The sequence below is a fragment of the Flintibacter sp. P01028 genome, assembly GCF_041925235.1.
GTDB classification, from domain to species: Bacteria; Bacillota; Clostridia; order Oscillospirales; family Oscillospiraceae; genus Lawsonibacter; species Lawsonibacter aceti.
In genome coordinates this window covers 339,330-387,600 of record NZ_JBHEVC010000003.1, presented here as the reverse complement: position 1 = coordinate 387,600, position 48,271 = coordinate 339,330, and the positions used below count along the sequence as shown (strand labels likewise).

The window sequence follows — 48,271 nt, the reverse complement described above, 5'->3', positions numbered from 1 at the left end:
TAATCAGTGGGTCCCGGGTTCGAATCCCTGAAGGCGCACCACACGGCCCGTTGGTCAAGCGGTTAAGACGGCGGCCTCTCACGCCGCAAACATGGGTTCGATTCCCGTACGGGTCACCAAGTTTTCTCTACAATTTGATATGGTTTTAGTCACTTCGGTGATTAAAATAGTAGGTGCTGATTAGGGCGAGGGTCCACCCGTTCCCATTCCGAACACGGAAGTTAAGCTCGCTTCTGCCGAAAATACTTGTCTGGAGACGGACCGGGAAGATAGGTAGTGCCTACACAAAGCAGGACAGTTAAATAACTGTCCTGCTTTTTTATTATAGTATTTTGCGGTATCTCAAGTCGGTAAGGACAGTGTCAGGCGAGAGGCTGACCTTAATACCATATCCATCCCAAGTGAAATCGTGTTTTTCATAAAACCGCCGGGCTCTGCTGTTTTCCTGGAGCACATAGAGAAAGCATCCGGGATATCCTTCCCGTTTTAGGCGTGCGAGGATCTCCCTCAGGAGCAGAGAGCCATATCCAGAGTGCCAGTGCGCTGGGTGGACATAGAGAGAAATCAGTTCTCCCCACTGGGCCAGACTGGGTAAGCCTTTGGGCTGAAGCTCCGTCCGCACAGGGCCATATACTCCACAGCACAGGGGATGCTCACCATTGTACAAGATGAGCCCTTGAAGTTTTCCAGTACCGCAGTTATCATGAAAGAAGGGCACCCAGCGGTCATCCAGGATCTCACGGTCCAAGTAGTCTTTGGGAATAAGGCCGTGATAGGCTGCCCTCCAGCCCAATGCGTGAAGGAGAGACATATCTTTGTAATGTGTTTCCGTATGGGCTTCTAAAAAACGCAGTTGCGTCATAGCGGCTCCTCCCTTGTATGGTCTTAATTTGTTAACGAATTGATACGTATCCGCTGTCTTCCACAATCTGCTGGCCCTGTTCAGAGAGAATCCAATCCAGGAAGGCATTCAGATTTGGATTACTCTCCCTAGGATCTGGAGCTCCAATTGGAGCGGCAGTGATGGCAAAAAAGGAGTCGGCGATAGGGTAGCTGCCGTCCCGGATAGACTCCTTAGTTGGGGATACGCCATCCAGGGCCAGCAGACGTATTTGATCGTTGGCCGCCATTTCCGAGGCGTAGAAGCGGAAGGAAAAGCCAATAGAGTTTTTATAGTTCCGATAGCTGGCCACCTGCTGGATAATACCGCCCATGCCGCCCACCCGGTCCTCTTTCTCCGGCTCTATCAGGGGAAGACCATCCATCAGGCGGAGGAGGGCTGACTGGCTGCCGCTGTTTTCCAGCCGCTGGAAGGGGCGGATGGGCTGATTCTTCCCGCCTACCTGATTCCAGTTGGTGATCTGGCCGGTGTAAATACCCTGTATCTGCTCAACCGTCAGTCCCTCCACGGGATTCCTGCTGTTGACAAAAAAGACGAAGGCTTCCCGGCCAATGGGGGTCAGGTGGAGCTCTTTTGCGGCCCGCCTGGCCATCTCCAGCTGCTCCTGGGAGGGGGCGGCGGCGAAGATCAGGTCAGTGCGGCCAGTGATGAGCCGCTCGTAGGCGTTCACAGTGCCGCTGCAGGTGACAGAGCCATAGCCTTCCGAGGTATTGTCGTACAGGGGATATTCCCCCTGGGGATAGACCGCTTGCACAAAGCCGGCATAAACCGGATACAGGGCGGTGGCGCCATCCAGGCGCAGAAGGTCCTCCCGGTGAAAGCGCAGGGTGGACTGCTCCTCCAGGCTGACAGCTTTGGTGCCCTCTGAAAAGGGCTCGTACTGCCAGAGAAGCAGGTCACGGTCGTCCACCGTGGGGACGCTGCTCCGCCAAAGGCCGAAGGCGCAGTAAGCGCCGCAGCCGATGGTAACAGCCGCCAGACACAGTGCAACCCCCTTTCTCCACCGCCGGGGAAAGAGAATGGCAAGTACCGCGCCTGCCAGAAGGCTGGGCAGGAGGACCCAGGACGCCCGCTGGACATAGGTGGGAGCCATGAGGGAAATATAGATCAGAAGAATCGCTAAGAGGAATCCGAGAAAAAGGCCGATGAATATAGCTGCGAATACCCGGCAGATCAGTTCCTTCCAGTTGACCTTCATAAGCCGCATCTCCTTTCTGTTCCAAATCAGATATGGGTTAGATAGGAATCGACATCAAACTCCTCTAGGACACTGTCTTTCCGCAGGTACAGGGGATGGTGGGGATGTCCCTTTTTTGAGCGTTTTCCGGCAGACCACCAAGAGGCGTGATAGTCGCGGCCCAGCTGGACCATATCCCGGACGCAGAGAGGCAGATAGTCCCGTTTTTCAATGATCGTCCCCCAGGCCGCCCATACAGAGGGTGAGCCGGACCGGTCCAGGGACAGGGCGTATGCGAAGGCCCTCATATTTTCATGATGGAGGGTGTGATTGCAGGTTTGCTCCATGTGATCCGGGTCTGTGGCCCGCTGGGCATATACGTTAAACATGAGGAAACTGTCATATCCGTTGTGGAGGGCCACACGCTCTACCGATTTCAGGGTGTTGTCCAGGGCATCCGGAGCTGCCGTGGAGGGATTGACACCTACACAGATCAGGGGGCGATCCCCTCTGGTTCCAAGGATGTATCGGTACTCAGAATAAAAATTGGGCACATAGAGCCAGCGGGAGGAGTCATAGTCGGGATTGGGCTCTTGAGCCTCCTCTAAGCCCTGGTCGAAGGAGATGAGCTCCAGCTGGGTGGTCTGGCAGGCAGGTATATGCATGGGGTATCCTCCTTTTTCTCTCTATTTTTATTATAACAGAGAGGCAAATAGAGGACAAGGGAAGAAAAAGTCTCCCAGTCCCTGCAAATATTTTCCTTGACAACGGGATAAAATGTTGCTATGATAGAAATATAAATAGGAATAATTCTTATTAAAAGTAAGGAGGAACTCATATGAACCGCAAAGCATTCAGCCGCATCAACTATGGCCTGTTTATCGTAGGCGCCGAGTTGGACGGCAAGCCTCAGGGCTGTATCGTCAACTCTCTGCACCAGGTCACATCCTCTATGCCCTTCAAGTTTTCCCTGACAGTAAACAAGAGTAACGAGACCTTCAAAGCCATCGAGGCGAAGGGGAGCTTTGCCGCCACGGTACTGGCCAAGGATACCCCAAAGGATCTGATCAATCTGTTTGGCTATAAGTCCGGCCGGGTAGTGAACAAGTTCGATGGCTTCGACGTAGAGCGGGATGGGGCAGGAAATCCCTATGTGAAGGATCACGCTCTAGCCCGGTTTAGCTGTAAGGTAGTGGAGAAGCTGGATCTGGGCACCTATATGCTCTATATCGCTGAAACGACGGAGGCCGAGGTGCTGGGCGAGGGGCCTGCCCTGACCGTGGACGACTTCAAGAACGACGGGGGCTCTACTCCGCCCACCGCCACTGTGGTCCGAACCCTGGAGGGCAACGAGGGCTGGAGATGCACCATCTGCGGCTATGTGGCGGAGAAGGAAACTCTGCCCGACGGCTATCAGTGCCCTATCTGCCGGGCCAACAAAGACAAATTTGTAAAACTGTAAAAGGATAAAAAGGAGCTGTCCCAGGCGGACAGCTCCTTTTATTATTCATTTGTGGTTCGATTCAGTAGAAGAATGGCCAGGAAGATGGCCCCCATGCCCAGCAGTTTATAGAAGGTGACTGACTCATGGAACAGGCAGATCCCCAACAGGGCGGCCACAAAGGGCTCTACAGTGGCAAGGATGGCGGCTTTCCCCGCCTCGGTGTACCGGAGCCCCTCAGTGTACAGCAGGTAGGGCAGGATACAGCACAGCACCCCGATGCCCAACCCGCCCAGAATAGCCCGCCAGTCCGCCAGCGCCTCCAGATGGCGGGGAAGACCAGACAGGGGCAGAGAGGCCAGGGCGGCAAAGAGAAAGGTGTAGAAAGTGACCGTAGAGGAGGCGTATTGCCTAAGGGCCAGCTTGCCAAAAATTGAATACAGAGCGTAACCAAATCCGGCGCCTAATCCATATAGTATCGTCAGATAGGACACAGACTGTTGGCCCAGCGGGAGCAGCCCGGTGACCAGGACACAGCCTGCAAAGGTCAACGCCAGGGCGGCCACCTTGTGGGACGTGATTCTCTCTCGAAAAAAGAGGGCGGACAGAAGGGTGACGAAGACGGGGGAGGTATACAGCAGCACCGCCGCCACGGACATGGAGCTGGTGGAGATGGTGGAGAAGTAGCACCAGTTGAAAAAGACCAGGGAGCAGACACCGGAGCCAAAGAAGTAGTACCAGTGCCGGGGCTGGATTTTCAGCGCTTTACGGTCCGTAGCGGCTAGAAAGAGGCCGTAGAGCAGAGCGGCTACCGCACTGCGGAGAGCCACTCCATCCATAGAGGAGAGACCGGCGGCGGTGAGCAGCTTCAAAAAGACGCCGATACAGCCCCAGAGGGCAGCGGCGGCGATAATGTTCCAGACAGCTTTTTTCTCCATGGGACTTGCCTCGATTCCTATCATTGGCTATACTAGGGACATATTACCAGAACTCCGGGGGAAAAGACAAGATGAAATATCCCAATATCCGCGCCGGTACTTTTCTAGCCCGGCCCAACCGCTTTGTTGCGCAGGTAGAGGTGGAGGGGAACCTCCAGGTCTGCCATGTGAAAAATACCGGCCGGTGCCGGGAGCTGCTAGTCCCTGGATGCCGGGTCTATCTGGTGGACAGTCACAATCCGGTCCGTAAGACCCGCTTTGACCTGGTAGCGGTAGAGAAGGAGGGGCCGGCAGGCCCTCTCCTGATCAATATGGACTCCCAGGCGCCCAACAGAGTATTTGGGGAGTGGGCGGCCGCCGGAGGGCTGGGGTTTGTCCCCACACTGCTTCGACCAGAGATGACATATGGGAATTCTAGAATCGATTATTACTGGGAGTTTTTGAATGGGGGAGAAAAGACCTTCGATTCTACCCGTGGGTTTGTGGAGGTGAAGGGGGTCACCTTAGAGGAGGACCGGATCGCCCGGTTCCCGGACGCCCCCACCCTGCGGGGCGTGAAGCATTTGGAGGCGCTGGTGGCGGCCCGGGAGGCGGGATATGGGGCCGCCGTCTGCTTTGTGGTCCAGATGGAGGGGATGCGCTGGATGGAGCCCAACGATGCCACTCACCCCGACTTTGGGGAGGCTCTGCGCCGGGCGGCCCGGGCGGGGGTGGATGTGATAGCGCTGGAATGTGGAGTGACTCCGGATACCCTTCGGATCCTGCGGCCTATTCCGGTAAAGCTGTAAAAAACAGGCTGTGGAGTGTCCTCTCCACAGCTTTTTGTATGCTCATTTGAAACAATGGGGGACGTGAGGTGAGGGAGGATTCAGATTTCCCGCCGACCCTCCAAGGCCCGCATTAAAGTCGCGTCGTCCGCATACTCCAGATGGCTGCCCACAGGGATGCCATAGGCCAGCCGGGTCACCTTTACCTGGAACGGTTTGAGCAGACGGGATAGATACATAGCGGTGGCCTCTCCTTCTGTGTCGGGGTTGGTGGCCATGATGACCTCAGCTACACCGCCGGCGGCTACCCGCTCCACCAGGGAGCGGATATGCAGGTCGTCAGGGCCCACCCGGTTCATGGGAGATATGACCCCGTGGAGCACATGATAGACGCCACCGTACTCCCGGCTGCGCTCCATGGCCACCACGTCCTTGGGATCGGCTACCACGCAAACGGTGGACCGGTCCCGCTTCTGGCTGGCACAGATGGCGCAGGGGCCCTCCCCCTCGGTGAGATTCTGGCATACGGGGCAGCAGTGGATCACCTTTTTGGCCTCCAGGATGGCCTGGGCGAAGGCGGACGCCTCCTCTTCAGGCAGGGACAGGACATGGAAGGCCAGCCGCTGGGCCGACTTTAGACCAATGCCGGGCAGCTTGGCGAAGTGTTCTACCAGATTTTCAAGGGCGGGGGGAAAATACTGCATGACGGAGACCTCCAGGAGAGATAGGGAGCGGGATTAAATTTCTTTTTCAAAGGTGATGACCAGCCGGTAAGCCATAGCGGTTTCCCAGAAGGTGACGGCCTTGACAGTCCAGCTCTCCCGAGCCATTTCATTCATCTGGGCTTCAGCGTCCTCTGGGGTCTTAGCGGTACGGACAGCGTAGGATTTCATAAAAGGGCTCCTCTCATACCCGCAGGGCGGCGATGGCGGCGGGGATATCCTCCTTGCCGTAGACGGCGGAGCCGGCTACCAGTACGTTGGCGCCCGCCTCCACTACCAGAGGAGCGGTCTTGGGGGCAATGCCGCCGTCCACCTCTAACTCACAGGTGGGATGATACTTCTCGATGATGGCCCGGACCTGGCGGATGGTCTCCAACTGGGACTCCATAAAGGACTGGCCGCCGAAGCCGGGCTCCACAGTCATGACCAGCACCATATCCAACTCTTCAATATAGGGCAGGATGGCGTTGGCAGAGGTGATGGGCCGCAGGGCCACCGCCTTTTTTACCCCACATTCGCCCATGACCTTCAGGGCCTGGGCGATTTGGGTGGGGTGGTCGGCCTCCAAATGGACGGACAACAGGTCGGCTCCGGCCTTGGCGAAGTCCTCGATGTACCGCACCGGCTTGTCGATCATCAGATGGACGTCCAAAAACATGTCTGTACACTGGCGGATGGACTTTACTACCGGGATGCCAATGGTAAGGTTGGGGACAAAGCAGCCGTCCATCACATCCACATGGAGATAGTCCGCGGACGACACTTTTTTGATGTCCCGCTCCAGATTGACAAAATCGGCGGACAGAATAGAGGGAGCGATCTTTACCATGGTTGATGACCTCACTTTCAAACTTCGACGGAGAGACGGGATAGGAGCGGCTGGCGCGATGGGGCAGTTTGTGGCCCGGGCGCATAGGATACAGGGCGGAGAAGGGAGGCCTATGGCTCTCCCGGGTGCCCCGGGGGAGGCGGATCGCTCCAGGCCGATCCCACGGCCAAAACCGTCCGGTTCAGCCCGCTGGCCCGCCGCTTTTCAGATAGCCGCCCGCCGGAGGCCCGCCTCCGGCGGGCGGCAGAGAAGACTCAGGTATAGAAGTCGCCGGTATCCACCTCAGACACCTGATAGCCGGCCTGCCGCAGAGCATCCAGGATCTGGGCCTTGTGGTCGTGCCCGAAGGCCTCCAGGGTGACACGCAGCTCCACACCGGACTGGCGGTTGATGTTGACGAACTGGTTGTGCTCCAGCTTAATGATATTGCCGTTGTTTTGGGACAGTACACCGGCCACCCGCATCAGCTCGCCGGGGCGGTCGGGAAGCTGGACGGCAAAGGTGAAGATACGGCCCCGGCAGATGAGCCCGTGCTGGACTAGAGAGGCCATGGTGATGACATCCATGTTGCCCCCGGACAGGACGGACACTACATTTTTCTCCTTGCAGTCCAGGTGGCGCAGAGCGGCGACGGTGAGCAGCCCCGCGTTCTCCACCACCATCTTGTGCCGCTCCATCACATCCAAAAAGGCCTCCACCAGCTCGCCGTCGTCGATGGTGAGGATGCGGTCCACATTTTGCTGGATATAGGGGAACACCTTGTCCCCCGGAGTTTTGACGGCCACGCCGTCCGCAATGGTGGTAGCGGAGGGGAGGGTGACGATGTGACCAGCCTCCAGACTGGCCTTCATGGAGGCGGCCCCAGTGGGCTCAACCCCCACGACCTCAACCTGGGGGTTGAGCAGCTTGGCTAGCGTGGCCACGCCGGCGGCCAGCCCTCCGCCGCCGATGGGGACCAGGATCACGTCCACGTCGGGCAGGTCCTGGAAGATCTCATAGGCGATGGTGCCCTGACCAGTGGCCAGTGTCAGATCGTTGAAGGGATGGACATAGGTTAATCCCTGCTCCTCTGCCATCCGGGCGGCCAGCTCGGCTGCGTCGTCAAATACCTCGCCATGGAGGATGACCTGGGCGCCGTAGTCCTTGGTGTTGTTTACCTTTACCAGAGGAGTAGTGGTGGGCATGACGATAGTGGCGGCCACGCCGGCCGCCTGGGCGGCGTAGGCCACGCCCTGAGCATGGTTGCCGGCGGAGGCGGTGACAAGACCACGGGCCTTCTCCTCATCCGTCAGAGTGCTGATCTTAAAATAGGCCCCCCGAAGCTTGTAGGCCCCGGTGACCTGCATATTTTCCGGCTTGAGATAGACGTAGTTGCCGCAGGTTTTGGACAAGTAGGGGGAGTAAATCAGAGGGGTGGGCCGAAGAACACCCTGGAGTGTGCTCCGGGCGTTTTTAAACTGTTCCAGGGTAAGCATAGGAGGTTCTCCTTTTTATCAAATCAATTCTTTAAAATCATACTCAATCTTGGGGGAGAAGTCAATGAGATAGGGCAAAAAAGGAGGGCGATTTTGGGAGAAAGTGCCCTTCGCCTTGACACTGCTCCACTCCCGGTTGTACAATAAGACTATCTATATCCGAGTTTTGCTGCCCCGCCGGGGCGATGGAGGAAATTATGGCCAAGCATATCAAACCCTCGGTACTGCCCATTTATCTGGTGGGCGTGGTCTGGCTGGGCTATGCCCTGCTGTTTCCGCTGAAGTCGGCGGCTTCCTATGGGATCTGCGCGGTCCTCTCTCTGGTCGCCTTTATCGCTGGGAAGGCCGTCTTTCCCGACAAGGCTTTTGAGCTGGCCGGTGAGAAAGAGGACAGGCCCAAGGAGGAGCCTAAAAAGGAGAAGACCACCGGCGACCCGGCTATTGACGCGCTCATCCGGGAGAGGGACAGGGCGCTGTCAGAGATGCGCCGCCTTAACGACGCCATTGTGGACGAAAAGATATCCGCTCAGATCGACCATTTGGAGGATGTCACCGGAAAGATCATCGACCAGGTGGTGTCGCAGCCCAAAAAACTGTCCCAGATCCGCCGATTTATGGACTACTACCTGCCCACGACACTGAAGATCCTGAACGCTTATGATCGGATGGACTCCACCGGCATCGCTGGGGACAATATCAGCACCACCAAAGCCAAGGTGGAGCGCATGATGGACACCATTACCCAGGCCTTTGACAAGCAGCTGGACGCCCTGTTCGGTGAGGAGGCCCTGGACATCTCCACCGATATCACTGTGATGGAGAACCTGCTGGCCCAGGAGGGGCTGGGGGGAATGACTATGGGGGGCTCATCCAAGGAGGACGGTCCCAAGCTGGAGCTGTGAGGAGGAGAATATGAGTGCGGATACCAAGCAGTCCAGGATGAACCGGGCCCTGATTTGGACCTTTCTGTGGGTTTTGTGGCTGGGGGGCGGGCTGCAGAACCGGATGCTGGTCCCCGGCGCCCCCTACTTCTGGCTCAATCTGATCATCACACTGGCTGGGGTGGTTTTCGTCGGGTTTCACTGGTACCGTTATTTCACCTTCAAGGAGGACAAAACGGGCGGCAAATGAAAGGAGAGCAGCATGGCCAATTACCGCGAATTTATAAGCAAGCGCGAATGTCTGGTTAACGCTGTACTCTGGTCTGTGATCCCGGCCTTGCAGATCGGGCTTCTGCTGTTTTTTCCTGATAGACTCAGCGGAAACATGTTCTGGTGGTATGTAGTCCTGCTTCTGCTCCAGAGCTTGAGTTGCGCTGTCCATTGGCGGCGCTGGCTGGCCTATGATAAGAGCCCCAAGAACGATTGAGGTATGACTACTTTCATTTTAGGAGGAACCCAATATGAGTGACGAACTGAACCTGACCCCCAAGCTGACCCTTGACCCAAGCGGGGCGGCCGCTGCCCAGACGCCCGCCGCCCCGGAACTGACCCTGGACCCTGTCCCCGCCCCCGGTACTGCCGCTCAACAGGAGGAGCAGGCGGCCCTCCAGGCTCAACGGGACGCCAACGCCGTCAAGCTGGATGAGTCCATGCTCACCGAGGCGGAGCGGAAGATGGTGGATGAGTTCTCCCAGAAGATCGACGTCACCGATTCCAACCTGGTCCTCCAGTACGGGGCCGCGGCCCAGAAGAACATCGCCGCCTTTTCCGAGAGCGCCCTGAACAATGTAAAGACCAAGGACCTGGGCGAGGTGGGCGAGGCGCTGTCCTCCCTGGTGGTTGAGCTTAAGACCTTTGGCGAGCCGGAGAAAAAGGGCATTGCCGGATTCTTCCAGAAGCGGAAGAATGAGCTGGAGGCCATGAAGGCCAGCTACTCCAAGGCGGAGACCAACGTGAACAAGATCGTCAAGGTGCTGGAGAATCACCAGGTGGTCCTGATGAAGGACATCGCCATGTTTGACCAGATGTATGAGCTGAACACCAAATATTACAAAGAGCTGACCATGTATATCATTGCCGGCAAGAAGCGGCTGGAGTATCTTCGGACCCACGACCTGGCCGATTTGAAGAAAAAGGCGGAGGAGAGCGGCGCCCAGGAGGATGCCCAGGCCTACAACGACCTGGCTAACCTGTGTTCCCGCTTTGAAAAGAAGCTCCATGACCTGGAGCTGACACGGATGATCTCCATACAGATGGGACCCCAGACTAGACTGCTCCAGAACAACGACACGTTGATGCTAGAGAAGATCCAGTCCTCTCTGGTCAATACCATCCCCCTGTGGAAGAGCCAGATGGTGCTGGCTCTGGGCTTGGAACACGGGCGACAGGCCACGGCTGCCCAGACAGCTGTCACCGACATGACCAATCAACTGCTCCAGAAAAACGCCGATCTGCTGAAGATGGGCACCATCGAAACCGCCAAGGAGGCGGAGCGGTCTGTGGTTTCCATCGAAACACTGCAGCATACCAACCAGCAGCTTATCTCTACCTTGGATGAGGTGATGAGGATTCAGACCGAGGGCAGCCAGAAGCGGAAAGAGGCGGAGGCGGAGCTGGGCAGGATCGAAGGGGAGCTAAAGCAGAAGCTTCTTGAGCTAAGGGGCTAAGAGGTCCTGACGGCACAAAGAGCGGAGGCGCCGAAGGATTGCGCAGTTTCTGTGGGGCGGATCTCGAATGCGCCCCTACATAAATGACAAGGGGTTCCTATATGAAATTTTTTCAAAAGACCTGGGTAGCCTGGTTGTGCACAGCCGCAATGATTGGGGCGGCGGTGGTCATCGGCCTGAACAAGGAGAGCGCTGCAGTCCCGGAGCCGGGAGAGGTGGGGCTGGATACCAGCCTGTCCACCGCCCAGTTTGCGGATTATATCTGGGACCAGGCCGGCGTGCTCTCCGATAGCCAGGAGCGGGACATCTGCCTGTATAATGCCAACTGGGTCCAGCGATATGACAGCCTCATCGCGCTGGCGGTGGTGGACGGGGTGTCCGGCGATATTGGCGATTACGCCTATTCCTTGGGGGAGGAAATCGAGCTGGCCAGCAGCGACGGCATCCTGGTCATCGATGTGAAAAATACCAATGGCTATTTGGCCGTGGGGCCGGACTATCCCATGACAGACCAGCAGGTCACCAACTATATGGACCAGTCCCTCTATGAGTATGTGGCGGCGGGAGAGTACGGAGAAGGGGTGCTCAACCTCTTTGCCGATGTCAACCAATTTTATGTGGACAACTACGGCCTGGGCTATCTGGACAACGCCAATCACTATGGCGGCACCCAGAGGACCGGGGGGCTGGTAATGATGCTGGTCATTCTTCTGGCCATCGCGCTGGTGGCGGCCACCTTGATTGACAGCGCGCGCTATACCGCTTATCGTCAGCGATATTACGGAGTGATCAATCCGCCCTATGTGTTCCGGCCTATTCTGTTCTGGCACGGCCCCTCTTACGGCTGGTACCGCCGGCGGTGGCGTCAGCCGCCCCCTCCTCCTCCGCCAAGGGGGCCTAGAGGGCCCGGCGGTGGAGGCTTCAGCGGCTTTTCGGGTCCGGGCGGCGGCTCCAGAGGGAGCGGTTTTTCCAGTGGACCGAGAGGCGGCGGCTTCTCCGGTGGTTCCCGCGGCGGCGGCTTCTCCTCCGGCTCTTTCCGTGGAGGTGGCTTCGGTGGCTCCCGGGGCGGAGGATTTTCTGGTGGCCGCGGTGGAGGCTTTGGCGGAGGCCGAGGCGGCGGGTTCGGCCGTCGATAGAAAAATAGGGGCGTGTCCGTGGGGGTGGACACGCCCTTTTTGTCGCCCCCTGGGGAACGGCTTGGGACATACCTGGCGTTTGGACTTCATATACATCAGAGGAACAAACGATTCAGGAGAGTGATGGTCCATGAGAAAGTGCTCCGCCGACGTCAACCATATCCGCCTCCATGGCGCGGTAGGGGAGGCCCCAGTCTATTCCCATCTCAACCACGGCGTGGAGTTCTATACCTTCCCACTGGTGGTCCGGCGCCTGTCAGGCGCGGAGGATCAGGTGAACGTGGTGGCTCCGTTGGAGCTGCTGGAGTGCTGCGGACCGCTGGAGCGGGAGAGCGAGCTGACGGTGTTGGGGGAAGTACGGACCTTCAACAACCGAACTGGGGTAGGCAGTAGGCTGGTCATCAGTGCCTTTGCCAGAGAGCTGCGGCAGGAGCCGGGAGAGGATGAAAACCGGCTGGAGCTCTCCGGCACCCTATGTAAAACACCGAGCCTGCGGGCCACCCCCCTGGGGCGGACCATCTGTGATATGATCCTGGCGGTCAATCGCCGGTACGGACGGGCGGACTATCTGCCCTGCATCGCCTGGGGCAGTTTAGCCCACCGGTGCGGAGGCATGGAGGTGGGGGACCAGCTGCGGCTGACTGGACGACTTCAGAGCCGAACCTATACCAAGGTCAGCGGAGACCGCTCCGAGGAGCGGGTGGCCTTCGAGGTGTCCATTATGTCGCTGGCGGCGGAGGTGCCCACAGAAAAAGAGGAACATACGGGATAAGGGAAGAGGGCCGCTGCCTGTTTGACAGCGGCCCTCTGATTCATGTAATTATCCCAGATAGGCTTTCTTCACAGCCTCATTGCTCAACAACTCCCTGCCGGAGCCGGAGATAGTCAAGCGGCCAGTCTCCAAAACATAGGCGGTATCCGCAATGTGCAGCGCCATGTTGGCGTTCTGCTCGATGAGAAGGATAGTGACGCCCTGCTTGTTGATCTCCTTGATGATCTCAAAAATCCCCTTGACCACCAGAGGAGCCAGACCCAGGGAGGGCTCATCCATCATCATGATCTTAGGCCGGGACATGAGGGCACGGCCTACGGCCAGCATCTGCTGCTCGCCGCCGGACAGAGTGCCCGCCGCCTGCCAGGAACGCTCCTTCAACCGGGGGAACAGGTCATAGACCCACTTGATGTCGTCCTCCAGGTCGTCATGGCGCAGATAGGCGCCGATTTTCAGATTTTCCAGTACCGTCAAATCGGGAAATACATGGCGCCCCTCTGGGACTAAGGTGATGCCTTTGGACACGATCCGGTCGGGAGAGAGGGCGGTGATATCGTCCCCCTGGAGATGGATGCGGCCCGCCGCTGGCTTTACCAGTCCGGCGATAGCCCGAAGGGTGGTGGATTTCCCGGCCCCGTTCGCACCGATCAGTGTGACGATCTCTCGCTCTGGCACTTGAAAGGTGATTCCCTTCACGGCCTCGATGCCGCCGTAGTTTACCTGCAATTCGTCAATTTTCAGCATCGTCCGCCACCCCCAAATATGCCTCAATTACCCGAGGATTGTTTTGGATCTCCTCCGGTGTGCCCTGGGCGATCAGCTTGCCGAAGTCCAAGACATAGATGCGGTCGGAGATCCGCATGACCAGATCCATGTGATGCTCGATCAGCAATACGGTCAAATCATACCTTGTGTGGATTTGCCGGATAAAGTCTGTCAGTTCGTGGGTCTCCTGAGGATTCATGCCCGCGGCCGGCTCGTCCAGAAGCAGGAGCTTGGGTTCGGTGGCCAAGGCCCGGGCGATCTCTAGCCGCCGTTGTAGTCCATAGGGCAGGGAGCCAGCCACCTCGTCCTGAAGGTGATCCAGATTCTGCTCCTCCAGCAGAGCTATGGCCTGCCGCCGCATCCGTGCCTCCTCCCGCCTGCTCAGACGGAAGGTGGAGGAAAACACGTTGTGCTTGGCCCGCATATGCTTGGCGATCAGCACGTTGTCCAGCACAGAAAGAGAGGAAAACAGCCGGATATTTTGAAATGTCCGGGCCATCCCCATATGGGTGATCTGATCTGGGGTGGGGGCCAGTTTGTGGGTGAACATCCCCTGGTTCTCCCCCTGGTAGGTCTTTTTCATCTTGCCCTGGGGAAAATTCTCCACCATAGGCTGCCCCAGAAAAGAGATCCTTCCGTTGGTGGGCTCGTAGACCCCGGTGATGCAGTTGAAGGCCGTGGTCTTGCCCGCACCATTGGGGCCGATCAGCGCCACGATTTCCCCCTTGTTTACCTCCAGGGACAGGTCATTGACCGCTACCACGCCTCCAAACTGCATGGTGACGTGCTCTAAATTGAGGATACTCTCACTCATTTCGCCACCCCCTTGGCTTTCTTCCGGCGCTTAAACAGATCTGGCAGTTCCTTGTCCCCCATGATGCCTTTCCGGAAGAAGAGGACCACCACCATAATGATGACGGAGAACACCACCAGCCGGAAGCCGTTGCGGAAGATGCCTGGGGCCTCGATGCCCAGGAAAGCGCCGTTGTCTAAGCCGCGCAGCCACCACTCGGAGGCAGCGATGAATAGGGTGGCCCCAATGACCGAGCCGGAGATGGAGCCGATGCCGCCCAGCACCACCATGAGCAGGATTTCATAGGTCATGGCGGACTTGAAGTTATTGGCTTGGGCGATGCCCAGCACCATGGCCATCCCCGCTCCGGCCACGCCGGCGAAGAAGGAGGAAATACAGAAGGAGAGCATCTTGTGGCGGGCCAGGTTGATGCCCATGGCCTCCGCCGCGATCTCATTTTCCCGGATGGCTTTAAAGGCCCGCCCGTAGGAGGAGTTGATAAGCAGGACGATGATCCCGATACACACTGTGGACATCAGGACAGGGATGAAGGTGGACAGGCTGATGGTCACGTCGCCCGCCTGGATCTTAAAGTCCGCAATCCGTATAAAGCTCTTTAGAGGGTTGGAGCCATTGGTCACCGGCCCCAGCTTTCCCCACTGAAAGACCGCGCGGATGACCTCCGCAAAGCCCAATGTGGCGATGGCCAGGTAATCGCTTTTCAGACGCAGCACCGGCAGACCGATCAGCCAGGCCACCAGGGCGGCCCCCAGGCCGGCCAGCAGGACGGCCACGATTACCCCCAGAACGGTGCCGAAGGGGCCCAGAGCGCCGCTCAACGCCTCCGGGATGGAGAAGCGAACCGCCGCGTCATAGTACTGGTACACCGCGTCCCGGCTGTCAGAGGAGATGGTAAAGATGGCGTAAATATAGGTCCCGATGAGCATAAAGCCCGCGTGTCCCAGGGAAAACAGGCCCGTAAAGCCGGTCAACAGGTTTAGGGACACAGCCGCCAGGGCATAGACCGAAGCCTTTTGCAGCACCTTGAGGAGCATTGACATGTAGTCAGTGGGCTGGATCACCTGGTCCAGAACCAGCACTACCGCCAGCATCAATGCCACCAGCGCCAGGGAGATCAGGGTTTGCCTGTTATTTTTTTGCTGTATCATTTAACCCACTCCCTCCCGTTAAACCTTGTCCGTGGCCTTCTCGCCAAACAGGCCTGTCGGCTTGAAGACCAGGATCACGATTAGCAGCACAAAGGTAAAGGCGTCGGAGAAGGTGGACAGCTCCAGAGGGGACTGGATGATGTGAAAGGTGGTCAGAATGGTATCCAGCCCCTTGATCAGAGACTCAAACACGCCGATGATGAATGCGCCGATCACCGCCCCTGGGATAGAGCCGATTCCGCCGAACACTGCGGCTACAAAGGCTTTCAGGCCGGGCATGGCTCCAGAGGTAGGTACCACACCGGGATAGTTGGAGAAATAGAGCATGGACCCGACTGCCGCTAAAAAGGAGCCGATGATAAAGGTGACGGAGATGACATTGTTAATTTTAATCCCCATCAACTGGCTGGTTTCAAAGTCCTTGGCTACCGCCCGCATAGCCATTCCAACCTTGGTGTGGTTGATCAGCTGTACCAGCAGGATGACCAGTATGATGGTCAGCACCGGGGTGATCAGAGTGACCCGCTTGGTGGTAGCCCCGAACAGATCCACCTGGTCGGAGATCCAGGGGATGGTGGGATAGGTTTTATTCAGACCACCGGTGACATATAGGGCCAGGTTCTGCAGCAGATAGCTGACCCCGATGGCGGAGATCATCACGCTCATGCGGGGAGCGGAGCGCAGAGGCTTGTAGGCGATTTTCTCGATGACAAAGCCTAGAGCCACCGTCAGCAGCGCTACCACCGGCACCGCCAGATATAAGGGCAGGGCCGCCGAGAGATAGACCATCATCAGACCCGCCACCATAAACACGTCGCCGTGGGCGAAGTTAATCAGGCGCAGGATACCATACACCATGGTATAGCCGATGGCGATTAATGCGTACTGGCCGCCTACGGAGATGCCAGACAGAATATAGGGCAGTATAACCGTTGTGAATTGTTCCATGGGATTCCTCCCTCTCCGTATCAAAATGATCCCTCAGGCCGCCGAGAAAGAGGCAAGAGATCTCAAGTCCTTTCCGCAGCGACCCAAAGCCTTGTGAAACCGCGCCCGGCGGGGTTTTACTGTCCCGCCGGGCGCGGTGTACCATCTGAAAGGATAAGTCGAGCGTTGACTTACACGCCCTGCTCGCCCACCAGATCCCAGGCGCCGGTTTCTGTATTGCAGTGCTTCACATAGGCCAGATCCCGCACCGCGTCGCCGTTTTCATCGTCGAAAGCGATGTGTCCGGTGATGCCGTCATAGGTCACATCCCACAGCGCCGTCATCACATCGGCGGGATTGGTGGAGCCAGCGGCCTTCAGGGCCTCCAGAGCTACATAGTAGGCGTCGTAGCCCATGACGGAAACGGCGGCGATCATGTCGTTGCCGTTGTTATTGGTCAGGTTGGTGGAGTCGGAGTTGATCCACTCCTTAAAAGCTGCGTCAAACTCCGCGTTGCCGCCCTCCTGATAGAAGGTGGTGACGTAGAGATCGATATTGCTTTTGCCCTTGGCGGCCTCGGTGATTACGTTGGAATCCCAGGTGTCGCCGGCCAGCATGGGCATCCCCAGGTCCTGGGTAGCGGCCTGATCCAGAATCAGCGCCGCCGCCTCAATGGAAACAGGGGCGAAGAATACATCGGCGCCAGAGTTCTTGGCACTGGTCACATAGGAGCTGTAGTCAGAGGTACCCTCGGGGAAAACCTCATACACACAATTTTCCTCACCAAAGGCCTTCATGAAGTAGTTGCACAGACCCACGGAGTAGTCGTCCCCCTGCTTGGCCAGGCAGTAAGCCTTGGTGGCGGAAAACTGGTCCTTGGCGAAGTTAGCCAGGACTGTGCCCTGGAAGGGATCGATGAAGCAGATGCGGAAGTAGTGGTCGTTGCCAATGGTGATCTGGGGGTTGGTGCAGGTCACGCCGATGGCGGGCACACCCGCGTCCCCAAAGGTGTCGGAAGCGGCGATGGACACACCGGAGCCATAGGAGCCCAGCACCACCGAGCAGCCGGCGGAAACCAGAGTCTGGGCGGCGGAGGGCGCCTTGTCGTTAGCGGACTGGTTATCGGCATAGACCAACTCCACAGTATAGGTCTCGCCGCCAATCTCCACAGTGGGAGTCAGGGAGTGGGCGTACTGCATTCCCAGGATTTCCTGCTTTCCGCCGGCGCCGTTGTCGCCGGACTGGGGCTCAAACACACCGATCTTAACCACCTTGTCACCGGAGCTGGTGTTGGAGGCGGAAGAAGTCCCAGTGTTGGAAGAACCGTTGTTGGAGGAATTGTTGTTTCCGCCACAGCCGGCCAGCATGGTCAGCAGAAGGGCGGCGGACAGGGCGCTGGCAAGGATTCTTTTCATGTTCACTACTCCTTTTCATTCCGGGATCAAGCGTTTTACAGATTGTCTGCCCTGTAAAAACACTTGTACGCAGGATATGATGGCATTATACCTTGTCACACAGAAAAAAGCAATATGGAATGCAAATTATTTTTGAAAAAATTGCAAAAATAGGACGAGCCATTTTCGTTGATAAGGAAAATAGGAGAAGTATGTTCCGACAGCGGGGCGCATATAGATGAAGGGATCAGACTGATGTGGGAGATGATGATATGAAGGAGAAAAAGTGTAGACCAAAGATATTTTTTGTTCCAAAGAGGTGGGGGATCGGAATGGTCTGCCTCTGTCTAGCGGCGGTAATGTTCTATGTGGTCAATTATCCGGCGGCCGTTGGGACCGCGGCGACTACGCGGCAGTTGCCTATATACTGTGTTCAGAGGGACCAGAAGCTGGTGTCCATCAGCTTTGACGCGGCCTGGGGCAACGAGGATACCCAACAGCTGATTGATATTTTGGAGAAATATAAGGTGAAGGCCACTTTTTTTGTAGTGGGGGAGTGGGTGGATAAATACCCTGAGTCGGTAAAAGCTTTGGCTGATGCTGGACATGAAGTGATGAACCACTCCAATACCCATGCTCACTATCCGCAGTTGTCCGCCGATCAAGTGGTGGCAGATTTGAATGCCTGCAACGATAAAATTGAGGCGGTCACCGGAGTCCGGCCCACCTTGGTACGATTGCCCTATGGGGACTATGATGACAACTCCATCAACGCCGTCCGGTCAATCGGTATGGAGCCTATCCAGTGGGATGTGGACAGCCTGGACTGGAAGGACTTGTCAGCCGCCGATATCACGCAGCGGGTGGTTAGCAAGGTACAGCCGGGCTCCATCGTGCTGTTCCACAACGCGGCCCTTCATACCCCGGAGGCCCTGCCTGGTATCCTGGAAACCCTGATACAGGACGGCTACACCTTTGTCCCGATCTCCCAAATCATTCTGGAGGGGGACTACACCATCGATCACACTGGGCGGCAGTGCCCAGCGTAAAAGAGGCCCGCCCGGTCAAAAGCCGGGCGGGCCTTGTGTTTGCCTTTATGGGCAGAGTTTAGTCTTTCAGCTCGATGAGCAGCTCAATCTCTACGGGGATATTGCCAGGCAGTACGTTGGTTGCGATAGCAGAGCGTGCGGGCCGACCAGCAGGGTCGCCAAATACATCCATCAGGAGCTGGGTAGATCCGTTCATAACGGCGGGCTGCATATGGAAATCCGGGGGGCAGGCCACAAAGCCCAGCTGCTTGACAATCTGTTTAATACGGTTCAGGTCGCCCAGATGATTGTGCAAGACGGACAACAGGTTGATTGTGGCCAGTCTGGCAGCTGCCTGCCCCTCCTCTAAGGTGAGATCAGTGCCCACCTTCCCGCTGTATACGGCGCCGCCAGTGGGATCAGTGGGGCCGACACCGGAGGTATAGACCAGGTTAGAGCCAAACAGCTTGATGGGGGAGTAGAGGCCGCCCGGAGGGGGGGCAGGAGGCAGTTCAATGCCCAGTTCCTTTAAACGCTCATAAACATCCATGACAAGATTACTCCTTTCAAAATATGATGAGATCAAGGTCTAAAATCCACACAGATCTGTGTGAACACCTCGGCCGCCTTGGCCAGGTCAGAGATCTCAATGTATTCGTCATTGGTATGGGCCTGCAGGATACTGCCAGGGCCCATAACGATGGCGGGAATACCGATGCGGGTAAATTTGCTGGCGTCGCAGCTGAAATAGCCTCCTTCGATGGTGTGCTCTCCCATGATCGCATCACAGGCGGCTATGGCGGTCCGGACAATGGGGGAGTCCTCCTCTACCTCCATGGCAAAGTCAGTGACAAAAGGTTCTTGGATTTCCACCTCGTACTCGGGGTGGGAGGATAGCAGCGACTCCAGGCAGCCCAATACCTCCTGACGGACGGATTGGTAGGTCTCGCCCGGCAAGACCCGACGGTCAATTTGTATCTCACAGTAATCCGGGACAATATTGATTAGCTTGCCGCCATGAATTAGGGAGATATTAAAGGTGGGAGGCCCCAGCAGGGGATGCTTCTTCTGTTCATAAAGGGGAAACAGCTTTTTCTCCAGCTCACAGATTACATTGGCCATGGCCACGATAGCGTTCCGTCCCTCCCAGGGGCGAGAGCTATGTCCAGCAAGACCCCTGGATACGATCTTGAAGCGGACGTTCCCCTTACAAGCGCGACAGACGTGGACGCTTGTGCCTTCCCCAACCACGGCGGCATCAAAGGGGATACCATCTTCCAAAAGGCGAAGCACTCCCTTGTAGCTAAACTCTTCCTCTGCGGCGGCAGCAAAGTAGATGTCGGAGTAGGTCTCGATCTTATGCTCTTTGAGCAGACGCATGGCGTACATCATAGCGGCCACGCTGCCCTTGTCGTCCACACTGCCCCGGCCATACAAACGGCCGTTCTGAATCACAGGCTTGAAGGGTTCGATCTCCATCTCGTCCACTGTGACCGTGTCGGTATGCGCTTCAAAGCAGAGGGCACCCTTGCCGGTACCCTTCAGATGGGCCAGCACATTGAATCGGCCAGGCAGCGCCTCCTGAAGGATATAGGGGATTTGGTACTGGTCAAAATAGCGGCAGATATATTCTACCATATTTTTCTCACCAGTGCCCCCCTTTTCAAACAGGGGATTGACACTTTCGATGCTGACCAGGTCGCAGAGCAGGCTGACCAGCTCATCTTCCTTGGCCAGTCCCTTGATGGTCTGTTCCATGACTGGCTCCTCCCATCAGTCCTTGGAGTCGTTCAGGTAGTCATTGACAGCCGCTTTCACTGCCTCTACATCGCGGTACTTGACAAAGGGGACTTCCTTCTGACCCTGCTCCATCAGCTTCAGATCCCGCATACCGTTGCCGGAGAGAACACACAGAACAGAGTCGGTGGGCTGGATAACGCCCTTAGCTACCAGCTTTTTGGCGCAGGCCACAGAGCAGGCGCTGGCAGGCTCGGCTACCACGGCCTCCTTACTGGCAATCAGGTGCATGGCCTCCAGGATCTCCTCGTCAGTGGCCTCCTCGGCGCATCCGCCGCTCTTGGTCAGAACATCCATGGAAGTGATACCATCGTATACACATACATCGGCGATAGCGAAGGCGACAGTCTGGGGGACACCGGGCCAGATTTCGGGGTTTTTCAGCCCCTTTTGGTATGCGTCAACCAGCGGGGCGCAGCCAGAAGCCTGGGCCCCTACGAAGCGGGGTATTTTGTCGATAAGGCCCAGCTCCAGCATATCCTTACAGCCCTTATAGATTTTGTTCATCAGGGCACCGCCCCCCACAGGGACGACAATCCAGTCGGGCATCTGAAAGTTCAGCTGCTTGCCGATCTCATAGCCCACAGTTTTGTAGCCGTCAGAGGGCAGAGGATTGGTCAGCATGTTGGTGGTCAGGGATTTCCAGCCAAAAAGCGCCTCGCCCTGCTTGGCCATGCTGATACAGTCATCTATTGTATGCTCCATGCGGATCAGATTGGCCCCGTAACCCCGTACCTGCCAGCCACGTTCAGCTACCGCTCCGGGGGGCAGGATGACGAAGCAGGGCATACCGGCCTTGGCAGAGTACGCGGCCATGGCATTTGCGGCGTTGCCAGCCGACCCCAGCGCCACGGCAGGGGTGTTCCTGGCCTTCTCGATGCTCAACGCAACGGTGGCAAACCGGTCCTTATAGGTCCCGGAGGGATTCAATGTCTCATTCTTTAGAAAGAGCTGCTCCACCCCGACGATTGGGCCCAGGTTACTGGCGGTGAGCAGGGGAGTATTGCCCTCGCTCAGGGTGACAGGCGCCTCCACGCCCTCTACAGGTAACAGATCGCGGTAATCCCACACGCCGGAAACACAGCCGCCCCGGATGACCTCTCGATAGTGGCTGGCATTGGCGGCCAGATCGAACTCCGGCTCCAGGAGCCCCCCGCAGCTTTCGCAGACATAGGGCTCAGTGTCCCGCTCAAAGGGTTTGCCGCATACAGAACATACCAAACGATACTTTTTCATAGACAAGATCCTTTCTGTGCCTGGCGGATGACCGCGGAATACAGGTCAACAGCCTTATGCAACTGGTCAATCTCGATATACTCATCCACAATGTGAGCCTGGTCCATAGAGCCAGGGCCGCACAGGAGCGTTTCCGTATAGCCCGCCTTGCAGAAATAGGACATATCACAGCAGCCCTTGAAATAGGTGACCGCCGCCTCCCGGCCAAACGCCTCCTGAAAAGCGTTTTTCAGTACAGTACATACCTGACCGTCAGGCTGGGTGCTGCTGGGAGTGACATTGATGAAGTCGCAGACCTCGTAGGTCACTTGAGTGCCATCGAACAGCCGGTGGAGGATATCCAGAATACTGGCGCGCAGAGTGTCCGCAGTCTCACCGGGGACAGTTCGACAGTCCAGGATGACCTCACTGGTGCCGGGGACAGCGTTCTCTTTCACTCCGGAGTGGAGCATGGTAGCGGTTATGTTTGGAGGTGGGAGAATGCCGCAGTCCAAGGACTGGCGATCCAGGTCAAAGCGCTCGACCTCCAATAGGAAACGGGCCATCTGATTGATGGCGTTGATACCCTCATAGGGCAAGCCGGAGTGGCACTGACGGCCGTTAATAGCCACCTTGAAGCGGGTCACGCCCCGGTGGGCAATACAGGCCTCCAACATGGTAGGCTCGCCGATGATGGCGATTGTCCGGCCGCCAGGAGGCTCATGGGACACATAATACTGGGTGCCCAAACCGTCCACCTCTTCATCCACAACAAAGACAAGCCGAAGTTCGCAGTCACGGGCTTCGCCCATTTCCACAGCCCGGATGGCACTGGCCATCATAGCGGCAATGCCTCCCTTCATGTCGCAGGAACCCCGGCCATACAAACGACCGTTCTGCTCTGTCAAATGAAAGGGATCGCACACCTGCCAGTCTCCACCAGGGGGAACGACGTCCAAATGGCCGGTAAAGATAATCCGGTTATCAGAGCTTCCATAGACAGCCACGACGTTAGAGCGGTTTTCCGCAATATCCTGGAGCTGGGTACGGAAGCCATAGCCCTCCAGCACCCCCGCAATATACTGGGCCAGTGGCTTCTCATTCCCGTTGACAGTTGGGAAGGCCACCATATCCCGCAGAAATTGCTGCGCTAATTCATGATAATGGTCCATGGTTGATCAAATACTCCTTTTCGGCACACCGGCCCTCCTGAACAAAAAGGAGGGCCGGCAGTAAGCTCATAATTAGCCCATAAGGCTTGGAATCCACATGGTCAGCGGAGGGATAAAGGCCACCGCAACCACAATCAAAACACCTGCGATAAAGAAAGGAATCAAATCTTTGACGACCGATTCAATAGAGCATTTGGCAATGTTGCAGGAGATGAACAGGGTGGTGCCCACAGGAGGAGTAAACAGACCCAGGGCCAACGCACACAGGCAGATAATGGCCATCTGAATGGGATCCATCCCCATACTTTGAGCAATAGGAATATAAATGGGCAGGAAGATATACAGATTTGGGACATTGTCCATGACCATGCCGGCCACGCCCAGCAGCAGCACCATCATAATGAGCAGCAGCCAGTTGGGCAGTCCCAGCCCCAGAAGGGCGTTGGACAGCTTGGTGGGCACCTGCTGGCTGATGAGGATGAACTGCATGATCGAGGCACAGGACACCACCATCATGACCACGGTGGTGCCAATAGCGGCATCCGCCAGCGCCTTGTAGATCTTTTTCAGATTCAGAGTCTTGTAGACGAAGATACCCACAAACAAGGAGTAGATGGCGCAGATGGAGGCGGACTCGGTGACGGTAGCAATACCGGTAACTACGCTGCCTACCATGAAAACAGGAAAAACCATAGCGATCAGGGCATCTTTGGTGGCAGCCCAGATCTCCGATTTACTGGCCCGTGCTTCACGGGGATAATTGTTTTTGATACCCATATAGGCAGTAATGGCGAGAAACGCAAGACCGATGATGATGCCTGGAATAGCGCCGGCCATAAAAAGTTTAGCCACGGACAGGTTGGTAATAGCGGAGATGACGATCATGGTACTGCTGGGAGGGATGATGATGCCAACCACAGAGCTGGTGGCGTTGATGGCTGCGGAAAAGGGAGGTGGATAGCCGCGGTCATTCATTTCAGGGATCAGGATGGCGCCTACAGAGGAGGCGTCCGCCACAGAGGAGCCAGAGATGCCAGCCAGGATCATGCTGGTGACCACGGACACACAACCCAGACCGGCGGGCAGGTGGCGGACCAGAACACTGGCAAAGTTGATCAGCTTTTTGGCGATACCAGCCTCGACCATCAGAGTGCCGGCCAACACGAAAAAGGGGACGGCCAAGAAGGAGAAGGATTGTGTCTGGGTAAAGAATTTTTGGGCCGCGACAGATAAGCTAGTGCCGTTGGTCAGAAGGTACCAGATCGATGCGGTTCCCATAGAAAAGGCGATGGGTACGCCAATGCAAATCAGCGCAAAAAACATAAGCGCCATAATAAGGATCAAGGTCATTTCGCAGCACCCTCCTTGTCGATCCTTACAATCTCTATCATCACATACTTAAGCAGATTGAAGGCGAGCATGATGCATACACCTACAAAGCCGATGAACATGGAACCATATGTAAAGGCCTTGCTCAGGTGAGTAAGAGCAAGGTACTCATCCACAAGAGAAAGGGAGAGGTCAAAGGCAGACTTAGCCATGACCGCGGAAAAGAAAAACATGGTGCCGTTAATAAAGATCACGGCGATGTGACGGACGATACCCTTGAATTTATCGAAAAATAAAACCAGGGCGGTGTTCTCCTGGCGCCGGGCGATGACAATCATAGCCATACAGACGATCCAGGGGAAGAAAATCGTGGTCAACTCCACAGAAACTACAATGGGCTTCCCAATTGTGCGGAAAATCACGTTTAGGAACACGTCCAAAGTCAGGGCCGCCATCATTAACGCGGCGATCCCTGTCATAATATTACAGAGAAAGTCAACGGCCTTCTCTATCGCTGATAATACTTTCATAGAACCTCCTCTGTTCACCATGTGTACAGGGGCGCTGGAGCAGCGCCCCTGTACACAAGCACACAAATGCAGGGTTAGTTGCGGTTAGCTTTAGCGGATTGCATTTACAGCCTCAACGATACGAGGATCGCAGGTGGCGAGATAGTCGTCGTAAACACCAGCGGTAGCGGTCTTGAAGCCTTCGACATCGGGGGTGGTGATCTCCAGGAAGCAGCCTTCGTCCTTGACCTTCTGCAGATACTCTTCCTCAGCATTGGCGCAGTAAGCGCGGGCGGCTTCCTGGGCCTTAGCGGCACCGTCCATCAGGATCTGCTGAGTCTCGGCATCATAGGATTCGAACTTATCATTGCTCATTACCAGAGCGATGCCATAAGTGTACATATTCACGATAGCCAGGTAGTCCTGAACCTCTGTGAAGCTGTTCTGATAGATGGCGTCAATAGGGTTGAACTGGCCATCGACGACGCCCTGGCTTAGACCCAGGTACAGCTCAGAAAAGGCCAGCGTGGTGGTGGCACAGCCCAAAGCATCCATGGTCTTCAGGGAAACCTCTTCGTTGGTACAGCGCATATTGATGCCCTTCATGTCCTCCACGGAATTGATGGGACGGACATTATTGGTGATCTGAACGGTGCCCAAATCGCCCCAGGCGACGATTTTGTAGCCATTGTTTTGGGCGATGTCCTTTAAGGCGTTGCCGAAGTCGCCGTCCAGCAGGGCATGAGCCTCGTCATAGGTGTCCACTAGGAAGGGCAGCCCATAAGCACCGAAGTTGCCGTCTACGTTAGACATGGCAGTGACGCCGGGAATGGTGAAGTCCATGGATCCGGTCTTTACCATTTCCACCATCTCCTGCTCGCTGCCCAGGGAGGAGTTGGGGAAGATCTCAACGGTGATACGACCGCCAGAAGCCTCGTTCACATAGTCGGCGAATACGTGGGCCATTTCGCCACGGACAGAGTCTTCCACAGTGTTGAAGCCCAACTGGAAGGAGTAAGAGGGAAGTTCTTCCTGCTGGGAACCAGAGGAAGTATTGGTGTTTGTGTTCGCGTTGGTGCTGCCGCTGTCTTTACTGCCACAGCCGGCGAACAGGGAGACCATCATGGTCAGGGAGAGCGCGAGAGCAAGTGCCTTTTTCATAAATCTACCTCCATAAAAAATGTGTGATTTACCACACGGGTCAGAGGTCGGCCAAAGCCCCACACATAAAAGGATCTTGACAATTTCCCATGGGAAATTGTCAAGGCAGATCCCTGCCTTGACCTTATCTGATCACCATTGGTATGTATTTAACAATCCCACGCCGCCGCGGGACTATTAACACAGATACTGGATGGCCAGGGTGACCACTAGCATACCGTCGAAAATCAGGATACCATATGAGATTATCTAGAACGGAGACTACGACCCGCACGGTCTACCTCATGGGCGAGAAACTTCAGAAGCGCTCCACAAAAATATATTTTCATAATGCGAAAATAAATTCTTTATTATGAAACATTTATGTAATATTAATAGCTTGTTTAAAGAAAAAAGTCAAGTAGTGAATTAATTTTTGAAAAGCTTGCATAAAAAAGTTTTAGATATTTGTCTATTCCAGACAAATTAAGGGCTGGAATATTAACAAATTCTTTATTTGCTAAAGAATAAAAAAACCTGGGAGGAAAAGTTCCTCCCAGGAAAACGCTTTATAGAGCTGTACAGCCCATCATACGGCTGATATCGCGGGTCAACCGGAGCAGTTTGGGCAGCAACTGCTCCATAAACTTATCGGTCATTCGGAAAACAGGAGCAGAGATACTGACTGCGGCTACAGGGTGGTCAGACCAGTTGAAAATTGGGGCGGCTACACAGCGTACACCTGGCTCGTGCTCCTCGTCATCCACGGCATAGCCCAACCTACGGACCCGCTCTAGACTGGAGCGGAGTGTGTCCAGATCTGTGATGGTCTTTTCTGTGTAGGTGTGGATCTCGGAGCTGTCCCATACCTTGATGACTTCCTCATCGGGGAGATAGGCCAGTATGCTCTTGCCCACTCCGGTGCAGTACATGGGATTGCGGCAGCCGACATAGGAGGCCATTCGAACCAGAGGGCGGGCGGGCTCCGCCTTATAGATGTAGATCACGTCGCTGTTATCCCGCTCTACCAAATGGACCACTTCCTGGCAGTCGGCGGCCAGCTCGTCCAGCATGGGCTTGGCGGCGGTGAGCAGATTCAACGCAGTGGAAACGCGGCTGCCTACCTCAAACAAGCGGAGTGTCAGCCGGTATTTTCCGCTCTCCTGGTCTTTGCACGCATAGCCGCGTTCAACCAACACGCCCAGCAGCCGGTGGGTCGTGCTGATGTGCAGACCAGTGGTGGCAGCCAGGTCGGACAGGGACATCCCCTGTGGTGCAGTGGAGAGCGCCTCCGCGATATCTAACACACGGGCCACAGACTGGACCGAGCCAGAGGATCCATTCATGTGATCCGCCCCCTTTACAATTATTTTTTCCAGCATAACACAATTTGTCATAGGTCAGCAATAGTTTTTACACAAAATAGAGACAAAAATTTTATGAAAAGAGAGGATTGACATGAGAGGAAAAAAGAGATATAAATGTGTTTGGATATCATAATACGATAAAAATTTTCATAATATGAAAAATGGAGGCCGCTATGAGAGAACAAGTTATCCAGATGGTAGAAGAGGAGAAGATCATCGCCATCGTCCGCGGCATCGATGCGGAAAAGTGTATGAAGGTGGCGGACGCCCTGTATGAAGGTGGAATCCGGCTGATGGAGATCACTTTCGATCAAAAGAATCCAGACTCCTTCCCAGTGACGGCCAACGCCATAGCCGAAATCGGAGCCAAATACCAGGGACGGATGCTGGTAGGCGCCGGTACGGTCACCACACCGGAATTGGTGGAGCTGGCTGCCAAGGCTGGCGCCAAGTACATCATCTCTCCTGACGTCAACGTGGAGGTCATCCGCCGCACACGGGAGTTGGGGCTGGTGTCTATGCCCGGTGCTATGACGCCCAGCGAAGTCATGACGGCGCATAACGCTGGAGCTGACTATGTTAAGCTGTTCCCGGCAGGCGAACTAGGCACCTCCTATGTAAAGGCTATCCGGGCTCCCATCAGCCATGTAAAGCTGCTGGCAGTGGGCGGCATCAATGAAAAGAACGTGGCCGACTATATGGCAGCGGGAATGTGCGGCGCCGGTGTGGGCGGCAATCTGGCCAACAAGAAATGGATCGAGGCCGGAGAGTTTCACAAAATTACCGAAACAGCCCGTGAGCTATTAGCTGCCGCAAAAAGCGTCAAGTGAGCAAGCGAAGAACGTGAATATCGCGGAGCCAATGAAATATCATCACAACGAGGAGGAAACTACAATGAAAAGAATTATCACCTTTGGCGAGATTATGATGCGCCTGAATCCGGAGGGGTACCTCCGTTTTGTCCAGGCGGACAAGTTCGAGGCCACCTATGCTGGCGGTGAGGCCAACGTTGCCGTGTCCTTGTGCAACTATGGCATGGACGCCGCCTTTGTCTCCAAGGTTCCGGCCCATGAGATTGGTCAGGCTGCGGTCAACGAGCTGCGCCGTTACGGTGTGGACACCAGCCTGATGATCCGGGGCGGCGACCGCTTGGGCATCTACTTTGCCGAAAAGGGTGCCTCTCAGCGGGCCTCCAAGGTGATCTATGACCGGGCCAACTCCGCCATTTCTCTGGCTAAGGCCTCTGAGTTTGACTGGGAAAAGATTTTTGCCGGTGCTGACTGGTTCCATTGGACCGGCATCACCCCGGCTCTGGGCGGCGAGCTGCCCGCCATCTGCCTGGAGGCTTGTAAGGCCGCCAAAAAGTTGGGCCTGACCATCAGCTGTGACCTGAACTACCGTAAGAAGCTGTGGACCCGCGAGGAGGCCGGCAAGGTCATGGCTGAACTGGTCCCCTATGTGGACGTGTGCATCGCCAACGAGGAGGACGCTAAGGATGTGTTTGGTATCGCTGCCACTGATACCGACCTGAATACCGGTAAGCTAAGTCACGAAGGCTACATCAGTGTGGCCAAGCAGCTGACCGAGCGTTTTGGCTGTAAGAAGGTGGCTATCACCCTCCGGGGCAGCATCTCCGCCTCTGACAATGATTGGGCCGGTATGCTGTACAGCGACGGAAAGGCCTCCTTCTCTCCCACCTACCGGGTTCATATCGTGGACCGTGTGGGCGGCGGCGACAGCTTCGGCGGCGGCCTGATCTATGCCCTTCTGTCCGGTTATGACGACCAGAAAGCAATCAACTTCGCCGTGGCCGCCTCCTGCCTGAAGCACAGCATCGACCACGACTTCAATATGATGTCTGTCAGTGAAGTGGAGTCTCTGGCCGCTGGCAACACCTCTGGCCGTGTCCAGAGATAAGGGGGACATTTCTATGGATATTGTTGAAAAACTGGGTAACGCGGGCATCGTGCCCGTAGTGGTGTTGGATAAGGCAGAGGACGCGGTTCCCACTGCCAAGGCCCTGCTGGCTGGCGGCGTGGATGTGATGGAGATTACCTTCCGCACCGCCGCTGCCGCGGATTCCATCGCCGCCGTAGCCAAGGAGTGCCCCGAGATGGTAGTGGGCGCCGGCACCGTTATTACTCTGGAGCAGTGCGAAAAGGCCGTGGAGTGCGGTGCCAAGTTCATCGTCTCCCCCGGCTATAGCGACGAAGTGGTAGCCTGGTGTGTGGAAAACGGCGTGGCCATCACTCCCGGCTGTGTCACCCCTACGGAGATCATGGCCGCCATGTCCCATGGCCTGAAAGTGGTCAAATTTTTCCCGGCCAACGTCTACGGCGGCCTGAGCGCCATGAAGGCGCTGTCCGGCCCCTTTGGCTCTATGAAGTTTATCCCCACCGGTGGGGTCAATGGGCAGAATCTGGGCGAGTATATTGCCGCTCCCTTTATCCATGCTGTGGGTGGGAGCTGGCTGTGTTCCAAGGGCGACATCGCTGCCCATGCGTTTGACAAGATCACCCGCCTGTGCCAGGAGGCCCGCCAAGCCGTTCTGGGATTTGAGGTGGCCCATATCGGCATCAATACCGCCAGTGACGAGGCATCCATGGATGTGTGCCAGGGGCTGAAGGACGCTTTTGGCTTTGAGATTAAGACGGGCAACAGCTCCAACTTTGCCAGCAGTGCTGTTGAGGTTATGAAGAGTATGTACCTGGGCCAAAACGGTCATATTGCCGTAAAGACCAACAGCATTGCCAGGGCCGCTGTGGAGCTGGAGAAGCATGGCTTCCAACTGGATGAATCCACCGCCAAATATAAGGGTGAAAAGATGATTGCTGTCTATCTGAAGCAGGAGTTTGGTGGCTTTGCTGTCCATCTGCTCCAGAAGTGACCTTCTGAACAAGATGTTTCCCATTCCTTTCTTCATGTGGAAGGCCCCCGCTCGATTGCCATTTCGAGCGGGGGCCTTCCGTATACTATATTAAGAGCTTACGGGTGCCTAGCAGGACCGCCTTACTTGACCAAGTAGCCGCCGTCCACAGGAATGACGGCCCCGTTGAGGTAGTCAGAGGCCCGGGAGGCCAGGAATACCACTGTCCCCTTCATATCCTCTGGGGTGCCCCAGCGGTGGGCGGGGATCCGGTCGGTGATCTCACGGTATCGGGGGTTGCTGACATCGGTGAGTGCCACATTCATATCTGTATCCATATAGCCGGGGGCGATGGCGTTGACCTGGATTCCCTTGGAGGCCAGCTCATTGCACAGGGCTTTGGTCATCTGGGCCACTCCCCCTTTTGAGGCGGCATAGGCGGGGACGGTCATACCGCCAAAGAAGCTGAGCATAGAGGCAATGTTGACAATCTTCCCGCAGGGCTGTTCCTTTTTTAGAAATTCTTTGGCAGCCATTTGACACAGGTCAAAGGGAGCGGTCAGGTTGACATTGAGTACGTCCTTCCAGTCCTGAAGAGGAAATTCGGGGCTGGGGTGGCGGCGCTGTATGCCGGCGGCATTGACCAGAATATCCAGGCCGCCCAGCAGAGCGACGGCTTGGTCAAAGGCCTCCTGCCTGGCCCGGTCGTCGGCCAGGTCCACGGCGATGCCTTTGCACCAATAGCCCTTTGCTTCGAATTGGGCGGCCACCTCGATCACCTTTTTGCTGGTACCAAAGATGACTACAGCGGCGCCGGCCTCCATCAGGCCCTCCGCCATGCCGTGGCCCAGTCCTCTAGTGCCGCCGGTGACAATAGCCTTTTTCCCGGTGAGATCAAATAAGCTGTTCATGGGAAAACCTTCCTTTCTCCGCAGGCCTCTAGGCCCGCGCTATCATCGTGTATCAAAGGGAATAGCCGATCAGTTCAGTCAGTCGGACCTTCACTTCCCGCAACAGATCGGCATACCGATCCTGATTCTGTCTCATACGAGCGTCCGAGCTGGAAATACTGACCGCGTAGGCCGGCCTGCCGGTCACGTCCAGGATGTCAACAGCGACACAGGAGATGCCAGGCTCCCGCTCCTCCCAGTCATAGGATACCCCCGCCAGCCTGCATTCCTCCAGCTGGCGCTCCAGCTCGGGAAGGGAAGACACCGTGTTGGGGGTATAGGTGATGATCTGGGAGCGGGACCAGATGTCCTCCACCTCCTGGCGGGACATATCGGCCATCATGGACTTGCCCACAGCAGTGCTGTACATGGGTAGCTCCATGCCCAGGCAGGAGCCCATGACGACTACACCAGAGGAGGGAATGACCTTGTCGATATACCGGATATTGGTGTCCGACCGCTCGGCGAAGTGGATGGTTTCGCAAGCCTGCTCGGATAACTGCTGGAGCAACGGGTGGGCCAGCTGGATAACTGTGCTGTGCTGGGGCACCCGCTGTCCCAGTGCGAGCATCTTATAAGTCAACCCGTACCGGCTGGTGTTCTCATTCTGCCTGACATAGCCCAGCTCTGTCAGTGTGCCTAGAATGCGATGGACCGTAGTGACGCTGAGTCCGGTAGCGCCGTGGAGCTCCCGGACGCCCATCTCTCCCTGTGCGGCCAACTGCTCCAGAATGGAGAAGGCGCGAGCAACGGACTGAATGGTATCCTCGGCCATGGAGATTCCTCCTCTTGATTGGTGAATTTCAAATTTGGTTGACCGGATACAGTACCTTTTCCCCAGTGGCAAAGCGTACGGCCTCCTCGGCCACCTTGCGCTTCATCTCCTGGGCGGCCTCCTCGGAGTACCAGGCGATGTGGGGGGTGCACAGAAAATTCTCCAGCTCCAGCAGCTTGCTGGGGCGGGGAAGAGGCTCCTTCGCTGTGACGTCCAAGGCCGCGCCGGCGATCAGGGCGGTGGTCAGGGCGGTGTACAGGTCTTCCTCATTGACGATACCACCACGGGAGGTGTTGACCAGATAGGCGCCCCGCTTCATTTTTTGGAAGGCGGCCAGGTCGAACAAATCGCGGGTGCAGGGCTGGAGAGGGCAGTGAATGCTGATCATGTCGGCCTGCTCGAGCAGGGTGTCAAAGGATACGAGTTCCACTCCGTCAACTTGAGTGCCTGGCTGATACAAGGGATCATAGGCGATGCGCCGGCAGTCGAAGCCACCCATACGCTTGGCGAAAGTACGGCCGATGCGACCCATGCCCACGATACCTACTGTCTGGCCTGGGATGCGATGGATGGGCACCCCGTAGGAGTAGTCCCAGTCGGTGCCCTTGGTGTAGTTAACCATAGTGACAGTCTTACGCACCAGGGACAGCATGAGGGCCATGGCGTGATCTGCTACCTCGTTCATGCCGTAGTCAGGGACGTTGCATACCTGTACCCCCATCTCGGCGGCCGCGACGCAGTCGATGTTATCTACCCCCACACCATAACGGACAATCATTTTCAGTTCGGGGCGCAGAGCCTGGATGACCCGGCGGGTCAGGGGGGTATACTGGTTCAGAATAATCTCGGCCCCCTTCAGCTGCTGAATAGCCTCCTCCTCCGTGTGGCACTGATAGAGGGTGAAATCCATACCAGCCTTCTGAAAGACGGCCTCCTCCTGGGCTAGATTCACATGGTCGTTATCGGAAATGACAATCTTCATGTTCCTCTCCTTACCTGCGGCAGTCCACCATGACCTTGACGGTGGGGACCTGGGGATCGTGGATCATATCGAAGACGTTGGCGCAGTCGGACAGGGGCAGGACATGGCTGATGAGCAGCTCCAACTCGTCAGAGATGCGCTGAGTCAGCTCCACGGCCTGGCCAAAGTCCCGTTTGGTGTAAACACGGGTAGCGGTCATGTTCAGTTCACGGAAATGCATATCGGCTAGAGCCACGGGATGGGGGGCCTTATGTACGCCTACCAGACAGATCATGCCGTCCGTGCGGCAGGGAGTAGTCATCTCCAAAGCGGCAGATTCGGCCCCGGTACATTCAAAAACAATGTCGGCCCCGTCTCCATTGGTGGCCTGACGGACATACTGGGTCAAGTCTGCTTCCTTGGAGTTGACCGCGTCAAAGCCCAACTTGGCGGCCATCTCCAGTCTGGCCTGATCAAAGTCGGAGATGATGATGCGGGAGGCTCCGCTGTGCTTGGCTACCACACCCACTAAGGCTCCGATAGGACCGGCTCCCATGATGACAATGCTGTCCATCGGCTTAAAGCCGGCTCGGTGCAGAGTGTGGACAGCCACAGCTAGAGGCTCGATGATTCCCGCTACTTTGCTGGAGACAGAAGCCGGGACCTTGAACAGTACATCAGTGTCACAGCACACATATTCGGCTACACCACCGTCTAGGTCGATGCCGATGATTTTCAGGGTATCGCACACATGGGGCCGGCCATTCCGGCAGGCAAAGCAGTGTCCACAGGAGATCAGAGGGTAGGGAGCAACTCGGTCGCCAACCTGAAAACCATTAGAGTCACCGGAGATATCTTCAATGACGCCAACAAATTCATGGCCTAGGACGAGAGGGGCCTTGGCCCGGGGATGGGTGCCGCTATAGATGCCAATGTCAGAGCCGCAGATACCGCAGTAGTCGATGCGGATCAGGGCCTGGCCCTCCTTGGGAACGGGCTTTTCCACTTCACGGACAGCCACCTTTTTAGGGCCTTCATAGATGAGAGCTTTCACAGTGAGTTTCCTCCTTTTGGTGTTCCAATATACGGAACAATGTTTCGTAAATATATTTTAACACGCAGAAATAGAGAAAGTCAATACAGAACCAAAGAAAAGGACATATACGGGCCATATTTCCCTCCTGTACGCCCTTGACAATCGGCTGAGGGGGTGATATAGTACCTGTGTTAAAACGGCTGAGAAGGAGAAGAAGCCTGAATCGACCACCCAGAGAGGGGCGCCCTGTGCTGAAAGTGCTCTGTGGAAGCGATGGCTGGTACCACTCCAGAGCTGCCCGGGACGACCGGGCCGGGGCTTTCCCGTTACAGGAGGTCACAAGCGGCAAGTTGTCCCGCTTTGCCTGTTCACGACGCGCAGGACTGGCGGCCTACGGCTGCCTCCCTCCGGCCCGCCTGCGTTGATCGAGACGGCGCGGTGATTCTTGCAAGCAGGGTGGAACCGTGGTGCGTATCAATACGCTTCACCCCTGACACATATCAGGGGCGGAGCGTATTTTTTTGTTCCTTCCCCTAAACGCGAGAAAGGAGCGACTGAAAATGTCCGAAGAAAACATCTATACCTTTGAAAATCCCGAATACCGCCAAACCTACTGGCACACCTGTTCCCATGTGATGGCCCAGGCGGTTAAGCGTCTGTGGCCCGAGGTGAAGCTGGCCATTGGTCCCTCTATCGACGAGGGCTGGTACTACGACATGGACGCCCCCTTCGCCTTTACCCCGGAGCATCTAGGGCAGATCGAGGGGGAGATGCGGAAGATCTGCAAGGAGAAGCTGAAGCTGGAGCGGTTTGAGCTGCCCCGGTCGGAGGCGATTCAATTCATGGAGGAGAAGGGCGAGCCATACAAGGTAGAGCTCATCCATGACCTGCCCGAGGATGCGGTCATCTCCTTCTATAAGCAGGGGGAGTTTACCGACCTGTGCGCCGGCCCCCACCTAGACTCCACCGGCCGCATTAAGGGCAACGCCTTGAAGCTTACCGCCTGCAACGCCGCTTACTGGCGGGGGGACTCCAACCGGGAGACTCTCCAGCGCATCTACGGCATCGCCTTCCCCAAAAAGGACGAGTTGGACGAATATCTGGCCCGGATTGAGGAGGCCAAAAAGCGGGACCACCGGAAGCTGGGCAAGGAGCTGGGCTTGTTCATGCTCCGGGACGAGGGCCCCGGCTTCCCCTTCTTCCTGCCCAAGGGCATGACCTTGAAGAATACCCTGCTGGACTACTGGCGGCAGGTCCACAAGAAGTACGGCTATGTGGAGATCTCCACCCCTATCATGCTCAACCGTCAGCTGTGGGAGAGATCCGGTCACTGGGACCACTACAAGAATAATATGTACACCACGGTCATCGATGACGTGGACTTTGCCGTCAAGCCCATGAACTGCCCCGGCGGTATGCTGGTCTATGCCAGCGAGCCCCATTCCTATCGGGAGCTGCCCCTGCGGGTGGGGGAGATCGGCCTGGTCCACCGCCACGAACTATCCGGCGCCCTTCACGGCCTGTTCCGCGTCCGCTGCTTCAACCAGGACGACGCCCATGTGTTTATGACCAGGGACCAGATGCAGGACGTGATTCAGGAGACGGTCCGCCTGTTTGACGAGGTCTACTCTGTCTTTGGATTGAGCTATACCATTGAGCTGTCCACTATGCCGGAGGACCACATCGGCACCGTGGAGGAGTGGGAGCGCAACCAGGAGATTTTGAAAAACGCTATCACCGACATGGGCAAGGACTTTGTTATCAACGAGGGGGATGGAGCCTTCTACGGCCCCAAGCTGGACTTCCACCTGGCTGACTCCCTGGGCCGAACCTGGCAGTGCGGCACCATTCAACTGGACAGCCAGCTCCCTGAACGCTTCGAGCTGGAGTACACCGGCGAGGACGGCCAGAAGCACCGCCCTGTCATGATCCACCGAGTGGTGCTGGGCTCTATTGAGCGATTCATCGGCGTTATCACCGAGCACTTTGCCGGGGCTTTCCCCGCCTGGCTCAATCCCGTCCAGGTGAAGGTGCTCCCTGTCACCGACCGGGCCGCACAGTATGCCGATCAGGTGTCCAAGGCCCTAGACCAGGCCGGCTTCCGGGTGGAGGTGGACCACCGCAACGAGAAGATCGGGAAGAAGATTCGGGAGGCCACCATGGAGAAGGTGCCCTATATGCTGGTGGTAGGAGACCGGGACGTGGAGAACAATACCGTGTCTGTCCGGCACCGCACCGGCGAGGACCTGGGGGCCATGTCCCTGACAGATTTCTCTGCTCTGCTGGCCAACGAAGTGGACAACAAGATTATCAAATAAATCGCGCAAAAAACCGCCGGAAACCCGTTTCCGGCGGTTTTTTTGTGCTTTGCGGGACATACTGGAAGGAGAAAAAGCCGGCCTGGCCGCCAAGGAGGAACGCCATGAAAAACGAAAGAGCTATGTATGCTATAAGCTACGGCCTGTTTGTTCTCACCGCCCGTCAGGGGGAGCGGGACAACGGCTGTATCATTAACACCGCCGTCCAGGTGACGGCCCAGCCCAACCGCGTTACCATAGCCGTCAACAAGGGAAACCTAACCCACGACATGATTCAGGAGACCGGAAAATTTAACCTGTCAGTCCTGTCTGAAGAGGCGGACTTCCAGTTGTTCAAGCGATTTGGCTTTCAGTCCGGCCGGGATAGCGACAAATTTGCCGGGACCGAGGACCAGGTCCGGCGGGGGGAGAACGGCCTGCTCTATCTGACACGGGGAACCAACGCCTGGCTGTCCTGCCGGGTCGTGTCCCATCTTGACCTGGGCAGCCACACCCTGTTTTTGGCGGATGTGGAGGATGGAGACCTGCTCAACGACCAGGCCAGCGCCACCTATGCCTATTACCAGGGCCACATCAAGCCTGGTGATTTTACCCACGCCACCGGGGACAAGAAGCGGTGGGTGTGTAGGATATGCGGTTATGTATACGAGGGGGACGAGCTGCCGGCGGACTATATTTGTCCCTGGTGCAAGCACCCAGCCTCGGATTTTGAGCAAGTAAAATAAAAAACCAGGGCCGGAGGGAAACCTCCGGCCCTGGTTTTCGTCTTGAGAAATAAGATGGTTGCGGCAAGACGGATTTCAGGCTAAAATACCTTTAGAGGATTGATTCTTTTGCCGCGTCCAAAAAGGAGGAGCGCCATGGAGGACCATAAGATCATCGACCTGTACTGGGCCCGGTCCCAGCAGGCTATTGTGGAGAGTGACCAGAAATACGGGCCCTACTGCCGCGCCATCGCCCTTGGGATACTGGCTATGCGGGAGGACGCTGAGGAGTGCGTCAACGACACCTGGCTCCGGGCGTGGAACGCTATGCCGCCCCAGCGCCCCTCGGTGCTGTCTGCCTTCTTCGGCAAGCTGACCCGCAACCTGTCCCTGGACCGGTGGCGGCGGGAGCGGGCGGCCAAGCGGGGCGGCGGTCAGGTGGAGGTGGCTCTCCAGGAGCTGGAGGACTGCCTGCCGGACTGTAGGGTGCCAGACCAGGAGCTGGATGCCAGGGAGACAGCCGACCTGATCTCCACCTTTTTGCGGACCCAGCCGGAGCTGGACCGCCGGCTTTTTGTCCGTCGATACTTCCATCTGGAGGCATTGTCTTCGCTGGGAAAGCGGTTTGGACTGACGGAGAGCCAGGTGAAGTCCCGGCTCTACCGGACCCGCCAAAAGCTGAAGCTGTTGTTGGAGCATGAGGGGGTGGCCATATGACATCGGAGTATTTGCTGGACGCCATGGGGCTGCTGGACGACGACATGATCCAGGACGCGGAGGAGGGGGCCAAGCCGGCCTTTCACTGGCAGAGATGGGGGGCGTGGGCCGCCTGTCTGGCTCTGGTAGTGGCTCTTGGTTATGGCGCCTCTCAGTTAGGAGCAGGCCAAGATGGAAGCAGCGCTGATACTGCTGGAGGTATTCCCTCCTCCTCTTCTGGAGAGGCCGGCGCTGCAAACAGTGACAGCACTGCTACCGCACCGGGGGAGAACTGTCAGCAGGGAGAGGGCGCTATCCTGGTATACCGGGATGGCCAGACTTACCATATCGTCCGCTCTGTGGAGAAGCTGCCGGAGGACAGCGAGCTTTTGGGCCGGCTGGAGCGGAACGACGGAGCGTCCCTGTACACGGACAGTGAGGAATATGCGGGCTGTGAAGTCTGGGAGGACGGCCGTGGGTTCCTCTATATCAGGCTGTTGGATGGCGGCTTCGCCCAGGCGGAGTTAGTACAGCCGTAGATACAGGCAGAACAGTGGGGAGGATTTCGTTTCGAAGTCCTCCCCATAGTCGTTTCATGACAGATGAGGCAGGGGATGGGAAAGAAGGGGCTCTTTTGGGCCGCCACCATATCATCTCCGCCCCAAAGAGCAGAGACCAATGATTTTAAGGAGAGTGAAAGAGAACGGTCTGTTTAGCTGATATAGGAAAAGTATACCGAATGCTGCGTCACGTTCTTTTTATCCTCCTCATTTTTATTGTATCAAGATAGATTTACTGGCCGCTGATCTTCCCTAGAAGATTGGCATAGCTCACAGCGGCCTCTTCCCGCGTCAGGAAGGACTTGGGGCGGGCAATAGAGCCGTCCACCTCGCTCATGACGCCCGCCGCGACGATCCGACGGATTTGACCAGCATACCCTGGCTCTGCCTTCTGCTGGGACAGGTCGTCCAGATAGCGGTCCATATATTTTTTCCAGTCCTCGTAAGACATCTGCTCCCCCTCCTGATAGTTGGGGCGGTAAGCGCCCACGATGTATGTTTTGTCCCGCTTCCGCCGCATGACGGAGCCGCCGTTGGCCTCGCTGCCGGAGCCAGTGTTGCCGTCGATGGTGGTGATATACTGTCCGTCCCAGTCCTCGCAGAGGCCTACGTGCTGGGCATTTTTCTTCCCATCAAAGTTGAAGAAAATGACGTCACCAGGGCGATAGTCGGACACGGCCTGCGCCATGTGGTAGGACAGGAGAGTGGGACAGTAGGCCGTTTTTCCCCCGCCGTAGTATAGTTCGGACGCCCCGGCTTCCCGGAAGCACCACCACAGAAAGACGGCGCACCAGGCGTAGCTGCCGCCGGACACCTCTCGGCCGTAGTAGGCTGTGTTGTATTTGACCCGGTTGCTGTCGGCTGGCTGCTCCTTGGTGCCCAGCTCCTTCCGGGCAGTGGATAGGAGCCGTTCCACAGTCATTCTTCTGTACCTCCATCCACCGCGTCCTGGAGCTTCTGACTCTGGGTGCCAAAGTAAAAGGCGATGATAACCGCGTAGATGGTCATGAAATCCTGGTCGATACGGGAGGAAATTGCCAGATAGGCAAATACGCCAGTTAGAACCAGGGTGACGATACTTTTGACGGAAAAGAGCACGGACAGACGTTTATAAATGTTGTTCAAGGTTATCTTCCTTCCTGTTTGTCAATATCGTTTTAAGGGACAGGAGCAGCAGCTCGCCGCCGAAAAAACCGAGGATGACGCCTAGGAGCGCCGCGGGATCACTGCCGGTCCTAGACAGGATGCGAAGGGCCCACAGGCTGCTCAGACTGCCGAAGGCGACGCAGTATACCACAGTGACCTTGGCAAACAGATGCGGTACATCCCGGAGCCACTGAAACAGTCCTCTCATGGCCGTCCTCCCTTCAAATCCCGGATATCGTGTTCCGCCTCTGTCATCCGACCCTCCAACTGGTAGGTGCGCTCGACAAGCTTGTTGTGCTCGGCTACCTTGAGTTCCAGCTGTTCGATGCGGTAGTTGGTCAGCTTGTTGGCCACCAGGATGCCGCCAAAGGTACCCACCAGAGTGCCAATCAGGGACATGGACGCGGCAGCTAGGGCTGTATAGTCTATCATGGCGCCACCTCCTGGGACAGCTTTGGGTCCGTAGGTAAAAAGAGGGTGGGATGCCGGATGTGCTGCCAGCGGGGCGATTTTTCCGCTGTCCTGCCTTCCCTGGCCTCTGACCAGCCGGGCCTGTTGTCAATATGTTTGATAGAGATCACCTCCAATCTAACAGGGCACAGGTCCGTTGGAGGACGTTTTGGGACAACTAGACAGGAAAAGTTTTGTGGGAGTGCCAGGAGAGACTAAGAGATTCGGATGGTAAAAATAGGGACACACACAAGGGGCGGAAAATGGAGCTGAAGATGTACGGCAAGCCGGGAGAAAATGAAGCGGGATAGGGGTAACCTCTGTGGGATAATTCATCATTTTTTTGTGAAGAAACCGTAAAAATTGGGGATGATATTGACAAACAACGAGAAGATGTATTTGCATTGTAAGGGAAATCATGGTATACTAACAAACTAATATGGGACCCGTGGCCCATAATTTTATCAGGAAAGCAGAGTTGATACATTTCCAATGTTAGACAGTGCCAGTATCGGGATGATTATTGCGCTAATCATTCTGATCGCCATGTCAGCCTATTTCTCCGCGACGGAGACCGCATTTACCTCACTGAACCGCATCCGCCTAAAAAATAAGGCGGACAACGGCAGCCGCCGGGCCGTCAAGGCCCTTGAGCTGTCAGAGGAGTACGACAAGCTGTTGTCTACTATCCTCATCGGCAACAATATTGTCAACAACGTAGCGACCACCATCGGCGCGGTATTGTTTATCAAGCTGCTTAATGAAGAGAGCGGCCCCGCGGTATCCGCTGCGGTACTGACCATCGTGATCCTCATCTTTGGCGAGGTCACCCCCAAGAGCCTGGCAAAGGAAAATCCGGAGGGCTTTGCCATGTTTTCCGTCTCCCTGCTCCAAATCTTCGTGGTAGTCCTGACTCCTTTGAATTTCCTGTTTACCCAATGGAAACGCCTGATGTCCAAGATTTTTCGCAGCAGACGGGACGACGGCATCACAGAGGAGGAACTGGTGGGCATGGTAGAGCAGGCCAGGACCGAGGGCGGCCTGGACGAGCATGAGGGAGACCTAATTCGTAACGCCATCGAGTTCAATGACCTGGAGGTGTCCGAGATCCTTACCCCCCGGGTAGATTTAGTGGCTGCTGAGGAGGGAAGCACCATGGAGGAGGTGGCCTCCCTCTTCGTGGAGAGCGGCTACTCCCGCATCCCTATCTATCATGAGACTATCGACAACATCGTGGGCGTCGTCCATGAGAAGGACTTTTACGCGGCCCGATACCGGGGAGAAACTATGCTGTCTCACCTCAAATCCCCTGTGTTTTATACCACTGGAAACACCAAAATATCAGAGCTGCTCCGTATCCTGCAGAAGAACAAAGCCCATATGGCCATAGTGGTGGACGAGTACGGCGGGACAGAGGGTATCGCCACATTGGAGGACATCCTGGAGGAACTAGTGGGTGAGATCTGGGATGAGCATGACGAGGTTATTGAGATATTCCAGAAGCAGCCGGACGGCAGCTATCTTATCGCCTGCTCCGCCGATCTGGATGATATGTACGATTTGTTCCAGGTCAAAGGAGCCTGTGAAGCGGCTACCGTGTCCGGCTGGGTCATGGAGCAGGTGGGCCGGGTTCCCGAGGAGGGAGACCACTTTGAGGCTGAGGGCCTGGATGTAACCGTCACCCGGGTTGAGCACCGGCGGGTGCTGGAGATCCAGGTCCGGATGATTGACTCCGGGGAAGAATGAGCAAAAAGGGTGCCGATACCTCTGGTATCGGCACCCTTTTTACATTACCGCTGTCTAGATACAGGGAAAGAGGGAACAAGGCGTTTTATCCGTTTCCGGCGCAGCCGTGCTTGTCCTCCCCGCAGGAATGGCTATGGCAGTTATGTTCCCCATCATGATGGTGGCTGCACATGGTGTCCGGATCATACTCCAACCGGCCGGCCAGCAGGTCGGCCGCCGCTTGGTCAGAGTCACCGGTGACGCCGGGATAGAGCTGAATGCCAGCCTGGGCCAGAGCGGTCCTGGCCCCACCACCAATGCCTCCACAGATCAGGGTGTCCACCCCAAGATTTTGAAGGAATCCAGCCAGGGCTCCGTGGCCGCTGCCAGCGGCGCTGACCACCTGGGATGAGCGGACGGATCCCTCCTCCACAGAGTACACCTTGAACTGTTCACAGTGGCCGAAGTGCTGGAATACTTGGCCGTTTTCGTAAGTGACTGCGAGTTTCATCTTATTGACCTCCCAAGATTTCGCGGAGAGGGGAGTGGGAAAGGCGTTGGCCTCTCGGCAGCCGGGGCGGCCGTCCGGACCGCAGTCCCCGCAAAGGAGCGGCGATGCCTGGGCCAGAGCTGCCAGGGCAGAGGAGACGGCCATCAGGTCCGTTCCTGCTGTCCGATAGTGGGTAAAATAGCCTCGCTTCTCACTGGAGACCAGACCGGCCTGCCTCAATACCTTTAGGTGCTGAGAAACCGCGGCCTGTGAGATGCCCAGCTGACGGGCCAGGGCGCGGACGCAGTAGTCCCGGCGGCCAAGCAGCCGAAGGATCAGCAGCCGGTTGTCGTCAGCCAGAGCCTTCAGCGCGGTGGTCAGTTCCACATCCCGCCCTCCTCTCTGTTCTGTGATGCCCCTATCATAGCACGTTTTTTAAATAAGTCAATACTTAATTAAAAAAGAAAAAAGAGAAACCGCCAAGAGGCGGTTTCTCCCGTAAAATAATCAGTTTTTCAAGCTCTGCATGGGAGCGGGGATACGGCCGCCACGGGCCACGAAGGCGTCAGCGGAGAAGGGGTGGACGGGCTGCACTGGGGCGGACCCCAGCAGCCCGCCAAACTCCACAGTATCCCCAACCCCGCAGCCAGGAGCGGGGATGATGCGGACGGCGGTAGTCTTGGAGTTGACCATACCGATGGCCGCTTCGTCAGCGATAATGGCGGAGATGGTCTGGGCCGGGGTATCCCCAGGGACGGCGATCATGTCCAGCCCCACGGAGCACACACAGGTCATGGCTTCCAGCTTGTCCAGTGTCAGGGCGCCGGACCGGGCGGCGGCAATCATCCCCTCATCCTCGCTGACCGGGATGAAAGCGCCGGACAGACCGCCCACAGAGGAGGAGGCCATGACGCCCCCCTTTTTGACTGCGTCGTTGAGCAGGGCCAGGGCGGCGGTAGTGCCGTGGGTTCCACATACCTCCAGGCCCATCTCCTCCAGGATACGGGCCACAGAGTCGCCCACTGCCGGTGTGGGGGCCAGAGACAGGTCCACAATGCCGAAGGGAGTGTCCAGCCGGCGGCTGGCCTCCTGGGCCACCAACTGACCCATGCGGGTGATGCGGAAGGCGGTCTTTTTGATGGTTTCCGCCACCACGTCGAAGGGCTGACCCCTGACCGACTGAAGGGCGTGATGGACCACGCCTGGGCCGGAAACGCCCACATTGATGACCCTTTCCGGCTCGCCCACCCCATGGAAGGCGCCGGCCATGAAGGGATTGTCCTCTACTGCGTTGCAGAACACCACCAGCTTGGCGCAGCCAAAGCCGCCCCGGTCAGCGGTGCGCTCGGCCAGCTCCTTGATGGTCCGGCCCATCATGGCCACTGCGTCCATGTCGATGCCAGCCTTGGTGGAGCCCACATTGACAGAGGAGCAGACGATGTCGGTGGTAGACAGGGCCTCTGGGATGGAGCGGATTAGGATACGGTCCGCTTCTGTCATCCCCTTTTGGACCAGGGCGGAAAAACCGCCGATAAAGTTGACTCCCGTAGCCTTAGCGGCCCGGTCCAGAGCAGCGGCGAAGGGGGCGTAATTGTCTGTCCGGGCGGCGGCAGCTACCAGGGCAATGGGAGTGACGGAGATGCGCTTGTTGACGATGGGGATACCGAACTCCTTTTCGATGGCCTCCCCTGTGGTTACCAGCTTTTCGGCATAACGGGTGATCTTGTCATAGATGTTGTCACAGGCCGCCTTCACCTCGCTGTGGGCGCAGGAGAGCAGGGAGATGCCCATGGTAATGGTACGCACATCCAGATGCTGCTGGTCGATCATCTGGATGGTCTGCATAATTTCATGTTGATTGAGCATAGTTGAACTCCTTTTATGGTCCAGCTTGGACCTTTCAATAAAATCACGCCCCGCCTTCGCGCGGATTTCCTCTAGGGCAGACCTGGAGCGAAAAGGGGTCCTACATTCGTTCCGGTCCGTCCGCGCCGCGCCGCCGAACTCTGTTCGGCGCGGAAAGGACAGCGCAGGCCATTAGATCCGATGCATCGCGTTAAAAATATCCTCTCGCTGGATGCGGATGGACAGGCCCTGCCCCTGGCCGGCCCGGTCCAGAAGGTCGGACATCTCACCGATAGAGGCGCTACAGGCGGAGGTGTCCACCAGCATGACCATGGTGAAATATTCCTGGAGTACGGTCTGGGAGATGTCCAGAATGTTGATGCTGTGTTGGGCCAGCAGGGAGCAGACGGAGGCGGTGATGCCCACCCGGTCCTTGCCGATGACAGTGACGATAGCCTTCATGACGAATACTTCCTTTCATAGATACTATGTACGCGGAGAGAGGAGCGATTAGAGTGGAGATGTTTGATCTTCATGTACAACGCCTTACTCTTCACTCAGTTCATCGAGGGTCAACTCAAACCCATCTAAAAAGCGATCCATGAAGTACCGGAGAGCGGGGATCTGGTTTTGGCACAGGGCGGCGTAGGTCTGTTCCTTGGCCTTTTTGAACTCGTTGTTGCCCGCCTTGACCTCCTCCACACATTTGAGGTAGGCGGACAGCTTGTCCGCCGCCTTGACCAGGGCACGAACCTGGGGATCGGGGATGGTGAGGGCCTCGTCATAGGCGGGGCGCAGGTCCTCCGGAAGCATGTTCAGCAGCTTCTGCTCCGCCACCGCCTCCACCTGCTTATAGGCGGACTGGATGTCGGGGTTGTCGTACTTGATGGGGGTGGGCATATCGCCGGTGAGGATCTCGCTGGCGTCGTGGTACAGAGCGGCCACCGCCACCTGCCCCGGATCGATCTGGCCCCCAAAGTAGCGGTTTTGGATCACCGCCAGGGCATGTGCCAGGACGGCTACCTGGTGGGAGTGCTCCTGGATGTTTTCCAGCCGGGTATTGCGCATGAGCCCCCAGCGGTTAATGTACCGCATCCGGGAGATCATGGGAAAGAAGTGATGGGACACATCTGGGCCTCCTTAATCAGCGATTTGAAACAAAATTGATTGTAACATAGGCGCCTGGAGATGTAAACTGCTCTTTGAGGGAGAAAGGAAAAAAGAGGCGGCTGCCGCCGCCTCTGCTTAGAGATTTATGGTTTTGCACCCGAGCCCCTTCGCCGGGCACGGATCCCCAGGAAAATCAGGAGAAGGATCAGCGAGCCCCGGAGTATCCCGATAGCGGCGGCAAAATAACTGGCGTAGTAACGAAGCTCCGGATTTGTGAGGATCCAATACAGATAGCGCATTCCTCCAAACAGCCCCCAGGGGGATACAGAGGTGTGAGGGTTGAATACCAGCAGACTGATGGCCACCGCGGTCCACCCCATCCACAGCCAGGGATGCTTTTTACAAAGCAGCAGAGGCAGGCCCAGCAGCATGAGCCCCGCCCCAATCAGGGATACGAGCCCCATACCGCCCAGCACCAGGCCCAGCAGGCCCACGACCTCCAGGGCAGCTCCCGCCTTCTGGACAGGGGAGAACCCTCTCTGTTCCGCCACATAAACCACCTGTGGCTCCGGGGGAGCGGGGCGTTCCCCCTCCCGTACCAGCTCGTCCACGCTGATCCCGAACAGATCGGCCAGCCGGATCAGCTTGTCCAGATCAGGTACCGCCTGTCCCGTTTCCCACTTGCTGACGCTCTGCCGGGATACGCCCAACTTCTCCGCCAGGTCCAGCTGGGACAGCCCACTGCCTGTGCGCAGCTCATAAATCTTTTGAGATAGCTCCATCCTGGTTTGCTCCTTCTGATTTTAGGTTTGATACAGGCCTGTTTTATGGTATGATTATAGAGGAACGAGGGACAAACGGCAACCAATCTCCCTTGGAAATTCGCGCAACCGGCGGTTGCGCGACTGGATTTTTTCGAAAGGAGCCCCATTATGGCCAAGAAAAACACCCGAAATACCAAGGGACGAATCATCGAAGCGGCCTGGCGTCTGTTTTACCGCCAGGGCTATGACGACACCACCGTGGAGGAGATCATTGCCGAGTCAGGCACCTCCCGGGGGTCCTTCTACCATTATTTTGAAGGGAAGGACGCCTTACTGTCCACGGTGTCCTACCTCTTTGACCAGAAGTATGAGGAACTGATGGCTACCCTGGACCCGGATGGAAACCGCTTTGACCAGCTTATGTACCTGAACCGGGAGCTGTTTGCCATGATTGAAAATTCTGTCTCCCTAGACCTGCTGGCACGGTTATACTCCTCCCAGCTGATCACCCGGGGGGATAAGCATCTGCTGGACCACAACCGTACATATTACAGGCTGCTGCGGCAGATCGTCCTCCAGGGCCAGGAACGCGGGGAGCTGCGGGGAGATGTGACAGTGAACGAGATGGTACGGGTGTACGCCCTGTGCGAGCGGGCCCTGATTTATGACTGGTGCCTGTCAGGTGGGGACTACTCCCTGCTTCAGTATGGAAAGACCATGATGCCCCGTTTTTTCCGGGACTTTCGTGCGGAGGAAGAAAATTTGTAGAATTGTATAAAATTTTAATTCATAAAATGTATAGTAGATAAATAAAGCAATACCAGAGCTTTTATGAAATTCTATGGAAGCATATTCCGGAGTTTATTCTATACTCTGTTCTGTATTTTATTCTGTTCTGACTTGTGGTAGAATACCCATACTGCCCCCATGGGGGACATCGCCTTTCCGGGGGGAGCCGGAAGGGCGGCTGTGTGTAGTAAGGGCGTAACTGCCAAAAGGAGAGAGCGTATGACCACTGAACAGATCTGTATTATGGCCACCATCATCGCGTACCTGTGTTTTGTCATCTTTACCGGGGTGATGATCGGCCGACGTTCCAAAAAGAGTGCCGAGGGCTTCTACTTAGGAGGCCGGGGCATTGGCCCTCTGGTCACCGCAATGAGCGCCGAGGCCAGCGACATGAGCAGCTATCTGCTGATGGGCATCCCAGGCCTGGCCTACTTATCTGGTGTAGCCGATGCCAGCTGGACCGCGATTGGATTGGCTTTCGGTACTTATTTGAACTTCCTTCTGGTGGCGAAGCGGCTGCGCCGGTACAGCGTCCGCTTGGATGCCATCACCATTCCCAGCTTCATCTCCAAGCGGTATGGGGAGAAGAAGCCCGTCATCATGTGCATCTCTGCTCTTGTTATCCTCATTTTCTTTGTCCCCTATGTGGCCTCCGGCCTGGCGGCCATCGGAAAGCTGTTTAACAGCTTGTTTGGCTGGGACTATATGGTGGCCGTGGTCATCGGTGCCATCGTCATTATCAGCTATACCTCTGTAGGTGGCTTCAGCGCCGTGGCCACCATGGACTTGATTCAGTCCATCATCATGACCATAGCCCTGTGCATTATCGTCATCTTTGGCGTGGTCCAGGCGGGCGGTTTTGACGCCGTTATAGACCATGCCAAGACACTGCCCGGCTTCCTGAGCTTTGGCCAGACGTATAACGAGGCCACCGGTCAGGCCGAGCCTTACGGCCTGCTCCGTATCGTATCCATGATGGCCTGGGGCCTGGGCTATTTCGGGATGCCCCATATTCTGGTGCGTTTTATGGCGATCCGGGATGAAAACGAGCTGAAGCTGTCCCGCCGAATCGCCTCCACCTGGGTGGTCATCTCCATGGCTGTGGCTGTGTTCATTGGTATTGTGGGCCACGCCGTCTCCTCCGCCGGGCGTATCCCCTTCCTGGAGGGCAGCGCCACGGAGACCGTCATCGTCCAGCTGTCTAACCTGCTGTCCAAGTATGGCATCTTCCCCGCTGTCGTGGCCGGGTGTATCCTGGCCGGCATCCTGGCGGCCACCATGTCCACAGCCGACAGCCAGCTTCTGGCCGCCTCCTCCGCCTTTTCGGAGAACATCGTCCAGAATGTCTTTGGCGTCAAGCTGACCAATAAGCAGAACATGCTGATTGCCCGGCTCACTGTGGTGGTCATCGCCGTCATCGCCATCTTCCTGGCCGCTGACCCGGACAGCAACGTGTTTAAGATCGTATCCTTTGCCTGGGCCGGCTTCGGCGCCACCTTCGGCCCCGCTATGCTGTGCGCCCTGTTCTGGAGGCGGAGCAACCGGCAGGGCATCATGGCCGGTCTGGTGGTGGGCGCTGTGATGATTTTTGTATGGAAATTCCTCATCGCCCCCATCGGCGGCATCTTCAATATTTATGAGCTGCTGCCCGCCTTTGTCTGTGCTACCATTGCCATCGTGGTGGTATCCCTGTTGACGCCCGCCCCGGAGAAAGC

General features: G+C 56.7%; 54 protein-coding genes, 1 tRNA gene and 1 rRNA gene (1 of these 56 running past the window's edge). 22 read left to right on the top strand and 34 right to left on the bottom strand.

Annotated elements, in window-relative coordinates:
• Positions 1-44 precede the first annotated feature (44 nt).
• Positions 45-119, top strand: a tRNA-Glu gene (locus ACEVJK_RS08710).
• Positions 120-169: 50 nt separating this feature from the next.
• Positions 170-285, top strand: a 5S ribosomal RNA gene (rrf, locus tag ACEVJK_RS08705).
• Positions 286-322: 37 nt separating this feature from the next.
• On the opposite strand, the gene ACEVJK_RS08700 is transcribed toward rrf, so the two are convergent.
• The 3 genes from ACEVJK_RS08700 to ACEVJK_RS08690 are packed head-to-tail and all read right to left on the bottom strand — an operon-like array spanning position 323 to position 2,743.
• A complete protein-coding gene (locus tag ACEVJK_RS08700; protein ID WP_186851766.1) occupies positions 323-862 on the bottom strand; it encodes an N-acetyltransferase in 540 nt (179 codons plus the stop codon).
• Between the two features lie 31 nt (positions 863-893).
• The gene (locus ACEVJK_RS08695; RefSeq protein WP_374740385.1) at positions 894-2,099 is read right to left on the bottom strand and encodes a substrate-binding domain-containing protein; all 1,206 of its coding nucleotides are present in this window, start codon (positions 2,097-2,099) and stop codon (positions 894-896) included.
• Positions 2,100-2,125: 26 nt separating this feature from the next.
• Complete coding sequence (locus ACEVJK_RS08690; RefSeq protein WP_374740384.1) at positions 2,126-2,743, bottom strand: DUF1643 domain-containing protein; 618 nt, start codon at positions 2,741-2,743, stop codon at positions 2,126-2,128.
• A 173-nt stretch (positions 2,744-2,916) separates the two neighbouring features.
• On the opposite strand from ACEVJK_RS08690, the gene ACEVJK_RS08685 reads away from it, so the two are divergent.
• Positions 2,917-3,540, top strand: coding sequence for a flavin reductase (locus ACEVJK_RS08685; RefSeq protein WP_374740383.1), 624 nt, complete (start codon positions 2,917-2,919; stop codon positions 3,538-3,540).
• A gap of 41 nt (positions 3,541-3,581) precedes the next feature.
• Here ACEVJK_RS08685 and ACEVJK_RS08680 read toward each other — a convergent pair whose 3' ends face one another.
• Entirely contained in the window at positions 3,582-4,457 is an 876-nt protein-coding gene (locus tag ACEVJK_RS08680) for a DMT family transporter (protein ID WP_374740382.1), read from the bottom strand.
• Between the two features lie 71 nt (positions 4,458-4,528).
• On the opposite strand from ACEVJK_RS08680, the gene sfsA reads away from it, so the two are divergent.
• A complete protein-coding gene (gene sfsA / locus ACEVJK_RS08675) occupies positions 4,529-5,245 on the top strand; it encodes a DNA/RNA nuclease SfsA (RefSeq protein ID WP_374740381.1) in 717 nt (238 codons plus the stop codon).
• An 80-nt stretch (positions 5,246-5,325) separates the two neighbouring features.
• Here sfsA and recR read toward each other — a convergent pair whose 3' ends face one another.
• From recR to ilvA, 4 genes are all read right to left on the bottom strand, one after another.
• Complete coding sequence (gene recR, locus ACEVJK_RS08670; protein ID WP_147573054.1) at positions 5,326-5,928, bottom strand: recombination mediator RecR; 603 nt, start codon at positions 5,926-5,928, stop codon at positions 5,326-5,328.
• 33 nt (positions 5,929-5,961) lie between these two features.
• Positions 5,962-6,117: a hypothetical protein gene (locus tag ACEVJK_RS08665; protein WP_186851771.1), complete on the bottom strand. Its 156-nt coding sequence runs from the start codon at positions 6,115-6,117 to the stop codon at positions 5,962-5,964.
• 13 nt (positions 6,118-6,130) lie between these two features.
• A complete protein-coding gene (gene rpe / locus ACEVJK_RS08660; RefSeq protein ID WP_186851772.1) occupies positions 6,131-6,775 on the bottom strand; it encodes a ribulose-phosphate 3-epimerase in 645 nt (214 codons plus the stop codon).
• Between the two features lie 254 nt (positions 6,776-7,029).
• The gene (gene ilvA / locus ACEVJK_RS08655; protein WP_147573057.1) at positions 7,030-8,250 is read right to left on the bottom strand and encodes a threonine ammonia-lyase; all 1,221 of its coding nucleotides are present in this window, start codon (positions 8,248-8,250) and stop codon (positions 7,030-7,032) included.
• A gap of 197 nt (positions 8,251-8,447) precedes the next feature.
• On the opposite strand from ilvA, the gene ACEVJK_RS08650 reads away from it, so the two are divergent.
• The 6 genes from ACEVJK_RS08650 (at position 8,448) to ACEVJK_RS08625 (ending at position 12,766) form a co-directional block, all read left to right on the top strand.
• Positions 8,448-9,152 (top strand): 5-bromo-4-chloroindolyl phosphate hydrolysis family protein, encoded by a 705-nt coding sequence (locus tag ACEVJK_RS08650; RefSeq protein ID WP_262669115.1) that lies wholly within the window; start codon positions 8,448-8,450, stop codon positions 9,150-9,152.
• 10 nt (positions 9,153-9,162) lie between these two features.
• A complete protein-coding gene (locus ACEVJK_RS08645) occupies positions 9,163-9,381 on the top strand; it encodes a hypothetical protein (RefSeq protein WP_147573060.1) in 219 nt (72 codons plus the stop codon).
• Positions 9,382-9,393: 12 nt separating this feature from the next.
• On the top strand, positions 9,394-9,618 hold the full coding sequence (locus tag ACEVJK_RS08640; protein WP_374740380.1) for a hypothetical protein: 225 nt from the start codon (positions 9,394-9,396) through the stop codon (positions 9,616-9,618).
• 34 nt (positions 9,619-9,652) lie between these two features.
• On the top strand, positions 9,653-10,858 hold the full coding sequence (locus ACEVJK_RS08635; protein WP_374740379.1) for a toxic anion resistance protein: 1,206 nt from the start codon (positions 9,653-9,655) through the stop codon (positions 10,856-10,858).
• 101 nt (positions 10,859-10,959) lie between these two features.
• The gene (locus tag ACEVJK_RS08630; protein WP_240288536.1) at positions 10,960-11,994 is read left to right on the top strand and encodes a TPM domain-containing protein; all 1,035 of its coding nucleotides are present in this window, start codon (positions 10,960-10,962) and stop codon (positions 11,992-11,994) included.
• A 130-nt stretch (positions 11,995-12,124) separates the two neighbouring features.
• Positions 12,125-12,766 carry a single-stranded DNA-binding protein gene (locus ACEVJK_RS08625; protein WP_147573067.1) on the top strand — a complete coding sequence of 214 codons (642 nt, stop codon included), beginning with the start codon at positions 12,125-12,127 and terminating at the stop codon, positions 12,764-12,766.
• 48 nt (positions 12,767-12,814) lie between these two features.
• On the opposite strand, the gene ACEVJK_RS08620 is transcribed toward ACEVJK_RS08625, so the two are convergent.
• From ACEVJK_RS08620 to ACEVJK_RS08600, 5 genes are all read right to left on the bottom strand, one after another.
• On the bottom strand, positions 12,815-13,510 hold the full coding sequence (locus ACEVJK_RS08620; RefSeq protein ID WP_147573069.1) for an ABC transporter ATP-binding protein: 696 nt from the start codon (positions 13,508-13,510) through the stop codon (positions 12,815-12,817).
• On the bottom strand, positions 13,497-14,345 hold the full coding sequence (locus ACEVJK_RS08615; RefSeq protein WP_374740378.1) for an ABC transporter ATP-binding protein: 849 nt from the start codon (positions 14,343-14,345) through the stop codon (positions 13,497-13,499). The genes ACEVJK_RS08620 and ACEVJK_RS08615 overlap by 14 nt, the downstream gene beginning before the upstream one ends.
• Positions 14,342-15,493, bottom strand: coding sequence for a branched-chain amino acid ABC transporter permease (locus tag ACEVJK_RS08610; protein ID WP_147573073.1), 1,152 nt, complete (start codon positions 15,491-15,493; stop codon positions 14,342-14,344). The genes ACEVJK_RS08615 and ACEVJK_RS08610 overlap by 4 nt, the downstream gene beginning before the upstream one ends.
• Before the next feature lie 18 nt (positions 15,494-15,511).
• On the bottom strand, positions 15,512-16,441 hold the full coding sequence (locus ACEVJK_RS08605; protein ID WP_147573075.1) for a branched-chain amino acid ABC transporter permease: 930 nt from the start codon (positions 16,439-16,441) through the stop codon (positions 15,512-15,514).
• A 170-nt stretch (positions 16,442-16,611) separates the two neighbouring features.
• Entirely contained in the window at positions 16,612-17,835 is a 1,224-nt protein-coding gene (locus ACEVJK_RS08600; protein WP_147573077.1) for an ABC transporter substrate-binding protein, read from the bottom strand.
• Positions 17,836-18,146: 311 nt separating this feature from the next.
• Between ACEVJK_RS08600 and ACEVJK_RS08595 the strand changes: the two genes are divergently transcribed.
• Positions 18,147-18,863, top strand: a complete 717-nt coding sequence (locus ACEVJK_RS08595; RefSeq protein ID WP_186851778.1) for a polysaccharide deacetylase family protein — start codon at positions 18,147-18,149, stop codon at positions 18,861-18,863.
• A gap of 58 nt (positions 18,864-18,921) precedes the next feature.
• Here the strand turns inward: ACEVJK_RS08595 and ACEVJK_RS08590 are convergent, their stop codons facing one another.
• The 8 genes from ACEVJK_RS08590 to ACEVJK_RS08555 form a co-directional block, all read right to left on the bottom strand.
• A complete protein-coding gene (locus ACEVJK_RS08590) occupies positions 18,922-19,392 on the bottom strand; it encodes a RidA family protein (RefSeq protein WP_186851779.1) in 471 nt (156 codons plus the stop codon).
• A gap of 32 nt (positions 19,393-19,424) precedes the next feature.
• On the bottom strand, positions 19,425-20,600 hold the full coding sequence (locus tag ACEVJK_RS08585) for a M20 family metallopeptidase (RefSeq protein WP_186851780.1): 1,176 nt from the start codon (positions 20,598-20,600) through the stop codon (positions 19,425-19,427).
• Positions 20,601-20,615: 15 nt separating this feature from the next.
• Positions 20,616-21,875, bottom strand: a complete 1,260-nt coding sequence (gene thrC / locus ACEVJK_RS08580; protein ID WP_240288528.1) for a threonine synthase — start codon at positions 21,873-21,875, stop codon at positions 20,616-20,618.
• Entirely contained in the window at positions 21,872-23,026 is a 1,155-nt protein-coding gene (locus tag ACEVJK_RS08575) for a M20 family metallopeptidase (protein ID WP_340406300.1), read from the bottom strand. The genes thrC and ACEVJK_RS08575 overlap by 4 nt, the downstream gene beginning before the upstream one ends.
• Before the next feature lie 72 nt (positions 23,027-23,098).
• Entirely contained in the window at positions 23,099-24,376 is a 1,278-nt protein-coding gene (locus ACEVJK_RS08570) for a TRAP transporter large permease (protein WP_207721872.1), read from the bottom strand.
• Entirely contained in the window at positions 24,373-24,885 is a 513-nt protein-coding gene (locus tag ACEVJK_RS08565) for a TRAP transporter small permease (RefSeq protein WP_186851783.1), read from the bottom strand. Before ACEVJK_RS08565 ends, ACEVJK_RS08570 begins: the two co-directional genes overlap by 4 nt.
• A 90-nt stretch (positions 24,886-24,975) precedes the next feature.
• Positions 24,976-26,025, bottom strand: coding sequence for a TRAP transporter substrate-binding protein (locus ACEVJK_RS08560; RefSeq protein ID WP_186851784.1), 1,050 nt, complete (start codon positions 26,023-26,025; stop codon positions 24,976-24,978).
• Between the two features lie 548 nt (positions 26,026-26,573).
• The gene (locus ACEVJK_RS08555) at positions 26,574-27,350 is read right to left on the bottom strand and encodes an IclR family transcriptional regulator (protein ID WP_374740377.1); all 777 of its coding nucleotides are present in this window, start codon (positions 27,348-27,350) and stop codon (positions 26,574-26,576) included.
• Between the two features lie 194 nt (positions 27,351-27,544).
• On the opposite strand from ACEVJK_RS08555, the gene ACEVJK_RS08550 reads away from it, so the two are divergent.
• From ACEVJK_RS08550 to ACEVJK_RS08540, 3 genes are all read left to right on the top strand, one after another.
• On the top strand, positions 27,545-28,201 hold the full coding sequence (locus ACEVJK_RS08550) for a bifunctional 4-hydroxy-2-oxoglutarate aldolase/2-dehydro-3-deoxy-phosphogluconate aldolase (RefSeq protein ID WP_147573083.1): 657 nt from the start codon (positions 27,545-27,547) through the stop codon (positions 28,199-28,201).
• Positions 28,202-28,265: 64 nt separating this feature from the next.
• Positions 28,266-29,288, top strand: coding sequence for a sugar kinase (locus ACEVJK_RS08545; RefSeq protein ID WP_147573085.1), 1,023 nt, complete (start codon positions 28,266-28,268; stop codon positions 29,286-29,288).
• A gap of 13 nt (positions 29,289-29,301) precedes the next feature.
• Entirely contained in the window at positions 29,302-30,258 is a 957-nt protein-coding gene (locus ACEVJK_RS08540; RefSeq protein ID WP_374740376.1) for a bifunctional 4-hydroxy-2-oxoglutarate aldolase/2-dehydro-3-deoxy-phosphogluconate aldolase, read from the top strand.
• A gap of 122 nt (positions 30,259-30,380) precedes the next feature.
• Here the strand turns inward: ACEVJK_RS08540 and ACEVJK_RS08535 are convergent, their stop codons facing one another.
• Genes ACEVJK_RS08535 through ACEVJK_RS08520 form a run of 4 tightly spaced genes read right to left on the bottom strand, consistent with a single transcriptional unit; the run spans position 30,381 to position 33,977 of the window.
• Positions 30,381-31,148, bottom strand: coding sequence for an SDR family NAD(P)-dependent oxidoreductase (locus tag ACEVJK_RS08535; RefSeq protein ID WP_186851787.1), 768 nt, complete (start codon positions 31,146-31,148; stop codon positions 30,381-30,383).
• Between the two features lie 52 nt (positions 31,149-31,200).
• Positions 31,201-31,962, bottom strand: a complete 762-nt coding sequence (locus tag ACEVJK_RS08530) for an IclR family transcriptional regulator (RefSeq protein ID WP_186851788.1) — start codon at positions 31,960-31,962, stop codon at positions 31,201-31,203.
• Between the two features lie 28 nt (positions 31,963-31,990).
• Positions 31,991-32,944 carry a C-terminal binding protein gene (locus ACEVJK_RS08525; protein ID WP_240288524.1) on the bottom strand — a complete coding sequence of 318 codons (954 nt, stop codon included), beginning with the start codon at positions 32,942-32,944 and terminating at the stop codon, positions 31,991-31,993.
• A gap of 10 nt (positions 32,945-32,954) precedes the next feature.
• Complete coding sequence (locus tag ACEVJK_RS08520; protein ID WP_240288522.1) at positions 32,955-33,977, bottom strand: zinc-binding dehydrogenase; 1,023 nt, start codon at positions 33,975-33,977, stop codon at positions 32,955-32,957.
• A 230-nt stretch (positions 33,978-34,207) separates the two neighbouring features.
• On the opposite strand from ACEVJK_RS08520, the gene ACEVJK_RS08515 reads away from it, so the two are divergent.
• The 5 genes from ACEVJK_RS08515 to ACEVJK_RS08495 all read left to right on the top strand — a co-directional run bounded on the left by ACEVJK_RS08515 (position 34,208) and on the right by ACEVJK_RS08495 (position 38,216).
• Positions 34,208-34,384, top strand: coding sequence for a hypothetical protein (locus ACEVJK_RS08515; protein WP_374740375.1), 177 nt, complete (start codon positions 34,208-34,210; stop codon positions 34,382-34,384).
• Between the two features lie 135 nt (positions 34,385-34,519).
• Complete coding sequence (thrS, locus tag ACEVJK_RS08510) at positions 34,520-36,277, top strand: threonine--tRNA ligase (protein ID WP_374740374.1); 1,758 nt, start codon at positions 34,520-34,522, stop codon at positions 36,275-36,277.
• Positions 36,278-36,381: 104 nt separating this feature from the next.
• A complete protein-coding gene (locus ACEVJK_RS08505; protein ID WP_147573092.1) occupies positions 36,382-37,002 on the top strand; it encodes a flavin reductase in 621 nt (206 codons plus the stop codon).
• Between the two features lie 135 nt (positions 37,003-37,137).
• A complete protein-coding gene (locus tag ACEVJK_RS08500; protein ID WP_147573094.1) occupies positions 37,138-37,698 on the top strand; it encodes an RNA polymerase sigma factor in 561 nt (186 codons plus the stop codon).
• Positions 37,695-38,216: a hypothetical protein gene (locus ACEVJK_RS08495; RefSeq protein ID WP_374740373.1), complete on the top strand. Its 522-nt coding sequence runs from the start codon at positions 37,695-37,697 to the stop codon at positions 38,214-38,216. Before ACEVJK_RS08500 ends, ACEVJK_RS08495 begins: the two co-directional genes overlap by 4 nt.
• A 253-nt stretch (positions 38,217-38,469) precedes the next feature.
• Here the strand turns inward: ACEVJK_RS08495 and ACEVJK_RS08490 are convergent, their stop codons facing one another.
• The 4 genes from ACEVJK_RS08490 to ACEVJK_RS08475 are packed head-to-tail and all read right to left on the bottom strand — an operon-like array spanning position 38,470 to position 39,815.
• Complete coding sequence (locus ACEVJK_RS08490; protein WP_374740372.1) at positions 38,470-39,159, bottom strand: CHAP domain-containing protein; 690 nt, start codon at positions 39,157-39,159, stop codon at positions 38,470-38,472.
• Entirely contained in the window at positions 39,156-39,362 is a 207-nt protein-coding gene (locus ACEVJK_RS08485) for a hypothetical protein (protein ID WP_147573100.1), read from the bottom strand. The genes ACEVJK_RS08490 and ACEVJK_RS08485 overlap by 4 nt, the downstream gene beginning before the upstream one ends.
• Positions 39,346-39,591, bottom strand: a complete 246-nt coding sequence (locus ACEVJK_RS08480) for a hypothetical protein (protein ID WP_147573102.1) — start codon at positions 39,589-39,591, stop codon at positions 39,346-39,348. The genes ACEVJK_RS08485 and ACEVJK_RS08480 overlap by 17 nt, the downstream gene beginning before the upstream one ends.
• The gene (locus ACEVJK_RS08475; RefSeq protein ID WP_186851795.1) at positions 39,588-39,815 is read right to left on the bottom strand and encodes a hypothetical protein; all 228 of its coding nucleotides are present in this window, start codon (positions 39,813-39,815) and stop codon (positions 39,588-39,590) included. Before ACEVJK_RS08475 ends, ACEVJK_RS08480 begins: the two co-directional genes overlap by 4 nt.
• Positions 39,816-40,325: 510 nt before the next feature.
• Between ACEVJK_RS08475 and ACEVJK_RS08470 the strand changes: the two genes are divergently transcribed.
• Positions 40,326-41,579: an HlyC/CorC family transporter gene (locus ACEVJK_RS08470; protein ID WP_147573104.1), complete on the top strand. Its 1,254-nt coding sequence runs from the start codon at positions 40,326-40,328 to the stop codon at positions 41,577-41,579.
• A gap of 85 nt (positions 41,580-41,664) precedes the next feature.
• On the opposite strand, the gene ACEVJK_RS08465 is transcribed toward ACEVJK_RS08470, so the two are convergent.
• The 5 genes from ACEVJK_RS08465 to ACEVJK_RS08445 form a co-directional block, all read right to left on the bottom strand.
• Positions 41,665-42,435, bottom strand: coding sequence for a metalloregulator ArsR/SmtB family transcription factor (locus tag ACEVJK_RS08465; protein ID WP_147573106.1), 771 nt, complete (start codon positions 42,433-42,435; stop codon positions 41,665-41,667).
• A gap of 120 nt (positions 42,436-42,555) precedes the next feature.
• Positions 42,556-43,914 carry a PFL family protein gene (locus ACEVJK_RS08460; protein WP_340406281.1) on the bottom strand — a complete coding sequence of 453 codons (1,359 nt, stop codon included), beginning with the start codon at positions 43,912-43,914 and terminating at the stop codon, positions 42,556-42,558.
• A 171-nt stretch (positions 43,915-44,085) separates the two neighbouring features.
• Positions 44,086-44,355 (bottom strand): ACT domain-containing protein, encoded by a 270-nt coding sequence (locus tag ACEVJK_RS08455; protein WP_340406279.1) that lies wholly within the window; start codon positions 44,353-44,355, stop codon positions 44,086-44,088.
• A gap of 84 nt (positions 44,356-44,439) precedes the next feature.
• Positions 44,440-45,021 (bottom strand): 5'-deoxynucleotidase, encoded by a 582-nt coding sequence (gene yfbR, locus ACEVJK_RS08450; RefSeq protein ID WP_186851797.1) that lies wholly within the window; start codon positions 45,019-45,021, stop codon positions 44,440-44,442.
• 125 nt (positions 45,022-45,146) lie between these two features.
• Entirely contained in the window at positions 45,147-45,785 is a 639-nt protein-coding gene (locus tag ACEVJK_RS08445; RefSeq protein ID WP_240288512.1) for a helix-turn-helix domain-containing protein, read from the bottom strand.
• A 150-nt stretch (positions 45,786-45,935) separates the two neighbouring features.
• Here ACEVJK_RS08445 and ACEVJK_RS08440 point away from each other — a divergent pair, with 150 nt between their 5' ends.
• Both ACEVJK_RS08440 and ACEVJK_RS08435 read left to right on the top strand, forming a co-directional pair.
• Positions 45,936-46,535, top strand: a complete 600-nt coding sequence (locus ACEVJK_RS08440; RefSeq protein WP_147573113.1) for a TetR/AcrR family transcriptional regulator — start codon at positions 45,936-45,938, stop codon at positions 46,533-46,535.
• A gap of 240 nt (positions 46,536-46,775) precedes the next feature.
• On the top strand, positions 46,776-48,271 hold the 5' portion of the coding sequence (locus tag ACEVJK_RS08435) for a sodium/proline symporter (RefSeq protein WP_147573115.1). Its footprint extends 34 nt past the window's final position; only the first 1,496 of its 1,530 coding nucleotides appear in the window; its start codon is at positions 46,776-46,778; the stop codon falls past the right edge of the window.

Coding starts and splice junctions, on each gene's coding strand:
- ACEVJK_RS08700 (WP_186851766.1), bottom strand. CDS start 862: ATGACGCAACTGCGTTTTTTAGAAGCCCATACGGAAACACATTACAAA.
- ACEVJK_RS08695 (WP_374740385.1), bottom strand. CDS start 2,099: ATGAAGGTCAACTGGAAGGAACTGATCTGCCGGGTATTCGCAGCTATA.
- ACEVJK_RS08690 (WP_374740384.1), bottom strand. CDS start 2,743: ATGCATATACCTGCCTGCCAGACCACCCAGCTGGAGCTCATCTCCTTC.
- ACEVJK_RS08685 (WP_374740383.1), top strand. CDS start 2,917: ATGAACCGCAAAGCATTCAGCCGCATCAACTATGGCCTGTTTATCGTA.
- ACEVJK_RS08680 (WP_374740382.1), bottom strand. CDS start 4,457: ATGGAGAAAAAAGCTGTCTGGAACATTATCGCCGCCGCTGCCCTCTGG.
- sfsA (WP_374740381.1), top strand. CDS start 4,529: ATGAAATATCCCAATATCCGCGCCGGTACTTTTCTAGCCCGGCCCAAC.
- recR (WP_147573054.1), bottom strand. CDS start 5,928: ATGCAGTATTTTCCCCCCGCCCTTGAAAATCTGGTAGAACACTTCGCC.
- ACEVJK_RS08665 (WP_186851771.1), bottom strand. CDS start 6,117: ATGAAATCCTACGCTGTCCGTACCGCTAAGACCCCAGAGGACGCTGAA.
- rpe (WP_186851772.1), bottom strand. CDS start 6,775: ATGGTAAAGATCGCTCCCTCTATTCTGTCCGCCGATTTTGTCAATCTG.
- ilvA (WP_147573057.1), bottom strand. CDS start 8,250: ATGCTTACCCTGGAACAGTTTAAAAACGCCCGGAGCACACTCCAGGGT.
- ACEVJK_RS08650 (WP_262669115.1), top strand. CDS start 8,448: ATGGCCAAGCATATCAAACCCTCGGTACTGCCCATTTATCTGGTGGGC.
- ACEVJK_RS08645 (WP_147573060.1), top strand. CDS start 9,163: ATGAGTGCGGATACCAAGCAGTCCAGGATGAACCGGGCCCTGATTTGG.
- ACEVJK_RS08640 (WP_374740380.1), top strand. CDS start 9,394: ATGGCCAATTACCGCGAATTTATAAGCAAGCGCGAATGTCTGGTTAAC.
- ACEVJK_RS08635 (WP_374740379.1), top strand. CDS start 9,653: ATGAGTGACGAACTGAACCTGACCCCCAAGCTGACCCTTGACCCAAGC.
- ACEVJK_RS08630 (WP_240288536.1), top strand. CDS start 10,960: ATGAAATTTTTTCAAAAGACCTGGGTAGCCTGGTTGTGCACAGCCGCA.
- ACEVJK_RS08625 (WP_147573067.1), top strand. CDS start 12,125: ATGAGAAAGTGCTCCGCCGACGTCAACCATATCCGCCTCCATGGCGCG.
- ACEVJK_RS08620 (WP_147573069.1), bottom strand. CDS start 13,510: ATGCTGAAAATTGACGAATTGCAGGTAAACTACGGCGGCATCGAGGCC.
- ACEVJK_RS08615 (WP_374740378.1), bottom strand. CDS start 14,345: ATGAGTGAGAGTATCCTCAATTTAGAGCACGTCACCATGCAGTTTGGA.
- ACEVJK_RS08610 (WP_147573073.1), bottom strand. CDS start 15,493: ATGATACAGCAAAAAAATAACAGGCAAACCCTGATCTCCCTGGCGCTG.
- ACEVJK_RS08605 (WP_147573075.1), bottom strand. CDS start 16,441: ATGGAACAATTCACAACGGTTATACTGCCCTATATTCTGTCTGGCATC.
- ACEVJK_RS08600 (WP_147573077.1), bottom strand. CDS start 17,835: ATGAAAAGAATCCTTGCCAGCGCCCTGTCCGCCGCCCTTCTGCTGACC.
- ACEVJK_RS08595 (WP_186851778.1), top strand. CDS start 18,147: ATGGTCTGCCTCTGTCTAGCGGCGGTAATGTTCTATGTGGTCAATTAT.
- ACEVJK_RS08590 (WP_186851779.1), bottom strand. CDS start 19,392: ATGGATGTTTATGAGCGTTTAAAGGAACTGGGCATTGAACTGCCTCCT.
- ACEVJK_RS08585 (WP_186851780.1), bottom strand. CDS start 20,600: ATGGAACAGACCATCAAGGGACTGGCCAAGGAAGATGAGCTGGTCAGC.
- thrC (WP_240288528.1), bottom strand. CDS start 21,875: ATGAAAAAGTATCGTTTGGTATGTTCTGTATGCGGCAAACCCTTTGAG.
- ACEVJK_RS08575 (WP_340406300.1), bottom strand. CDS start 23,026: ATGGACCATTATCATGAATTAGCGCAGCAATTTCTGCGGGATATGGTG.
- ACEVJK_RS08570 (WP_207721872.1), bottom strand. CDS start 24,376: ATGACCTTGATCCTTATTATGGCGCTTATGTTTTTTGCGCTGATTTGC.
- ACEVJK_RS08565 (WP_186851783.1), bottom strand. CDS start 24,885: ATGAAAGTATTATCAGCGATAGAGAAGGCCGTTGACTTTCTCTGTAAT.
- ACEVJK_RS08560 (WP_186851784.1), bottom strand. CDS start 26,025: ATGAAAAAGGCACTTGCTCTCGCGCTCTCCCTGACCATGATGGTCTCC.
- ACEVJK_RS08555 (WP_374740377.1), bottom strand. CDS start 27,350: ATGAATGGATCCTCTGGCTCGGTCCAGTCTGTGGCCCGTGTGTTAGAT.
- ACEVJK_RS08550 (WP_147573083.1), top strand. CDS start 27,545: ATGAGAGAACAAGTTATCCAGATGGTAGAAGAGGAGAAGATCATCGCC.
- ACEVJK_RS08545 (WP_147573085.1), top strand. CDS start 28,266: ATGAAAAGAATTATCACCTTTGGCGAGATTATGATGCGCCTGAATCCG.
- ACEVJK_RS08540 (WP_374740376.1), top strand. CDS start 29,302: ATGGATATTGTTGAAAAACTGGGTAACGCGGGCATCGTGCCCGTAGTG.
- ACEVJK_RS08535 (WP_186851787.1), bottom strand. CDS start 31,148: ATGAACAGCTTATTTGATCTCACCGGGAAAAAGGCTATTGTCACCGGC.
- ACEVJK_RS08530 (WP_186851788.1), bottom strand. CDS start 31,962: ATGGCCGAGGATACCATTCAGTCCGTTGCTCGCGCCTTCTCCATTCTG.
- ACEVJK_RS08525 (WP_240288524.1), bottom strand. CDS start 32,944: ATGAAGATTGTCATTTCCGATAACGACCATGTGAATCTAGCCCAGGAG.
- thrS (WP_374740374.1), top strand. CDS start 34,520: ATGTCCGAAGAAAACATCTATACCTTTGAAAATCCCGAATACCGCCAA.
- ACEVJK_RS08505 (WP_147573092.1), top strand. CDS start 36,382: ATGAAAAACGAAAGAGCTATGTATGCTATAAGCTACGGCCTGTTTGTT.
- ACEVJK_RS08500 (WP_147573094.1), top strand. CDS start 37,138: ATGGAGGACCATAAGATCATCGACCTGTACTGGGCCCGGTCCCAGCAG.
- ACEVJK_RS08495 (WP_374740373.1), top strand. CDS start 37,695: ATGACATCGGAGTATTTGCTGGACGCCATGGGGCTGCTGGACGACGAC.
- ACEVJK_RS08490 (WP_374740372.1), bottom strand. CDS start 39,159: ATGACTGTGGAACGGCTCCTATCCACTGCCCGGAAGGAGCTGGGCACC.
- ACEVJK_RS08480 (WP_147573102.1), bottom strand. CDS start 39,591: ATGAGAGGACTGTTTCAGTGGCTCCGGGATGTACCGCATCTGTTTGCC.
- ACEVJK_RS08475 (WP_186851795.1), bottom strand. CDS start 39,815: ATGATAGACTATACAGCCCTAGCTGCCGCGTCCATGTCCCTGATTGGC.
- ACEVJK_RS08470 (WP_147573104.1), top strand. CDS start 40,326: ATGTTAGACAGTGCCAGTATCGGGATGATTATTGCGCTAATCATTCTG.
- ACEVJK_RS08460 (WP_340406281.1), bottom strand. CDS start 43,914: ATGCTCAATCAACATGAAATTATGCAGACCATCCAGATGATCGACCAG.
- ACEVJK_RS08455 (WP_340406279.1), bottom strand. CDS start 44,355: ATGAAGGCTATCGTCACTGTCATCGGCAAGGACCGGGTGGGCATCACC.
- ACEVJK_RS08445 (WP_240288512.1), bottom strand. CDS start 45,785: ATGGAGCTATCTCAAAAGATTTATGAGCTGCGCACAGGCAGTGGGCTG.
- ACEVJK_RS08440 (WP_147573113.1), top strand. CDS start 45,936: ATGGCCAAGAAAAACACCCGAAATACCAAGGGACGAATCATCGAAGCG.